Below are 53,339 nucleotides of genomic sequence, written 5' to 3'. Positions count from 1 at the left end.
CGCAAGCCCTCACGGTCCCCGGCCCTGGGGGCTTTTCTTTGCCTGTGCGCCGGCGCCCTGCTGTCCGGCTGCACCGTGGTGGCCGTGACGGCCACGGCGGTCAGCGTCACGGCCTCTGCCGTGGGGCTGGCCGCGGATGCGGCCGTGGGCACGGCCAAGATCGTCGGCAAGGGAGTGGGCAAGGCCGTCGATGCGATGAGCGATGACGGGGCAGCCGCAGACAACAGCGGCATCACGGTCCGCTACCGCACGCCCGATGGGCAGCCTTTGACGCCCTGAGGCTACTGCCCGGCGTAGCGCCCGGGCCGGTGGCTCACGGCCAGGAACACGCCCATGACCACGGCCGCCAGCACCGACCAGGCCACGCGCTCGAAGGGCACGACCCACAGCGCCAGCAGCACCACGCAGCAGTCGATTGCCATCTGCACCTTGCCGGCGCGGATGCCGTAGCGGTCCTGCAGGTAGAGCGAGGCAATGGTGGCGCCGCCCAGGCTGGAGCGGTGGCGCGCCAGGAACAGCAGGCCCGAGCCCATGAGCAGGCCACCCGCAATGGCGGCAAAGGCCGGGTGCAGGTAGTCGATGTGGATGAGGCGCGGCCCCATTTCGGTGATCAGCGACAGCGCGCCCACGCAGATGAAGGTCTTGACCGTGAAGGTGCGGCCCACGCGCGTCCAGGCAAACCAGTAGAACGGGATATTGATCGCGAAGAAGACCAGGCCGAACGGCCAGCCCGTGGCGTAGTGCAGCACGAAGGCCAGGCCCGCCGTGCTTCCCGTCAAAAGCCCCGCCTGGGCGAACATCATCATGGCGATGCCCACGAACAGGGTTCCGGTGAAGAGGGCCTGGACATCCTCGAAAAGGCCATGGCGCAGCGAAGCGGTGGCCGGGACAGGCGCAGCGGGCGCGGCAGCGGGTAGGGAAGGCATGGACATTGTCGGGGTGATGACAGATCTATCGTCGCAAAGGCCCCGGTTCGGGGCCTTCACCGTACCCATGGGGTGTCATAGGTACAAACCCGGATTCTAGAGACTGTTGCCCCGGCGCGCTGTGGCGTGCAGGGTACAGCGCATCGCAGGATGCTTGCAGGAGCTTGCGGGGGCCTGCTGTCAGGCGCCGCCGTGCAGTTTCTCGCGGCCCGCGCTGCGCAGCACGCGGCCGTCGGGCCCGAAGGTCACGGTGAACTCCATGTCGCGCGTGGGGGGATCGATGTAGTTCCAGTCCCAGTCGGTTTCCTGCTTGAGCTGGTAGGGCGTGATCTTGGCGGGCTTGCCCAACATGCGGCGCACCTGCTCCTCGTCCATGCCGGGGCGGATTTTCTCGAAGTTGTGCGGCGCCAGCACCTGGCGCAGCGCGCTCATGCGGCCATCGGTGCCGATGGTGATCATGTAGTTGCGGCTGCCGGCGGGCTGGCGGTTGTACTCGAAGGTGCGCGAGCCGTCGGGCTCGGTCCAGATGCGTTCGGGCTCGCCAAAGCGGGCGCGGACGTCGGCCTCGGTGGACAGGCCTTCTTCGAGTTCCTTGATGTTTTGGGGATCGCAGCCGGGCAGCGAGAGCATGCCCATCACGGCCACGGCAACCCCCAGAAGACGGGAGACTAGGTTCATCGGCGGTGTCCCGGTAAAATCACGCGATTCAAGAGGTTATCAGACTATGTCATTCTTTCGCCGCCCCGACTATCGCTCCGACGCCACCAACTTCATCAACGACCTGAAGAAGCAAAAGCCCGAGCTGCCCAGCCAGCAACTGGCCGGCCGCTCTCTGCTGTGGGACAAGGACGTGAACCACGAAGTCTGGGAAGACCTGCGCGCCGGCCGCGTGGACCAGAAGCCCTACGTCTACCAGACGAACTCCTGATTGCCCATGCGATGAAAAATCAGCCTGTTCCCACCGTGCACCCTGCGCATGCGGCATTCGCCCAGGCAGCAAGGCATGGCCGAGGCTGAATCCGCGCTGGCGCCTGCGGGCGCCTCCGCCACATCCCCCCCTCCTGGCGACAGCACCCCGGTCGTGATCGACCAGGTGGCTTTGGCGCGCCTGTACGGCGAGCCGCTGTTCGCCCTGCCGCAGGACCTGTACATCCCTCCCGATGCGCTGGAGGTCTTCCTCGAAGCCTTCGAAGGGCCGCTGGACCTGTTGCTGTACCTGATCCGCAAGCAGAACTTCAACATCCTCGACATTCCCATGCTGGACGTGACGCGCCAGTACATGCGCTATGTCGACGAGATCCGCAGCCGCAACCTCGAGCTGGCGGCCGAGTACTTGCTGATGGCGGCCATGCTCATCGAGATCAAGTCGCGCATGCTGCTGCCGCCCAAGAAGCAGGAAGGCGGCGAAGAGGCCGAGGACCCGCGCGCCGAGCTGGTGCGCCGGCTGCTCGAGTACGAGCAGATCAAGCTCGCTGCCCACCAGCTCGGCCAGGTGCCGCACTACGGACGCGACTTCCTCAGGGCCCAGATCCACATCGAGCAGAACCTGCAGCCGCGCTTTCCCGATGTGGACGTGGCCGAGCTGCAATCGGCCTGGCGCGACATTCTCAAGCGCGCCAAGCTCGTGCAAAGCCACAAGATCACGCGCGAGGAACTCTCGGTGCGCGAGTACATGAGCCAGGTGCTCAAGGCCCTGCAGGGCCGGCGCTTCGTCGAGTTCGAGACCCTGTTCCAGCCCGAGAAAGGCTCGACCGTGCTGGTCGTGACCTTCATCGCCCTGCTGGAGCTGGCCAAGGAAACGCTGATCGAGATCACCCAGGCCGAAGCCTTTGCGCCCATCTACGTGCGCCTGGCCTATACGCCCGTCTAGCGGGCACGGATACAGGCACGCGCACACCGACAGGCCGGCTCCACCGGCCTCCATGCACCATGACTTACAGCGTCAAAGAAATCTTCTACACCCTGCAGGGCGAGGGCGGCCAGGCCGGCACGCCGGCCATATTCTGCCGCTTTACAGGCTGCAACCTCTGGACCGGCCGCGAGCAGGACCGCGCCAGCGCCATCTGCCAGTTCTGCGATACCGACTTCGTGGGCACCGACGGCACGCTGGGCGGCAAGTTCGCCACGGCCGACGCCCTGGCCGAACGCATCCTGTCCCAGTGGCCGGCCGGCGACAGCCAGCACCGCATGGTGGTGCTGACCGGGGGAGAGCCCCTGCTGCAGGTGGACGAGCCCCTGATCGCCGCCCTGCATGCGCGCGGCTTTCGCATTTCCGTGGAAAGCAATGGCACCGTGGCCGCGCCCGAGGGCATCGACTGGCTGTGCATCAGCCCCAAGGCGGGCGCCGAATGGGTACAGCGCAGCGGCCAGGAGCTCAAGCTGGTCTGGCCGCAGCCCGGCTTCGACCTGCAGGCCATCGAGGCCGGCACCCGTTTCGACCGCTATTTCCTGCAGCCCATGGACAACGTCCTGCAGGCCGACAACACGGCCGCCTGCATAGCGCAATGCCTGCAGCGCCCGGCCTGGCGCCTGAGCCTGCAGACCCACAAGCTCACCGGCATCCGCTGATTTTTGCCATGCAGTTCACCGTACACCAGCGCTTTTTCTTCGATGCCGCCCACACGCTGGAGCGCGCCATCGAGACCGAGAGCAGCCGCCGCATCCACGGCCACACCTACTACGCCGAGGTCAGCGTCACCGGCCCGCGCAATCCGGACAACGGCATGGTGATCGACCTGGGCTACCTGCGCTCGCGCCTGAAGACCCTGGGCGACGCGCTGGACCACCGCTTTCTCGACGAAATCCCCGGCCTGGGCAAGCCCACGCTGGAAAACCTGTGCCTGTTCATTGCCGATTCCCTGGCCGACCTGCAGCCCGCTCCCAGCCGCATCCGCGTATGGCGCGACAGCATCGGCGATGGCTGCGTGCTCGACCTGAACTGAACCCAGTCCCGCAGCGGCGCCGCTGCCGTTGAACAACTTCACGGCCTTCATGGGATTTCTCCTTCGCATATAGACTTGGTGGTTTTTTTTGCCAGCCAAGGCCCCATCAAGACCGCGCAAAGCGCCCCTCGAGAGACAAACATGTTCCGCACCCTGCTCAAATCCAAGATCCACCGCGTCAAGACCACGCAATGCGAGCTGCACTATGAAGGCTCCTGCGCCATCGACGAGGACCTGCTGGACGCCGCCAACATCGTCGAGAACGAGCAGGTGCACATCTGGAACATCGACAACGGCGAGCGCTTCGTCACCTATGCCATCAAGGGCCAGCGCGGCAGCGGCATGATCTCGGTCAACGGCTCGGCCGCGCGCCGCGCCGCCGTGGGCGACCTGCTGATCATTGCCTCCTTCGCCCAGGTGCATGAGACCGACGTGGCCACGCACCAGCCGCAGCTGGTCTTCGTGGACGATGCCAACCGCCAGGTCGAACTGCGCCACCACGTTCCCACGCAGCAGCTGTGAGCTGCGCTGCGGTGTGACAATCGCGCGATGACTCAATCGCTTGCCGCCCGCAGCCTTGCGGCTGTGTGGCACCCCTGCACCCAGATGAAGCGGCACGAGGCCGCGCCCCCCATCGCCATCGCGCGTGCCCAGGGCCCTTGGCTCCACGACACCGAAGGGCGCCGCTACCTGGATGGCGTCAGCTCCTGGTGGGTCAACCTCTTCGGCCACAGCCATCCGCACATACAGGCCGCGCTCACCGACCAGCTCGCCCAGCTTGACCATGTGATGCTGGCCGGCTTCACGCACGCGCCCGTGGTGGAGCTGTCCGAACGGCTGGCCACCCTCACCGGCCTGGGCCACGCCTTCTACGGCAGCGACGGCGCATCGGCCACCGAGATCGCCCTCAAGATGAGCGCGCATTACTGGCGCAACCTGGGCCGCCCCGCCAAGAGCCGCTTTGCCGGCCTGGCCGGCGGCTACCACGGCGAAACCGTGGGCGCGCTGGCCGTGACCGACATCCCCCTCTTCCGCGAAGCCTATGCGCCTCTGGTGCGCCTGGCCGACACCGTGCCCAGCCCCGATGCACGCGGCGCGCAAGGCGGCGAAAGCCCGGCCGATGTGGCACGGCGCGCCGCCGAAGGCCTGCGCCAGTGGCTGGAGCAGCACCACGAGACGACGGCCGCCCTCATCGTCGAGCCGCTGGTGCAGTGCGCGGCCGGCATGGCCATGCACGACCCCGAGTACCTGCGCCTGGCGCGCGCCCTGTGCGACCGCTACGAGGTGCACCTGGTGGTGGACGAGATCGCCGTGGGCTTCGGCCGCACGGGCAGCATGTTCGCCCACCAGCAGGCCGGCATACGGCCGGACTTCATCTGCCTGTCCAAGGGCCTGACGGGCGGCACGCTGGCCCTGTCGGCCGTGCTGACCACCGAGACCGTCTACGCCGCCTTCTACGACGATTCCGTGGCGCGTGGCTTCCTGCACTCGCACTCGTACACCGGCAACCCGCTGGCCTGCCGCGCGGCCCTGGCCACGCTGGAGCTGTTCGAGCAGACCGATGCCATCAACGCCAACCTCGCGCTGGCGCAAAGGCTGGACGGCGCCTTCGCCCCTTTGAACCAGCACGCCCGCGTGCGCCACGCGCGGCGCCAGGGAATGATCTGGGCCTGGGATGTGCAGACCTCGCTGCCCGACTTCTCGCGCCGCTACAGCGCAGCCGCACTGGAGCGCGGGCTGCTGCTGCGCCCGATCAGCAACACCCTCTACGCCATGCCTCCCTATTTGCTGGACGAAGAGGCCGTGCAGCACCTGGCCGCCAGCGCGCTGGCCGCCCTTGAAGACACCCTGGCCCAGGAGAACCATTCGTGAACGCCCACCGCACCATTGGCTGCTTTGTCACCGGCACCGACACGGGCGTGGGCAAGACCCTGGCCTCCTGCGGGCTGCTGCATGCGCTGGCCCGCCACCATGCCCGCGTGGTGGGCATGAAGGCCGTGGCCGCAGGCGCCGAGCCCGACGGCCACGGCGGCTGGGCCAACGAGGACACGCTGGCGCTACGCGCCGCGTCCACCCTGGCCGTGCCTCCCGAACTCGACAACCCCGTGCTGCTGCCCGATCCCATGTCGCCGCACATCGCCGCGCAGCGCGCGGGCCGCTCCATAGAGATCGCACACATCGTGGACAGCTACCGGCGCCTGGCCCAACAGGCCGACGCCGTGGTGGTGGAAGGCGCGGGCGGCTTTCTCGTGCCGCTGTCCGACCAGCTCTCGGGCGCCGACCTGGCCTGCGCGCTGGACCTGCCCGTGGTCATGGTCGTGGGCCTGCGGCTGGGCTGCCTGAACCACGCCGCCCTCACGGCCGAGGCCATTCGCGCGCGCGGACTGCGCCTGGCCGGCTGGATTGCCAGCCGCGTGGACCCCGCCATGCTGGTGCCCGAGGAAAACATGGCCTGGCTGCGCCAGCACCTGGACCGGCAACTGCAGGCGCCGCTGCTGGCCGACATCCCCTTCCAGCAGCACCCCGACCCGCGCGCCACCACCTACACCCTGCCGGAGCAATGGCAATGAGCGGCTCCTGGCTGGACGAAATCCCCGCACGCATCGCCGAGCTCGACGCGGCCCACCTGCGCCGCCGCCGCCGCGCCACGGCGCCGCTGCAGGGCGCCGCCAGCGGCGCCCACATGGAGGTGGACGGCCACCCCATGCTGGCCTTTTGCAGCAATGACTACCTGGGCCTGGCCGGCCACCCCACCCTGGTGCGCGCCGCCTGCGCGGGCGCCCAGGCCTTTGGCGTGGGCTCGGGCGGCTCGCCTCTGGTCAGCGGCCACAGCACGGCCAACGCCGCGCTGGAGGAACAGCTGGCGCACTTCGTGCAACTGCCGCGCGCGCTCTACTTCTATGCGGGCTACGCCACCAATGCCGGCATCGTGCCGGCCCTGGTGGGCGCGGGCGATGCCCTGTTCTCCGATGCGCTCAACCACGCCTGCCTGATCGACGGCGCCCGCCTGTCGCGTGCCCATGTCCACCGTTATGCCCATGCCGACCTGGGCGACCTGGCCGCGCAACTGGCCGCCAGCACGGCCCGCCGCAAGCTGGTCATCAGCGATGCCGTGTTCAGCATGGATGGCAACGTGGCCGACATCCGCGGCCTGCTGGCGCTGTGCGATCAGTACGACGCACTGCTGCTGCTCGACGACGCGCATGGCTTCGGCGTGCTCGGCCCACAAGGCCGGGGCAGCCTGGCCGAGGCGGGACTGACGGGCGCAAACGCCTCGCCGCGCGTGCTCTACATGGCCACGCTGGGCAAGGCCGCTGGCGTGGCCGGTGCCTTTGTCGCGGGCAGCGACATGCTGGTCGAATGGCTGCTGCAAAAGACGCGCAGCTACATCTTCGCCACGGCCGCGCCGCCCATGCTGGCCAGCGCGCTGCAGGCCAGCGTGGCCCTGATCGAGGCCGAGGACGAGCGCCGCGAGGCCCTGGCCGAACGCATTGCCGAGCTGCGCGCCGGCCTCACGCCGCTGCTGGCGCGCACGGGCTGGCAGCTGCTGCCTTCGCGCACCGCCGTGCAGGCCCTGGTCATAGGCTCCAACGCCACGGCCCTGGCCGTGATGGAGGGCCTGCGCGAGCGCGGCCTGTGGGTGCCCGCCATCCGCCCGCCCACCGTGCCCGAAGGCACGGCGCGGCTGCGCATCGCGCTGTCGGCCTCCCACACGCGCATCGACGTACAGCTGCTGCTGACGGCGCTGGACGAGGTCTCGCGCCTGGCCCCACCCCTCCCCTGAATCCCTCTTCACCACCGGAACGGAGACATCCATGCCCCATCTCTACGTCGAATACACCGACAACCTCGCCGGCCTGCCCGGCCAGCAACTGCTGACCGAACTCAACGCCTTCGTCTGCGGCCACCCCAGCATCCTGGACGAGGCCGACGTCAAGGCCCGCCTGCTGCCGGTCAGCCAGTTCGAGATCGGCTCGGCGCCCGCCAACCGCGGCTTCGTCCATGTGCAGCTGCGCCTGCTGGCAGGCCGTACCGACACGGCCAAAAAGGAACTGTCCGAAGGCATTGCCGCGGTGCTGCGCCGCCTCACGCCCCAGCCGGCCGGCATGATGGTCCAGCTCAGCGTGGAAATCGCCGACATGGACAAGCCCAGCTACTACAAGGGTCGCCTGTAAGGCAGGCGCCGGGCCTTGTCCGCCGTGAGCACCCGCGCACGCTGCGCGCAATGCCTGCGCCCTGAGCGCACCTGCCTGTGCCCCCTGGTGCAGCCGGTGCCGCATGCGGTGCAGCTGCTGGTGCTCCAGCATCCCGAGGAAGAACTGCAGGCCAAGGGCACGGGCCGGCTGCTGCACCTGTGCCTGCCCGCCAGCCGCCTGGCGGTGGGCGAGGCCTTCGAGCCAGCGCAGTTGCAGGCACTGCTGCACGCGCCCTGGCAGGCCGGCGACGCCCCGCGGCAGGCCGTACTGCTCTATCCGGAAACACCGCACGGCGACCAGTTGGGCCTGGCCAGGCAAGCGCCCTGGCCGCAGCCCGCGCCATGCCCCGAGGACCTGCGCCTGGTGGTGCTGGACGCCACCTGGCGCAAGAGCCGCAAGATGCTCTACCTCAACCCCGGCCTGCAGGCCCTGCCGCGCCTGGCACTGCAGGGCGACCTGCCCGCCTCGCGCTACGGCGCCCTGCGCAAGGCCCATGCGCCGGGCCAGCTGTCCACGCTGGAGGCAGCGGTCTGCGCGCTGCAACGGCTGGCGCCTGCCGGCCCGTCGCTGCAGCCGCTGCGCGACGCGTTCGAGGGGCTGCTGGCCCTGCATGCCCTGCACAGGCCCGAATGAAAAAACGCCTCGGGGAGCGAGGCGTTTTTCATGGCGGCGGGCCGTGCTTCAGTTTTCCGGCGTGATCTTGGCGAACTTGACCAGTTCGGCGTACTTGGCCATGTCGGTACGGATGATCTGGCCCAGGTTTTCGTCGCCCGTGGGGGCAATGATGCCCGCCCCTTCCAGGCGCGCGCGCATCGCCGGATCGGCCAAGCCCGCCTTCAAGGCCTTGTGCAGGCTGGCCACCACCTCGGCAGGCAGGTCCTTGGGCCCCGCCAGCCCGAACCAGCCGCTCAGCGCATAGCCCTTGAGCGCTGCGTTCTCGCCCAGTGCGGGCACGTCCTTCATCATGGCGATGCGGTGGGCCGTGGTCACGCCCAGGGCCTTGATCTTGCCGCTCTGGATGAACGGAGCCGCCACCGAGGGAGAGACGATGGCGAAATCCAGGTTGCCGCCGGCCAGGTCGCTGGTCATCGCGGCCGATCCCTTGTAGGGCACATGGACGATGTCCACCCCGGCGATCTTCTTGATCAGCTCGCCCGAGAAATGCGGCGTGGACCCGATGCCCGGGCTGCCGTAGCTGTACTTGCCGGGATGGGCCTTGGCCAGGGCGATGAACTCGTCGATGGTCCTGGCCGGCATCTTGGTGCCGGCCACCCACAGGTTGGGCAGCACGCCGGTCAGCGCGATGCCGGTCAGGTCCGTGGCCGGGTCGTACTTCTGCGCGGCATTGACGAACTTCGTGCCCGCCAATTCGTTGCTGGAGCCTGCGAGCAGGGTATAGCCGTCGGCCTTGGCACCGACCACGCGCTGCGCGGCCACCACGCCGGCGGCACCGGGCACGTTGTCGACCACGACGGTCGCATTGAGGTGCTTGGCCAGGATGTCACCCACCACGCGCCCCACCAGGTCGACCGAGCCGCCTGCCGCGTAGCCGACGACGACGCGAATGGGCTTGTTGGGATAGGTGGTCTGGGCGCACAGCGGGCCCGCCGCCAGGACAGCCGCGGCGCCGATCAGCGCGCGGCGGGAAATACGGAATTCATGCATGGATCGATCTCAAGGGAGACAGGTATCAGCCAACAATCAAAATGATATTGCTCAACAATATTCACCGATTGTCTGACATTGCCTTGTGGAATCCATCCCTGAAAACCATGAGTTCCACCCCTGGCCTGCAGCTCAGCGCAGAACTGCCGGCAGCCAGCCGCGCAGGCTGTTGACGAAGGCCCAGCCCTGCACGCGCGGCAGATCGTCCAGCCGCACCGGGTGCTCCACCACGCGGCCCTCGTCCAGCGCCACCGCGCGGCCCACGCCGGGCAGCAGGCCGCTGGACAGCGGCGGGGTCACCCAGCGGCCCGCCAGCAGCACGGCGATGTTGCCGCGCGTGCCTTCGGTGATCTCGCCGTCCTCGTTGTGAAGCACGGTGTCGAACACCGAGGCATCGGTGGGCTGCAGGCTGTCGTAGTGCGCGCGGCGCGAGGTCTTGAAACGCACCCAGTCGCCATGCGCCACCGCATTGGCGATGGGCCGGGCGGCCAGCGCCAGCCGAACAGGCGTGGCGGAAGGCGGCAGCGGCGCCGCCTGGGTCTGTATCCGCCCCGCGGCATCCAGCGCCAGGCGCACGCGCCAGTGGCCGCTGGCGTGCGCCTGGCGCAGCTGCTGCAATGCCTGCTCCAGCACGGCATCCGTGCAGGGCCGGCCGAAATGCCGCGCCGCGTCCTGCATGCGCGTCACATGGCGCTGCAGGTGGATGAAACCGCCATCCCGCAGGGCCAGGGTTTCCAGAATGTCGAAATCGAAGTCCGTATCCGCCATGGCTGCACGCCCTTTCACACCTTGTCCAGAAAAGCCCTCTTGTGCCGCCATTCCTGCCATTCGGCAGGCGCCTCGGCGCCCGAGGTGATGCCGCTGCCGATGCCGCAGCGCAGTTGCGTGCCACGCGCCACCACCGTGCGTATGGGCACATTGAAGGTGGCGTGCACGCGCCCCGCGGCGATGCCGGGCCGCACCACGCCCACGGCGCCGCAGTACACGCCGCGCGGACCCGACTCCAGTTCGTGGATGAGCCGCATGGCCTGGCGCTTGGGCGCGCCCGTGATGGAGCCGCAGGGAAACAGTGCCGCAAACACGTCCGCCAGGCCGGTGCCGGGCCGCGTGCGCGCCTGCACGTCGGACGTCATCTGCCACACGGTGGGCAGGGGTTCGGCATGGAACAGGCGCGGCACCTGGACGCTGAAAGGCTCGGCAATGCGCGAGACATCGTTGCGCAGCAGGTCCACGATCATCACGTTCTCGGCCCGCTCCTTGGGCGAGGACCGCATGGCCTGGACATTCGCCTCGTCCTGTTCAGGCGTGGCGCCACGCGGCGCCGTGCCCTTCATGGGGCGCGTGAGGATGCGCTCGCCATCCCAGTCAAAGAACAGCTCGGGCGAGACGGACAGCACCTGCTCGTCGCCGCTGTCCATGCAGGCCACGTAGCCGCCGGGCTGGGCACGGCGCAGCGCGGCGAACAGCGATGGAATGTCGCCCAGCAGCCGGCCCATGAACTGGGCCGTGTAATTGATCTGATAGCAGTCACCGGCCGCAATCGCCTCGTGGATGCGCGCAATGGCGGCATCGAAATCCGCGCGCTCCAGGCCGGGCTGCCATTGCACCTGAGATTGCGCCTGAGATTGCACCTGAGGGCCGGTATCGACTGCGTCCGCGTCTTCAGGCCAGGGCCGGGGGCCGTCGAAGACGGCAAACCAGGCCAGCGGCTCGCCTTGCGGCGTGGCATGCAAGGCGCCAGCGTAGGCCGCGTCAAACGCCGCCGCCGCCTCGTAGCGCACCCAGCCCAGGCACCACAGGCCGGCCTGGGCGGCCTGCTGCACGGCGTCAAGCACACCGCGCACCTGCTCGGGCGCATGGGCTGCCAGGCTGCGCAGCGGCGGCCCGAAGCCATGGCGCAGCCGGGCGGCCGAACCGTCATGGGGGTTGGGAAAATCGATCAGAAACTTCACAAAACGGCCGTCAACGCATGCTGTACTTGCATCAGCAGCTTCGCTATCGATAGCAGCCACTGACACGGGGCCGCCCAGTGTAGAGCGAGGGAAACAAAAAAGCGCCCCGAAGGGCGCCAAACCAAGCATCCCGAAAGGACGCTTTCCACCAACAGGCCCGGCACCATGCCGGACCCATATCCATTCACATCACTTCTGCGTGACGGTGTGCTGGCCTTCCAGGCGGGCCACGGCCTCACGGTAGGCGGGGCCGCTGCGCAGTTGCTGGTAGCGGGCCAGGCCGCGCTGGTATTCGGCCGAGTTGTAGCTGATGTCGCGGTCTGCCGAAGGCGAGGGCAGGTAGGTCATGCCCGCCTGGTGCCACATTTCGAGGTCGGCCAGCACTTCGGCGCGGCTCAGGCCTGCGGTGGCGGAGGACGAGGGGGAAACGGCTTCTTGGGCCATTGCAGTGCCGGCGAGGCCCAGGGTCAGGGCGGCCAGTGCAGCGGAGAGGGTACGCATGTCAGATCCTTTCAAAAGGCCGCTCGGCATTCATTTCCTCACGGCATGGACGTACTATGCGGCGCTGCAGCATTCTTCGTCTGTGCGTTTTCTCACGTGTTTTCGCATCCGGCCCGGGCGGCCCGCTGCCTTTCACCCGTGCGCCCCTCGACAGAAGGCGAATTCACGCGTTCCTGAAACAGTGTTTTTCGCGGCTTGAAACAGCTGCGGCAGGCAAAGGCTCAGCGCGCTTCCTCGAGCAGCACGCGCAGGCCTTCGACATGGCAGATGCGCAGGTTGCGGCCTTCGCGCCGCAGCAGGCCCAGGCGCACTAGGCGCGACATCTCGCGCGCCACTTCCTCGCGGCTGGAGCCCAGCATCAGGGCCAGGTCGGTCTGCCGGGGTGCGGGCGCCAGCAGGGCCTGCCCCTGGTCGATGCCCGCGCGCTCGGCACGTTCCAGCAACTGGGTATGCAGGCGGCTGCGCACCGACAGCGTTCCCAGATCCACCATGCGGCGCGCCAGCGCCACGGCCAGGTCGCTGAGCCGGCCGATGAAGGCGCGCAGGACCTGGGGCTCGTTCATGAGCAGGGCTTCCACATCCTCATGGGCCAGCGAGGCAATCAGGCTGGGGACGCCTGCCTCGACCACCAGGGGCATGGCCGTGCAGCCCACCTGCTGCTGCGGCAGGCCGCCGAAGAACACGCCCTGGGCAATCTCGCCCAGCGTGAGCCCGCGCCCGTTGGGGGCATAGCTGCTGACGCGCAAGCCGCCCTGCACGAGCATGTAGAGACGCTGATCGGTGTACGCGCCCTCCAGCGTCTGGTGCAGCGCCAGATGCTGCCAGCGGCACTGCGCCGCCAGTTCGGCCAGTCGCTCGTCGGTCAGGCTTTGCAGCACATGGACCTGGCGCAGGCCCTGCCAGGCCACGGCGGGAAGAAGCGGAGATGTCTGTAAGGAACCGGACATGGTGCAACACCGTTGAAGCGCATCCGCAGGGCCTGTACGGGCCCTGTCGTCCGTCGCGGGAAGTACAGCATAGCGGGATCGCATAGACTCGTCGCGCGCCGGGAATCGCACTGTCCGGCTCCCCGGATGGCCGCACCGCGCAGCACAGAAAAAAGGGAGGGCTTCATGGAATCGAGCATCGAATCGGCACGACCACCCGCGCGCCCGCAGGCCGCCGTGGCGGCCTGGGCGCAATCCGTGGAACAGGCGATCGCCAGCCAGCAATGGCATGGCGCGTGGCGTGCACTCATAGACGCCGCCCTGCCGGCCGAAACCGCCGTGCAGCAGAGCCTGCTGACTGCGCTGGATGCCTGGGATGGCCTTGCGGCCGATTCCGGCGCAGAGCCACGCCGCGCGCTGGTGCAGCAGGCCTTCGATGCCCTGCATGCCGCCCATGCCCCGGGCCAGGCGCTGCAGGCCGATTCCGCACCTCCCAGCGCGCACCGTGCGCACCGTGTACAGGGACGGCAACTGGTCAAGCGCTACCGGCGCGGCGACTTTGCGCTGGGGCCGGTGGATGTGGCCGTGGAGCCCGGCACCATCCTGGGACTGGTGGGCGAGAACGGCAACGGCAAGACCACCTTGCTGCGCCTGCTGGCCGCCGATCTGGCGCCCGACGCAGGACAGCTGGACTGGGGCGTTCCCGCCACCGATGCCTACCTGCTGCGCACCCAGCTCGCCTATATCCCCCAGCGCCCGGCCGTCTGGGGCGGGCGCCTGATGGACCATCTGCAATTCGCCGCGCGCAGCCATGGCGCCGTGGGCCAACGCAACATCTGCCTGGTACAGCTGGTCATCGCGCAGCTGGGGCTGCGCGCCTTCCGGAGCCACCAGTGGAAACAGCTGTCCTCGGGCTACAAGATGCGCTTCGAGCTGGCGCGCGCCCTGCTGTGCCGGCCGCGCGTGCTGCTGCTGGACGAGCCGCTGGCCAACCTGGACATCAACGCCCAGCAGACCCTGCTGACCGATCTGCAGTCGCTGGCGCGCTCGCCCTGGCAAGCCATGGCCCTGGTGCTGAGTTCACAGCAGCTGTACGAGGTGGAAAAGGTGGCCGACCAGGTGCTGTTCCTGGAGCAAGGCCAGCCGCGCAGCGTCCAGCAGAGCTTTGCCGCCATGGAAGGCTGTGCCATCGAGTTCGAGACCGGCTGGGCCATGGCGCAACTGAAACCCTGGCTGGACCGGCTGCCATCCCATACGCACCAGCTCAGCGGCCAGACCCACATCGTGAGCTTTCACGTGCCGTTCACGGCAGCGCAGTTCCTGGCACAGGCCGTGCAGGCACAGATGCCCGTGCGCTATTTCCGCGACATCACCGCATCCACCCGCCGCCTGTTCGTGAGGGACTGAGCCATGCCACGTTTTTCCGATATGACGAACCGCTGGGACCAATGGGCGCTGATGCGCTGCCCCCTGCTGTGGCAGCTGCGCCTGCACTGGTATCTGCCGCTGGCGCTGCTGTGGTGCGTGCTGGTGCTGGGCATCTGGATGCAATGGATGGCCGAACCCGCGCGCTGGATGGGCTCCCTGCCCGGCGTTGCGTCCACGGCCCGGCAAACGCCCGAGCAATTGGCACTGGACATCGGCTTCGTCGTGGCCTGGATCGTGGCGATCGGCCTGGCGCTGTGGTGGTTGCTGCGCGTGCGCATCCACAACCGCTGGCGCGAACACGCCCCCGTGGGCCGCTGGGGCCTGTGGTGGGAGTACCTGTGGGGAGCCTTGTTCCTATCGCTATTGTTCGCGCCTGCGATCGCCTTTTCGCCCATCTATGAAATGCGGATGCAGCGCCAATGGTCGGACACGGATGTCAGTGCACAGATCCAGACTGTCGAGCAAGTCGCCGCCCTGGAGGCGCTTGTCGCGCCACGCCAGGCGGCCATGCTCGTGGAATGGATACGTGTGCTGCGCGAGGAAGAGGTCGATCCGGCGAAGTACCCGAGCATCCAGGCCCTGGTCTGGTTGATGCGCGGAGACCAGGCCGCGATTGCCGCGACGCTGGAGCGCTACGGCCAGCCATTGCAGGCCAGAGGCTATGTGCGCCAGTCTGCCAGCTCCGCCCAGGGCGAGGCGGAGCACCTGCTGGCCAGCTACCGCAGCGCGCTGCAATCCCCCCTGGCCCAGGAATGGCGCGCCTACCTGGCCGCGAACCCGCAGCCAGGGAATGTCGAGAAGGCATCCAGGGCACAGGATTCCAACTGCAAACCAGCCCTGGGTCGCAGCAGGCCTTTGGATCTGGAGCCGGATCCGCGCAAATGCTTCGGTACCTATCTGGCCCAGAGCAACCGTGAGTGGCTCATGCTGCTGGAGATGTTCGACAGCCGGTGGAGCCCGCTGCAGCATGTGCAATGGAAGCACGCGCGCTACGGCTTGGCCCTGCCGGCCTACCAGGAAAGCCATCTGCGGCGCGCTGACAGGTCCCGCGACGACGAATGGCCAAGGATGTCCCAGTTGCTGGCGGCCGCCAGCGTTGGCTTTTTCCTCGCCTTGGCCCTGGTGCTGGTGCGCCTGATGCCTGCCATGCAGTTGGTGGCCTGGGGCGCATGCCTGGTCCTGACCTTGCTTGGCAGCGTGCTGGCCGGGATGCTGGGAATCACCAGCCTCTATGTGCTGGGGCTGTTTCCGGCCGCGCTGATATCGGTCGCCTGGCTGCGCATCCGTGTGCTCAAGCGCCCCTGGGCCGGCGCGGTCCTGCTGGCCCTGGGCATGTCGCTGGCCCTGATATGGCTCGCCGCCGCCTGGTCTGAGTGGTCCGCACTGCTGTTGCCACACCCCACCGGCAGCGCAGGCCCCTGGACGGATACCCAGCACTGGCTGGACCTGCTGATGAGCGCGCCTGCCGTGGCAGCCAGCACGGCCATGCTCGTGGCCCTGCTGTCTCCGCTGTGGCGCCGATGGCGTGGCCTGCCCGAAAGGTGACGGAACAGCAAAGGACAGCTCAGGGACAGGTGCCCCCCGCGCGCATCGCATAGACTCGCGGCAATTCCATCCCCCTCCGAGCGCCCCATGACCCAAGCACCCGTCACCGCCGGCACGCCCTACGGCACCATCCCTCCCGCCTCGCCGCTGCCCCAGCGCCGCCCCGTGAGCCTTCCGCGCCTGGCGCAGATGCGCGAGGCCGGCGAGAAGATCACCATGGTCACCGCGTATGACGCCACATTCGCGGCCGTGGCCGATGCGGCCGGCGTGGAGTGCATCCTGGTCGGTGATTCGCTGGGCATGGTCTGCCAGGGCCTGCACAGCACCGTGGGCGTGTCGCTGCAGGACATGTGCTACCACACGGCCAGCGTGGCGCGCGGCCTGCACCGCGTGCAGGGCACGGCCTGGCTGATCGCCGACATGCCCTATGGCAGCTACGCCGAAAGCCGCGAGCAGGCCATGCGCAGCGCCTGCGAGCTGATGCAGGCCGGCGCCCATATGGTCAAGCTCGAAGGCGGCGGCTGGACCGCGCCCACCGTGCAATTCCTGGTCGAGCGCGGCGTGCCCGTCTGCGCCCACCTGGGCCTGACGCCGCAGACCGTGCATGCGCTGGGCGGCTACCGCGTCCAGGGCAAGAGCGACGAGGGCGCGGCCACGCTGCGCCGCCATGCGCTGGAGCTGCAGGATGCAGGCGCCTCCATGCTGGTGCTGGAGATGGTGCCGGCACAGCTGTCGCGCGAACTCACGGCCGAGCTGCCGCACTGCCACACCATCGGCATCGGCGCGGGCAGCGGCACGGCCGGCCAGGTCCTGGTGCTGCACGACATGCTGGGCGTGAACCTGGGCAAGATGGCCCGCTTCGTGCACAACTTCATGGCGGATGCGGGCAGCGTCAAAGGCGCCTTCGAGGCCTATGTGCATGCCGTGAAGAACGGCAGCTTCCCCGACGACAGCAAGCACGCCTGGTAGTCCGGCAGGCTGCACGATCCGTTTTTCCGCTTTCCGCTTCCCGTTCCCCCGTTTTCCCATGCAAATCGTTCATTCCATCGCCGACCTGCGCGCCATCCTGTCGAGCAAGGGCCGCCCCGCCTTCGTGCCCACCATGGGCAATCTGCACGACGGCCACCTGTCCCTGGTGCGCGCCGCGCGCCAGCACGGCGACATTGCCGTGGCCAGCATCTTCGTGAACCGCCTGCAGTTCCTGCCGCACGAGGATTTCGACAGCTATCCGCGCACCTGGGAGGCCGACTGCGCCAAGCTGGAGGCCGAAGGCTGCGACCTGCTGTTCGCCCCGCGCGAAGCCGATCTCTACCCCGAGCCGCAGACGTTCAAGATCCAGCCCGATGCGCAGCTGGCCGACATCCTCGAAGGCCATTTCCGCCCCGGCTTCTTCACGGGCGTGTGCACCGTGGTGATGAAGCTGTTCTCGGCCGTATTCTTCGCCAGCGGCGGCGGAACGGCCGTGTTCGGCAAAAAGGACTACCAGCAGTTGATGGTGATCCGCCGCATGGTCGAGCAGTTCGCCCTGCCCGTGAACATCGTGGCCGGAGACACTGCGCGCGCCGACGACGGCCTGGCGCTGAGTTCGCGCAACGGCTACCTGAGCGACGACGAACGGCAGCAGGCCATGGCGCTGTCGCTGGCGCTCAAGCAACTGGCCGATGCCGCGCGTGCGGGCCAGGCGCCGCTGGCCGAACTGGAAGCCTGGGCCATGCAATCCCTGGCCGCCCAGGGCTGGGAGCCCGACTACCTGACCGTGCGCCTGCGCCGTGACCTGCAGCCCCCCGCCGAGGGCGCGCAACTGGCCGGTGCACCGCTGGTGGCCCTGGGCGCCGCGCGCCTGGGCAAGACGCGCCTGATCGACAACCTGGAGTTCTGATCCAGCGCAAAACCCTGGCGGCCATGGCGGTCCAAGCTGGATGCCATGGCCAAGAGATTCCCCATCCACCCCGCCCATCCCGAGCGCACCTGCTGGGGCTGTGACCGCTACTGCGCCCGCGACGAGCTGGCCTGCGGCAACGGATCGGACCGCACACAGCACCCGGTGGAGGTCTTTGGCGACGACTGGATGGAGTGGGGCCTGCCACCCGAGCCCGCTGCAGACAAGGCTCCCGGTCTGGACAGCGCAGCGCGCTGATACCGCACCCCGCCCTCTGCCTTCAGCCGACCGCGGCCACCTCGGCGGCGAGCGCGTCCACCAGCCACTGCACCTCGGCCACGGCAGGCCGGTGCAGCGGCAGCAGCGCATGGACCTGGAAGGGAATGGAGAACACCAGCGGCCGCACCACCAGCTGCGGCCCGGCGCAGGCACGCGCCGTCAGCGGATTGACGATGGCCACGCCCAGACCGTGCTGGACCATGGCGCAGACCGCCACGGCGCTGTGGGTTTCCAGGTGCAGCTGGCGCTGCACGCCGGCCTGCTCGAACACGGCATCGATCTGCTGGCGATAGGGATCGTCGCGCGCCAGGCTGACAAAGCTTTCCCCGGCAAAGTCAGCCACCTCCAGCACCGGCCTTGCGGCCAACGCATGGCCTGCGGGCAGCACGGCCACCTCGTCCATGGCGGGCAGCGCAAGGGCACGCGTGCCCGGAGGCGCCTCGGCCAGCTCGCCCAGGCCCAGGTCGTAGCGCTGGGCGGCCATCCACTCCTGCAGCAGCGGCGCCTCCTGCGTGGCCACGCTGACGGCCACGGGGCCATGCTCTGCGTGCAGGCGCGCCAGCGCTGCGGGCAGCAGCGCATGGCTGAGGGCAGGCAGGCACAGCACGTTGATGCGCGCCTGGTGCGGCCGCGCCAGGGCCAGCGCATGCTCGACCACGCGGTCCAGACCCTGCCAGCTGCGCTGCACTTCGGCCCACAGCGAGAGGGCGCGTGCCGTGGGCCGCAGCCGGCCCTGGGCGCGCTCGAACAGCGCATAGCCCAGCAGGCTTTCCAGGCGCGCCAATTCGCGGCTGACGGTGGGCTGGGAGCTGAACAGCATCTGCGCCGCCGCCGTGGCGCTGCCGCTGAGCATGAGCGCGCGAAACACCTCCAGGTGGCGGTGGGAGATGCGGGGTTCGGGAGACGTGTGCGGCAGCTCGGGGTCTTGCATGGCAAGAGCATATCCAAATCAAATAGACACCATAAGAACAAGCATTGGACTGAATGACCGCCATCCGCCATCATGCGCGGCAGTTCCCCTGAAAGAGACCCCATGTCCAATCCCTTCTCGCCCGCCCAGCTCTGGGCCCTGGCCGACCAGCACGGCACGCCACTGTGGGTCTATGACGCCGCCACCATCCGCGCACGCATCGCCCAGCTCAAGGCCTTCGACACCATCCGCTTTGCACAGAAGGCCTGCTCCAACATCCACATCCTGCGTCTGATGCGCGAGCAGGGCGTGAAGGTGGACGCCGTCTCGCGCGGCGAAATCCTGCGCGCGCTGGCCGCCGGCTATGCGGCCGGCCACGGCGACGACCTGCACAGCGACATCGTGTTCACCGCCGACGTGATGGACGAGGCCACGCTGGCCTGCGTGGCCGAGCACAAGGTGCCCGTGAACGCCGGCTCCATCGACATGCTGCACCAGCTGGCCCAGGCCTCGCCCGGCCATCCCGTGTGGCTGCGCATCAACCCCGGCTTCGGCCACGGCCACAGCAACAAGACCAACACGGGCGGCGAGCACAGCAAGCACGGCATCTGGCACAGCGACCTGCTGGCGGCGCTGCAGGCCATCCGCGACGGCGGCCTGAAGCTGGCCGGCCTGCACATGCACATCGGCTCGGGCGTGGACTACGGCCACCTGCAGCAGGTCTGCGGCGCCATGGTCGAGCTGGTGCGCGCCACCCGCCAGGCAGGCCATGACCTGCAGGCCATCTCGGCCGGCGGCGGCCTGTCCATTCCCTACCGCGATGGCGACGCCACCATCGACACCGCCCACTACCACGGCCTGTGGGATGCGGCACGCAAGGACGCCGAGGCCATCGTGGGACATGCGCTGGGCCTGGAGATCGAACCCGGCCGCTTCCTGGTGGCCGAGTCGGGCGTGCTGCTGGGCCAGGTGCGCGCCACCAAGAACGCGGGCAGCAACCATTTCGTGCTGGTCGATACGGGCTTCAACGAGCTGATGCGCCCTTCCATGTACGGCAGCTGGCACGGCATGGAAGTGCTGCGCCGCGACGGCCAGGCCATGCCCCTGCGCGATGCCGTGGTCGCCGGCCCGCTGTGCGAATCGGGCGACGTGTTCACCCAGGGCGACGGCGGCGTGGTGCTGCCGCGCGCGCTGGCAGGCGCCTCGGTGGGCGACCTGCTGGTCATCCATGACACGGGCGCCTATGGCAGCTCCATGTCCAGCAACTACAACACGCGCCCGCTGGCCGCCGAAGTGCTGGTCGATGGCGACAGCACCCGCCTCATCCGCCGCCGCCAGACGGTGGAGGAACTGCTGGGTCTGGAGCTGGGCCTGGAACTGGGCCTGTAACTGGGCATGTAGCGCGCCAGACGCCAGGATTTCTGACGCAAAAAAAGCCCCGGGGCCTTCCAGCCCCGGGGCTTTTTCATCGCCGGGCCGCCCCAAGATGAAAAGCGGCCCCCTCGGGGGGCAGTGGACCTTGAGCAGCAAGGGGAGCGTGTGGGCCATTTTTCATGGACACCGAAGAATCACTCGCCGCGTGGATCGCGCGCCATCAGGTGCTGCACGGCCTCGGCCGCCTGCAGCCGGCCGTCCAGCAGCTCGACCACGGTTTCGGTGATGGGCATCTCCACATTCAGCAGCCGCGCGCGCGCCAGCACGGTGCGCGCGCTGTACACGCCCTCGGCCACATGGCCCAGCGAAGCCACGGCCTGCTCCAGCGTGCGGCCCTGGGCCAGCAGCAGGCCCACCTTGCGGTTGCGCGACAGATCGCCCGTGGCCGTCAGCACCAGATCGCCCAGGCCCGACAGGCCCATGAAGGTCTCGGTGCGCGCGCCCAGGGCCAGGCCCAAACGCGTCATCTCGGCCAGGCCGCGCGTGATCAGCGCGGCGCGGGCGTTCAGGCCCAGCTGCAGGCCGTCGCACAGGCCGGTGGCAATGGCCAGCACGTTCTTCACGGCGCCGCCCACTTCCACGCCCACGATGTCGGCGTTGGCGTAGACGCGCATGGCATCGCCATGGAAGGCCGCGACCAGGGCGTCATTGACCTCGGCATGCCGGCTGGCTGCCACCAGGGCCGTGGGCTGGTGGCGCGCCACCTCGGCCGCAAAGCTGGGGCCGCTGAGCACGCCGCACAGCAGATCGGGCGCCACCTCGGCGCAGACCTCGTGCGCCATCAGGCCATGGGCGGCGGCCGAAGCGCCTGCGGGCACGGCCTCGAAGCCCTTGCACAGCCAGGCCACGGGTGCGGGCACATGCTGCAGCCGGCCCAGCCATTCGCGCAGGGCAGCCATGGGCGTGCCGATCACGATCAGGTCGGCGGCCGCCAGATGGCCGTCGATCTCGCCATGCACCACCTGCAGCGCGGCAGGCAGCGCCACGCCCGGCAGGTAGCGCGCGTTCTCGCCGCTGTCCCGCATGGCCTGCGCCTGGGCAGCGTCACGCGCCCAAAGGGTCACGACACGCCCGTCACCGCGCGCGGCCGCGCTCATCGCCAGCGCCGTGCCCCAGGCGCCTGCGCCAATCACCACTATGTTCATATCTGCTCGACGTTGAAGAAGCGACGTTGATGAAAAAAAGAGGCCCTCGGGCCTCTTTTCTTGTACCACAGCGATGCGACGCGCCTGGGCGCAAATCACATCGTCCGGGAATGGACCGGCTTACTGCGGCAGCGAGTTGCCGTCCGCCTGGGCGGCTGCCTGCTGCTGCTCGTACATGGCCTGGAAGTTGATCTCGGCCAGGTGCACGGGCGGGAAGCCGGCGCGGGTGACTACGTCAGCCACGTTGCCGCGCAGGTAGGGATAGATGATCTGGGGGCAGGCAATGCCGATCACGCCACCCATCTGGTCTTCGGGCACGTTGCGGATCTCGAAGATGCCGGCCTGCTTGGCCTCGACCAGGAACACGGTCTTGTCCTGGATCTTGGTCTGCACGGTGGCGGTCACGGCCACTTCGTAGATGCCTTCGGCCACGGGAGTCGCCTCGACGCCAAGCTGGATGTCCACGCTGGGTTGCTCCTGCTCCAGCAGGATGGCGGGCGAATTGGGCTGCTCCAGCGACAGGTCCTTGAGGTAGACGCGCTGGATCTGGAAGACGGGAGTGTCCTGTTCGGCCATGGAATCAGTCTTTCTGGGCAAAAAACCCTGGTTCGGTGACCAGGGCATCAAAAAAATCACCAACAAAATGCCCGCTGCCAAGAGCTTGCGCAGCGGGCACCTGGGCCAGCATTATGCAGTGCCCGTGTTTCAGCTTTGCAGCAGAGGCACCAGACCGCCGTCGGCGTCCAGCGCCATCAGGTCGTCGCAGCCGCCCACATGGTAATCGCCGATGAAGATCTGGGGCACCGTGCGGCGGCCCGTGCTCTGCATCATCACGTCGCGCGCGGCCGGATCGGTGTCGATGCGGATCTCTTCGATCTGCTCCACGCCCTTGGACTTGAGGATCTGCTTGGCCCGGATGCAATAGGGGCAGACAGCGGTGGTGTACATCTTCACGGCTTGCATGTGCGTCTTTCTTCGAGTTTGCGGCGTGCCGCCGGCTGGCGCCTAAGGCGCGGAGCAGTGGCTTGCATCGCCGTCAGATGGGGGCGTCTCAGGCCTTTTCAACCGGCATGCCGGCATCGCGCCAGGCCTTCAGGCCACCGGCCAGGGCCTGGGCCTTTTCGTAGCCCAGCTTCTTCGCAATGCCTTCGGCACGGGAGGCGCGGTTGCCCTTGGTGCAGATCAGCACCAGCGGCAGCGCCTTGTTCTTCACGGTGGCGGGCAGCTTTTCCTCGAACTGGCTCAGCGGCACATTCCTGGCGCCGTTGGCATGGGCGGCCGCGTACTCTTCGGGCTCGCAGACATCGATGACCACGGCCTTTTGGCGGTTGATCAGTTGCACGGCCTGCGCCGCCGTCAGCGAGCCGCCGCCTGCGCCGCGCACCAGGGGCAGCAGCAGCATCACGCCGGAAGCCAGCGCGATCAGGATCAAATACCAGTTATCGATGATGAATTTCACGTCATTCCTTGGGTTGGCAAACCTGTCAATTCTAGAATGCTGGCTTTTGCCCCCGCGACAGCCCAGCTTTGTCGCATCGAGAGACTTAGAAAGCCGCCATGTACAAGCTCGTGCTGATCCGCCACGGTGAATCCACCTGGAACCTCGAAAACCGCTTCACCGGCTGGACCGATGTGGACCTGACCGCCACCGGCGTCGAACAGGCCAAGAACGCCGGCCGCCTGCTCAAGGCCGAAGGCTATGACTTCGACCTGGCCTACACCAGCGTGCTCAAGCGCGCCACGCGCACGCTGTGGCACACGCTGGACGAAATGGACCGCACCTGGCTGCCCGTGCAGCACAGCTGGCGCCTGAACGAGCGCCACTACGGCGGCCTGCAGGGCCTGAACAAGGCGGACATGGCCAAGCAATACGGCGACGCCCAGGTGCTGGTGTGGCGCCGCAGCTACGACACGCCCCCGCCGGCCCTGGAGCCGCAAGACCCGCGCAGCGAGCGCAGCGACGTGCGCTACGCCCAGCTGGACCCCAGCCAGGTGCCGCTGACCGAATGCCTGAAGGACACGGTGGCCCGCGTTCTGCCGTTCTGGAACGAGTCCATCGCGCCCGCCATCCTGTCCGGCAAGCGCGTCGTGGTTGCGGCCCACGGCAACTCCATCCGCGCGCTGATCAAGTACCTGGACGGCATCTCGGATGACGCCATCGTCGGCGTCAACGTGCCCAATGGCATTCCGCTGGTCTATGAGCTGGATGCCAATCTCAAGCCCATTCGCCACTATTACCTGGGCGATGCAGAAGCTGCCGCCAAGGCTGCAGCCGCCGTGGCCGCACAGGGCAAGGCCTGAGCCGGGCCCGCTTGAGGTGAGCGCCTGCTGCGGAAATTGCGCTTGCTGCGCCGTTTTTAGGGAACCACGCGGGCGCTCGCCTTTCCAAGCGGGTGTATATTGACGCGGTTAAAGGGGTGATATGGGCCAGAAAATCAAAATTGCCGGCTGGGTTTCCGTAGGCGTAATCGCCGGAGCACTGACCACGGTTTCCTTGCAGACCGTGGCCCGCGGTGCCATGACCCCGCTGCCGCTGGAGGAAATCCAGCAGCTGTCCGCCGTCTTCGGCCTGATCAAGACCGACTATGTCGAGCCGGTCGATGACAAGAAGCTGATCACCGATGCCATCTCCGGCATGGTGTCCAGCCTCGATCCGCATTCGCAGTACTTCGACAAGAAGTCCTACAAGGAATTCCGCGAGGGCACCTCGGGCCGCTTCGTCGGCGTGGGCATCGAGATCACGCAGGAAGACGGCCTGATCAAGGTCGTCTCGCCCATCGAAGGCTCCCCCGCCTTCCGCGCCGGCCTCAAGACGGGCGACCTGATCACCAAGATCGACGACACGGCCGTCAAGGGCCTGTCGCTCAACGACGCCGTCAAGCGCATGCGCGGCGAGCCCAACACCAAGGTGCAGCTGACCATCCTGCGCAAGGATGAAAGCCGCAGCTTCCCCGTGACCATCACGCGCGAAGAAATCAAGACGCAGTCCGTCAAGGGCAAGGTGATCGAGCCCGGCTACGGCTGGATCCGCCTGAGCCAGTTCCAGGAACGCACGGTGGACGACTTCGTGCGCAAGGTCGAGGAACTGTACAAGCAGGACCCCAACATGAAGGGCCTGGTTCTGGACCTGCGCAACGACCCGGGTGGCCTGCTGGACGCTGCCGTCGCCATCTCGGCCGCCTTCCTGCCGCCGGATGTGACCGTGGTCTCCACCAACGGCCAACTGGCCGAGAGCAAGGAAACCTACAAGGCATCGCCCAGCTTCTATGCCCGCCGCGGCATGGGTGACCCGCTGCAGCGCCTGCCCGCCTCGCTCAAGAAGCTGCCGCTGGTGGTGCTGGTCAACGAAGGCTCGGCCTCGGCCAGCGAGATCGTGGCCGGCGCACTGCAGGACCACAAGCGCGCCATCATCATGGGCAGCCAGACCTTCGGCAAGGGCTCCGTGCAGACCGTGCGCCCCCTGGGCCCCGATACGGGCCTGAAGCTGACCACGGCGCGCTACTACACGCCCAGCGGCAAGTCCATCCAGGCCAAGGGCATCGTGCCCGACGTGATGGTGGATGAGACGCCCGAAGGCGACCTGTTCGCCGCCCTGCGCATGCGCGAGGCCGACCTGGAAAAGCACCTGTCCAGCGGACAGGGTGCCGAGGTCAAGGACGAGGTGCGCGAGAAGGCCCGCGAGGAAGCCCGCAAGCGCCTGGAAGAGGAAGCCAAGAAGCCGCCGGCCGAGCGCCGCCTGCCCGAGTTCGGCACCGAAAAGGACTTCCAGCTGCAGCAGGCGCTCAACCGCCTCAAGGGCCAGCCCGTCATGGTCAGCAAGACCCTGACCGAGCGCGAGCCCGAGAAGAAGGAAAACTGACAGCGCGGCGCGGACCGGGTCCGCGCCTGCACCAAGCCGGGCCTTGCGCCCGGCTTTTTCACGTCTGGAGACGCGAATGAACGACGATCAACTGCTGCGCTACTCGCGCCACATCCTTCTCGACGAAATCGGCATCGAGGGCCAGGAGCGCATCCTGGCCGCGCATGTGCTCATCATCGGCGCAGGCGGCCTGGGCGCGCCCGCCGCGCTGTACCTGGGCTCGGCCGGCATAGGCCGCATCACCCTGGTGGACGACGATGCGGTGGACATGACCAACCTGCAGCGCCAGATCGCGCACACCACGGACCGCGTGGGCCAGCCCAAGGTGGAATCCATACGCACGGCCGTGCACGCCATCAACCCCGGCATCCGCATCGACTGCCGCCAGCAGCGCGCCGACGACGCGCTGCTCGACGAGCTCGTGCCGCAGGCCAGCCTGGTGCTGGACTGCACGGACAACTACCGCACGCGCCACATGATCAACGCGGCCTGTGTGCGGCACAAGGTGCCCCTGGTGGCGGGGGCGGCCATCCGGCTGGACGGCCAGCTCATGGTCATGGACCCGCGCGACGAGAACTGCGCCTGCTATGCCTGCGTGTTTCCGCCCGACGCGCAGTTCGAGGAAGTGCAGTGCTCGACCATGGGCGTCTTCGCGCCCGTGGTGGGCGTCATGGGCACGCTGCAGGCGGCGGAAGCCCTCAAGCTGATCGCGGGATTTGGCACGCCTGCAACAAACCGCCTGACCATGTTCGACAGCCGCAGCCTGGATTGGAGTAGCATGCAAACCACTCGTGTACCGGAATGTCCCGTTTGCGGTAACAAGGCGTAGGAATCGGCTGACCCCCACGCCGATCCCTCACTGGCACAATCGCCCGCTGTCGCGCAGGACAATGGAGGCCGGGCTCCACCGGACTCCGATTGCCATCCGCGTCCCTATTGGATACAGCCGTGAAATTGCGCACCTATCTTGTTGAAGACAACCCTACGATCCGCGAGAACCTGATCGCCACGCTCGAAGAACTGGCCGATGTCGAGGCCGTGGGCATCGCGGAGACGGAGAGCGCGGGGACGGACTGGCTTCAGCAGAACCCCGACGCATGGGATCTCGCCATCGTCGACCTGTTCCTGCGGCAGGGCAGCGGCTTGGGTGTGCTTACTGCCTGCCGCGAGCGCCAGCCGCACCAGAAGATCGTGGTGCTCAGCAACTATGCCACCCCCGACATCCGCAGCCGCTGCGCCCAGCTCGGCGTGGATGCCGTCTTCGACAAGTCCAATGAAATCGACGCACTCATGGACTATTGCATGAATATCGATGCGGCGTCACTCAAACAACTCAAAACAGCCTGAACCCAAAGCACTGCATTTGATTTTTCACCAAAGAAAAAGGCTGCACGACTTGATAATCGTGCAGCCCGTATTTTCTATTGACTGAAAATCAATCGATCAGCCTGTTCTTCAGTGCGTAATACGTCAGATCGCTGTTGGAAGACAATCCCATTTTCTCCATGAGTCGCGTGCGATAGGTGCTGACCGTCTTTACGCTCAGCGAAAGCGACTTTGCAATATCACCTGCGGTTTCGCCACGCGCGAGCTTGAGGAAGACCTGGAACTCACGCTCGGACAGCTGCTCATGCGCTGGCGCGTCATCCTTGCGGTTGAGCTGCTGGGCCAGCAGGTCGGCCACGGCGGGCGTCAGGTAGCGGCGGCCCAGGGCCACGGTGCGGATCGCTTCGGCAATCTCCTGGGGATCGCATTCCTTGTTCAGGTAGCCGCTGGCGCCCTGGCGGATCAGGTTGATAGCGTAGTGCTCCTCGGGATAGCCGCTCAGGATCAGGATGCCCATGTCCGGCGCCTTGGCGCGCAGCATGGCCAGCGCGTCGATACCGCTTTGGCCAGGCATGGACAGGTCCATCAACAGCACGTCGATCTCGTGGGCACGCACCAGATCGATGGCCTCGCGGCCATTGGCGGCCTCACCGACTACACGCAGGTCCACGTGTTCCGAGAGAAACTGACGCAGGCCCGAGCGCACAATTGCATGGTCGTCCACAATGCCAATTCTGATCATGAATACCTCTTTTTCGGGGGACCAGCGGGATCGCTGGTCGTGCAAACAATATATGGTAACGGCCGGCGCAGGAACTGCCCCGGCAGCCGATAACACGAATTATGCAGAATATCGGCGAAGATCTTGTAGGTGAGAGGATGCTTATGCGTTGGATAAATTTCCGAAGAATTGCGATCAGCCTGGCATTCGCCATCGTCGCGGCCGTGCTGCTGGTGAGCATTAACGAGGCCAGCTACAAGCGCTCCACCAAGGCGCTGGAGGCCATGACCCAGACCCAGAACACCCGCTCGGAGATCAGCCAGCTGCTGCGGCTGATGCTGGATGCGGAGACCGGCCTGCGCGGCTACCTCCTCACGGGCGAGGAGCGCTACCTGGAGCCCTACAGCAAGGCGATTACGGCCATCAACTACAACATGGACGAGCTGCGCCAGATCTTCATCTACGACCCGCAGGAGCTGGCGATCTTCACCCCCCTGGCGCGCCAGGTCGAACGCAAGATGAGCGAGATGGAACTCAGCCTGCGCCTGTACCGCCAGGGCAACGAGGAGGCCTGGCGCTTCGTCATGTTCACCGACGTGGGCATGGAGAACATGGACGCCATCCGCGACTACACGGGCAAGCTGCTGTCAGGCATAGACCAGCGCTCGGCCAAGAACCTGCAGGACATCGAGCACACGCTGTCGCTATCACGCATAGGCATCGCCACGGTCACGGCCCTGGGCGTGCTGGGCTTCTTCATGTACCTGCGCCAGGCCCACGCGCTGCAGCAGGCCCACCAGCGCGAGCAGGAAATCCAGCGCGACGAGCGCAACCGCCTCGAAGCCCTGGTGCGCGAGCGCACGGCCACGCTGACGGAGCTGGCCAACCACTTGCAGCAGGTGCGCGAGGACGAGCGCGGACACCTGGCGCGCGAACTGCACGACGAGCTGGGCTCGCTGCTGACGGCCGCCAAGCTCGACGTGGCGCGCCTCAAATCCAAGATCGACCTCAGCGCGCCGGACGTGGGCGAACGCGTCAGCCATCTGGTGGAGACGCTCAACAGCGGCATCGCCCTCAAGCGCCGCATCATCGAGGACCTGCGCCCCTCCTCCCTGTCCAACCTGGGCCTGACGACGGCGCTGGAAATCCTGGCGCGCGAGTTCGGCGAGCGCAGCGGCATCGAAGTCACGGCCAACCTGGAGCAGGTGGAGCTGCCGGAATCCACCCAGCTCACGGTCTACCGCATCGTCCAGGAGTCGCTGACCAACATCGGCAAATATGCCAAGGCCAGCCATGTCCTGGTCTCCGTGCACAACTATCCGACCTATGTGACGGTGCAGATCCAGGACGACGGCGAAGGCTTCGAGACCTCGGCCATGCGCCCCAACTCCCACGGGCTGGCCGGCATGCGCCACCGCGTGGAGGCCGCAGGCGGCCGCCTGACCGTCTCGTCCGAACTGGGCAAGGGCACGGCGATCTCCGCCGTCATCCCGCTGGCGCCCATTTCCACGGACAAAAGCGCCGGTACGGTCGCCACCGCCTGAAGCGGCAGCATCCGCCGTGCAAAAGCCCCTGCGCGCCCATGCGCCAGGGGCTTTTTTCATCGCCGGGCCGCCCCAAGATGAAAAGCAGCCCCCTCGGGGGGCAGCGGACCTTGCGCAGCAAGGGTAGCGTGGGGGCCATTTTCCATGCGCGCCCCCGAATGGCTGCAGCCAGCGGCGGCTGCAAGCCCTGTGCAGCCGGAGCATTCCTACACCACCCCCCCGCCTAACCCTGACGCCATGCCACGCCGGCCACCGTCAGATACACCTTTGGCGGCTCAGTACAGTCGAACCCATGCAAACAGCACTTGGCCCATCCGCCCCGTGCCGTTTCTTGGAAACGAACAACCCAAGGAGTTTTACATGCTGCACTACGCCATCGTGTTCTTCGTCATCGCCCTGGTAGCTGCCATATTCGGTTTTGGTGGTATTGCGGCAGGTGCTGTAGGCATCGCCAAGATCCTGTTCTATATTTTCGTGATCATGGCTGTCGTCACCTTTGTGATGAGCCTGATCAAGAAGTAGCGGCGGCGCCGCCTTCAACCCCCTGCCAGCCCAAGCCCGCTTCCCGCGGGCAGCCAGCCCGGCAGCCCGACCGCCTTTCGCATTCATGCCAGTTTTGAGGAGATAGAACCAATGAGCCAAGCCGAGAAAGCCGTGAACAAAGCCGCCGATACCGCCAAGGACGTTGCCCAGGATGTCGCGGATGCCGCCAAGGAAGCCGTCAACACGACACGCCGCACTGCAGCGAATGCGCTGGACAAGGCCGAGGAAGGCGTGAAGTCCGTCGAGCGTGAACTGAACCCCGTCATCGATGACCTCGCAGCCCGTGCCCAGGAACTGGCCACGCGCGGCATCAACTTCTGCGCCGACAGCTCCGACCGCGCCCGCCGCCAGCTGCAATCGGCTACCGAGGCCACCACGCGCTACGTCATCGAGCAGCCTGGCCGCTCCATCCTGCTGGCCGCGGCCACGGGCGCAGCCCTGGCCACCGCGTTCTTCATGAGCTCACGCTCGCGCAAGTGAGCGGTCGCAAAGCTCCCAGAGTCTCCCGAGTACCGTTAGTCCAGTTACCCCAGTTTTCTTACTCAAGAAAGAATTGATCATGCAAAAGTACACCCGTGCCATCGCTTTCGCTCTCGTCGCCGGCGCCACCGTGCTCGGCACCACCGCCTGCTCCGTCGCCCGCGACCAGCAGACCGTGGGCTCGTATGTGGATGACGCCGGCATCACCACTGCGGTGAAGGCCAAGATGGCAGAAGACAAGAGCGTCTCGGCCACTTCCATCAGCGTCGAGACCCTGAACGGCACGGTGCAACTGTCGGGCTTTGCAAAGTCTGAATCGGAAAAGGCCCGCGCCGCCGAGATCGCCCGCACCACCAAGAACGTGCGTGAAGTGCGCAACAGCATCGTGGTTCGTCCCTGATGCAGGCCCCTGCGGGGGCTGATCCAAGTACAAGGCCGGAGACTTCCGGCCTTTTTTCATCCAGGGCCCCAACTGCCGCACGGTCCGCCGCAAGGATTGCCGGCCATTGCAGCCGACGGCAGGTACGACCCCTTTCCACCGTGCGCCGAACATACGGCGTAAAGTGACCGACATGCGAGTCTTCAACTGCGATGCCTGTGGCCACCCGGTCTTCTTCGACAGCGTTCAATGCGTGCACTGCGGCGCCACCTTGGCCTTCCTGCCCGAGCAATTGCATGTGGCCTGCCTGCGCCCGGTTTCCGGCACGCGGGACAGCGTGCTGTGGGAGAGCCTGTCCTCGCTGACGAGCGGCAAGCCGCCAGGCCGGCTCTACAAGATGTGCAGCCACCGGGGTCCCGTGGGACAGTGCAACTTCGCCCTGCCCGCAGACGATCCCCATGCGCTGTGCGAGTCCTGCCGCCAGACACGCTGGCTGCCCGATCTGTCAGACCCGTCCAATGCGCTGCGCTGGACCCGGATCGAGGCCGCCAAGCGCCAGCTGTTCTACACGCTGGCCCGCCTGGGCCTGGGTCCCCGGCCTGGAGAGGATGGGCCGCGCTTCGAGCTGCTGGCCGACCTGCCGGGGCAGGCGCCCGTGATGACCGGCCATGCCAACGGCACCATCACGCTGAACGTGGTGGAGGCCGACGATGCCGAGCGTGCCCGGCGCCGCCAGGCCCTGCACGAGCCCTACCGGACGCTGGTGGGCCATCTGCGCCATGAATCCGGCCACTTCTTCTGGGACAGGCTGGTGGTGGGCGCGGGCCGTATCGAGGAATTCCGCCGCCTGTTCGGCGACGAGCGCCAGGACTATGGCCAGGCCCTGCAGAACTACTATGCGCGCAACCCGATGGATGAGCAGTGGCGCGACAACTTCGTCAGCGCCTATGCCACCTCCCATCCGTGGGAAGACTGGGCCGAAAGCTGGGCCCATTACCTGCACATGGTGGATCTGCTGGAGACTGCGGCCAGCTATGGCACCTGCATCACCATGCCTGGAGGCTCAGGGACAAGTACAGGCTCGGTCACGCAGCCCGCGCTGTGCGTGCAGGACCCTTTCGCGGTCCATGCAAGGCCGGACTTCGGCACCATGCTGGACCAGTGGGTGCCTCTGACGCTGCTGACCAACAGCCTCAACCGCAGCCTGGGCCATGGCGATGCCTATCCGTTCGCACTTTCGGCCGGGGCCAGGCGCAAGCTGGAATTCGTGCACGCCGCCGTGAATGCGAGCGCCACGCGGCAGGCTGCCTTCTAAGAAGGAACTGCGAGAGGGCCCGGGCCGCCCTTGCCGGGCCTCAGGACAGCCAGGCGGTCAGGGCATCAGGACGCGGGATCAAGGCCTGCAATCAGGTTGTGCGATCAGCTCGTGCGATCACGACCCACGATTGGCCTGCACCTTCTGCAGAAGGCGGGTACGCACACTGGGAGAGACGAACTTGTCGATCTCGCCATCCAGCGTGGCGATCTCGCGCACGAAGGTGCTGCTGATGAACTGGTAGCGGTCGCTGGGCGTGAGGAAGACGGTCTCCACTTCGGGCATCAGCGTGCGGTTCATGCCGGCGAGCTGGAACTCGTAGTCGAAGTCGGTGACCGCACGCAGGCCGCGCACCATGGCCTTGCCGCCGCGCTCGACCACGAAGTCGCGCAGCAGGCCATGAAAGCTCTCGACCTGGACATGGGGATAGATGGACACGGCCTCGCGCACCATCTGCATGCGCTCCTCAAGATTGAACATGGTCTTCTTGTGGTGGCCCGCCGCCACGGCGACGATGACGTGGCTGAACAGCTGGGTCGCGCGGCGCACCACGTCTTCATGACCCAGCGTGATCGGATCGAAAGTTCCGGGATAGACGGCAATCACGTCGTGGCTCATGGCGGTCGCTTTCATTGGCTGCGCGTGCCCTGTCCGGCACGGATGGCGCATTATGCATTGCGCTGCAGCATGGCCGGTCGGCTGTGCGACAGCCGCGCTCCTGCCAGGGAACGCGGCCGCGGCAGCGCCCTTTACTCGTCCTGCGGTGCCTTGCGCAGCAGGTGGGCGTGGACGGCGCCCGCCTTCAGATGGCGGAACAGCTGCAGGCCACCGGCCTCGGCCAGTTGCTCCTCGGTCCAGGCCTGGGGCGCCTCCAGATAGACATAGCCCGTGGCGGACACCGCCTGCGCGGCGGCCTTCAGCGCAGGCTCGAACAGATCGGCATGGTCGAACGGCGGATCGATCAGCACCAGGTCCAGCGTGCCCGGCGCCACCTGGCGCAGGCAGCCGATGCCATCGCCGCGCAGCACGCGCACGGACTGGGCGTCCAGGCGCTCTCGCAGGCGCTGCAACTGCTGGACCAGGGTGGCGTCCTGCTCGTTCATCAGCACATTGGTCGCGCCGCGCGATGCGGCCTCGAAGCCCAGCGCGCCCGTGCCCGCGAAGGCATCCAGGCAGTGCCAGCCCGTCAGGTCCTGGCCCAGCCAGTTGAACAGGGTCTCGCGCACGCGATCCGGCGTGGGCCGCAGGCCCGGGTGCTGCGCCACGGGCAGCCGCGTGCGGCGCCATTGGCCGCCGATGATGCGGACCTCGCCCGCGCCCACCGGCGCCGGCCGTCCGGCTTTCGCCTTGGCGGCAGCAGGCGCTGCGGCAGCTGCCTTGGGTGCTGCGGCCTCGGCCGTGGCCTTTTCCAGCCAGCGCTTGCCGGCAGGGGTGTGAATTTTGATGCTGTTGCGGCTCATTGTTTGCCTCCCACGACGACGGTCACCATGCGCTCGGGCTGCAGCATGCGCTGCATGGCCTCGCGCACATCACGCACGGTGAGCGCCTGCACGCGCTCGGTCCAGTGCTCCAGGTAGTCCAGCGGCAAGCCGTTCCAGGCGATGTTGGACACATTGCCCAGCAGCTTGCGGTTGCTGTCGATGCGCAGCGCAAAGCCGCCGATCAGGTTGTCCTTGGCGGCCTTGAGCTCCTTCTCGGTCGGGCCTTCGGCCACGAAGCGGCGCAGCGTGTCCTGCGACACCTTCAGGGCCTCGGCTGCCTGGTCGGGGCGCGTCTGCAGGGCGATCGTGAAGGCGCCTGCGTCCAGACCCGGCGAGAAATCGCTGTAGACGCTGTAGCTCAGGCCGCGCTTTTCGCGCACTTCCTCGGTCAGCCGCGAGGTGAAGCCGCCGCCACCCAGGATGTGGTTGCCCACCAGCACGGCCATGAAGTCCGGGCTGTTGCGTGCAATGCCGGGCTGGGCGATCAGCACCTGCGCCTGGGCCGAGGCGAAGGGGATGTTCTCGTTGACCGGCGCCTTGAGCGCCTGCACCTTGGGCACGTCGGGCAGGGGCGCGCAGGCACTGGCGTCCTGGCCCTGCGCCGCCTGCAGCGGAGCCAGCAGTTGCTGCACCAGCTGGTCGGCCTGCTCGCGGCTGACCGCACCGACGATGCTGACCTTGGCGCGGCAGGCCGCGATCAGGCGGCGGTGGAAGGACTGCATGTCGGACAGGTCGATGTGCGCGAGGCTCTCGCCCGTGGCGCGCGCGCCGTAGGGATGGGTGCCGAACACGCCCTGGCTCAGGGCCTTGCCGGCCACCGTGCCGGGGCGCGTGTCCGATTCCTTGATGGCCGCAGTCCAGCGCTCGCGCTCGCGCAGCCACACGTCCTGCGGCCAGCTGGGGGTGGCGATCTGGCGCGCCGCCAGCGCCACGGCGCGCTGCAGCAGCGCAGGCTCGGTCAGGGAGCGCAGCCCGTAGCTGAAGCTGTCGCGGCCCGCCTGCGCGCCAAAGCTGGCACCCAGATCGGCCCAGGCCTGGCCCAGGCCGTTCTCGTCCAGCGCAGGCGCATCGCCCTGGGCGGTCACGCCCTTGGAGGCCATCAGCGCCACGGCGCTGGCCAGGCCGACCTGGCTGGCGGGATCGCGCCGGCTGCCGGCATCGAAGTCCATCTGCACATCGACCATGGGAATGCCCGGGCTGTCCACCAGCCAGACCTGAGCCCCGCTGGGCTGGGTCCAGTGCTGGATGGGCAGCAGGGCCCATGCGGACGTGGCACCAAAGCCCAGGCCCACGCCTGCCAGCACCGTGCTGGCCACCATTTTTTTCATGTTCTTCATCTTCACTCCAGCGTGCTTCGGGGGCATCAATGCAGGGGTCCGCCGATGGCGGCACCCGCATCGGGGCGACGGGGCTTGCCGCCTTCGGGCAGGGGTTGCGGCACCAGGGTGCCCACCGTGAGCTGGTCATCGCCAAAGTACTTGGCAGCCACACGCTTGACGTCATCGGGCGTGATGGTGCGCAGCTGGGTCAGCAGCTGGTCTTCCGCATCCAGCGGCATGCCCTGTATCCAGTAATTGCCCAGGCTCTGGGCCTGGCCCATGACCGAATCGCGCTCGTAGACATTGGAGGCCATCCACTGTGTCTTCACGCGCTCCAGCTCGGCGGGCTCCACACCATCCTTGGCGACCTTGGCCACTTCGGCGCGCAACGCCGCCTCGACCTCGGCGGCAGTCTTGCCCGTGGCGGGCACGCCCGTCAGCATGAACAGGCCGGGGCCACGGCCCATGAGGGACATGGAGCTGCCCGCGCCGTCGGCCACGCGGCCTTCGCCCTGCACCAGGGCGCGCTCCAGGCGGGCGCCGTCATAGCCGTCCAGCACGGCCGACAGAACCAGCAGCGCCAGCGCATCCCGGTCGTCGGCCTGCAGGTCGCTGACGCGCGTCAGCGAGGGCGCGCGGAAGGCCAGGGCCACCAGGGCCTGCTCGGCGGGCTGCTTGACCTCGATGCGGCGGATGCCGATCTGCGCGGGCTCGGTGCGCGGCTTGCGCACCGGCAGGGCGCGTGCGGGAATGCTGCCGTAGTACTTCTCGGCCCAGGCGCGGACCTTGGCCACGTCCACATCGCCGGCAATGACGATGGTGGCATTGCCGGGCACATACCAGCGGCCATGGAAGTCGCGCACGTCGCCGGGCGTCAGCGCGTCCAGGTCGCTCATCCAGCCGATCACGGGGCGGTGGTAGGGCGAGGCCACGAAGGTCGCCGCCATCAACTGCTCCATGAGCACGGCGCGCGGCTGGTCCTCGGTGCGCATGCGGCGCTCTTCCTTGATGACCTCGATCTCCTTCTTGAACTCGCTGTCGGGCCAGTGGTTGTTGGCGAAGCGGTCGGATTCGAGCTTCATCACGTCTTCCAGGCGGCTGGACGGAATCTGCTGGTAGTAGCCCGTGTAGTCGCGGCTGGTGAAGGCGTTTTCCTGGCCGCCCAGCGCTGCCACGCGGCGCGAGAACTCGCCGGGAGCCACCTTGCGCGAGCCCTTGAACATCATGTGTTCGAGCGCGTGGGCCACGCCCGAGGTGCCATCGACCTCGTCCACGGAGCCCACGCGCACCCAGACCATGTGCACGGCCGTAGGCGCGCGCCGGTCGGGCTGCACGATGAGCTGCATGCCGTTCTTCAAGGTGAATTGCTGTGCCGAAGTGGCGGTGCGCGTGCCGCCGGCGGCCTGGCTGGCCACCGTCTGCAGCAGCGATGAAGGGATGGAAGAGGATGCATCCGGGGCTGCCAAAGCAGCCCCGGTGCCCATGCAGGCCATTAAGCCCAGGAGGGTGAGTGCATGTTTCATAGAATGCTGTGATTCTAAGAACCTGCCGATGTTCAGTTTTTTCAAGAAAAAGCCCACCCCCTCCGCCGCCGAGATTTCCCCGGCGGACAGCAGCGCCGCGCCTGAAAAGGCCGGCATTCCCGCAACCCCACCGCAGGACAGCCCCCCCGCCCTGCCACCGGCCGCGCCAGCAGCGCCGGCCGCCGACACCGGCAGTGCCTGGTGGCGCAAGCCCTTTGGCGGCGGCAAGGGCGATGCCGCGCCCCCCGAGACCCCGCCTGCCCCAGCTGCTGCACCCGCGTCCACCATCGCGCCTGCGGACTTCATTGCCGCGCCCGAGCCCACGGCCAAGCCCGAGGCCGAAGGTGCCAGCCGCCAGAACTGGATGCAGCGCCTCAAGACCGGCCTGCGCAAGACCGGCAGCAGCATTGCCACGGTCTTCACGGGCACGCAGATCAACGATGCGCTGTACGAGGAACTGGAAGACGCCCTGCTGATGGCCGACACCGGCGTCAAGGCCACCGAGCACCTGCTCGCCGACCTGCGCCGCCGCGTCAAGGAGGCCAAGGCCACCGACCCCGCCGCCGTCAAGGCGCTGCTGGCCGATGCCCTGGCCGACCTGCTGCGCCCGCTGGAAAAGCCGCTGGTCATCGGCGAGCACCAGCCCACCGTGATCATGGTGGCGGGCGTCAACGGCGCGGGCAAGACCACCTCCATCGGCAAGCTCACCCGCCACCTGGCCGACGAAGGCCAGAGCGTGCTGCTGGCCGCCGCCGACACCTTCCGCGCCGCCGCGCGCGAGCAGCTTGGCGTCTGGGCCAATCGCAACACGGTGGAGATCGTCAGCCAGGAAGGGGGCGATCCTGCGGCCGTGAGCTTTGACGCCGTCACCGCCGGCCGCGCGCGCAAGAAGGATGTGGTGCTGGTGGACACGGCAGGCCGCCTGCCCACCCAGCTGCACCTGATGGAAGAGCTGCGCAAGATCCGCCGCGTGGTCAGCAAGGCCGACGCCACGGCACCGCACGAGGTGCTGCTGGTCATCGACGGCAACACCGGCCAGAACGCGCTGGCCCAGGTGCGCGCCTTTGACGATGCACTGCAGCTCACGGGCCTGATCGTCACCAAGCTCGACGGCACGGCCAAGGGCGGCGTGCTGGCTGCCATTGCCCAGGAACGGCCGATCCCCGTGTACTTCATCGGCGTGGGTGAAAAGGTCGAGGACCTGGAGACCTTCAACGCCAGGGAATTTGCGCAGGCGCTGCTGTCCTGAGGCCACCCGGCACACCACCACCCAAAGGAGCGCGCTGCGCTCCTTTTTTCATGGGCATGCGAGCGCAGCGAAGGCCCAGGCGTGCAGGCAAGGGTTTTCCCTTGATTCGAATCAAGCCGCAGGTTTTATGCTTTGCATTGATTTACAAGAAGAACGTTGTTTTATACAAGAAACAATCGATAGCCCTCAGGCATTTCTTTTGCTTGTACCTGCCTTGCCTTGTTCCCCGGAGTTCCCCATGAAAGCCCCCACCTTGCTCGGCGCTGCCGCCCTGCTGGCAGCAGCCGCATGCCAGAGCGCCCTGGCCCAGGATGCCGCTGCGCAGCAGCAACTGGCCGCCAAGCCTTTCACCATCGTCGCGCCCTTTCCGCCCGGCGGCCCGGTCGATGCGCTGGCCCGCCTGCTGTCCACGGGATTGGCCGAGCGCTACAAGCAGACCTCGGTGGTGGAGAACAAGCCCGGGGCCAACGGCAATATCGGCATCGACATGGTCAAGCGTGCCGCGCCGGACGGCCATACGCTGTTGGTCGTGCCCCAGGGCAACCTGACCATCAATCCCACGCTGCTGGCCAGGCCCGGCTACAGCGTGGAGGCGGACTTCGCGCCCGTGGCCTCGCTGGCCAAGGCGGCCAATGTGATCGCCGTGCACCCTGGCGTGCCCGCCAAAACGGTGCAGGAGCTGGTGGCCCTGTCCAAGGCCAGGCCGGCCACCATCAGCTATGCCTCGCCCGGCGTGGGCTCCAGCCTGCATCTGGCCGGTGAGCTGTTCAAGCAGCAGACCGGCGCCGACATCCTGCACGTGGCCTACAAGGGCACGGCGCCCGGCCTCAACGATGTGCTGGGCGGCACGGTGCCGATGATCGTGGGCAATGTGCCCGCGCTGCTGCCGCATGTGCAGTCGGGCAAGCTGCGCGCGCTGGCCGTGACCGACCCGGCGCGCAGCAAGTACCTGCCTGATGTGCCCACGCTGGCCCAGGCGGGCGTGCCGGGCATTGCCATCTCGTCCTGGTACGGCGTGATGGCGCCCAGGAAGACGCCGCCGGCCGTGCTCAAGCAGCTGGAGAAGGATATTCAGGAGATCTTCAACACGCCGGCCGTGGTCAGGCAGCTGGACCTGCAGGGGATCGAGCCCTGGGTGGTCACGGGCAGCGCCTTCGGCGAGCTGATCCGCAAGGAGACAGCGACCTGGGTGCCCGTGATCAAGGCCGCCAACGTCACGCCGCAGTGATGCGGGGCGCGGCGGCCATTTCTGCAGTGTCCGCCACGTCCCGGGTCGAGACCTGGGAGCGCAGCCACTGCGCATAGTCGGCCATGCAGCGCTCGGTGCGCATGGTGATCTGCGGCACGCTGTAGCTGTGCCCGGCGCGCAGCAGCCGGGCCAGGCGCTCCAGCACGTCGGGCAGGGTCTTGCAGACCAGACGCCACTCGGGCGTGGCGTGCATCTCGCCCTCCCACACGTAGTGCGAGGTGATGGGCTCCACCTGCACGCAGGCCGCGGCCTGCTGCTGCACCAGGCTGCGCGCCAGATGGGCAGCCTCCTCGGCGCTGGGGACGGTGGTGGCCACCACGCACAGCGTGGACCAGGTCGAGGCGGGGTTCTTGGCGGAAGTCATGGAGGCGTAGTCTACGGTTGCGCGCTGCAGGCCGGTACTGGCCCTTGCGGCGTCAGGCCATCAGCCCCTTTTGCCGCGCCTGCAGCCGCGCCAGGCCCAGCAGCGCATCGGTGAACGGGGTGTCCACGCCGCACAGCTGGCCCATTTCGCGCACCGCGCCCACCAGGGCGTCGAGTTCCACGGGCTTGCCCGCTTCCACGTCCTGCAGCATGGAGGTCTTGAAGGCGCCCAGCTTGAGCGTGACCGCATGGCGGTCTTCGGGCGATTCGTTGATGGGCAGGCCGATGCGCGCGCCGATCTCCTTGGCCTCCAGCATCACGCGCGTGATCAGGCCGCGCACCAGGTCGTCGCCCAGGATGCGGTCCGAGGTGGCGCCCGTCAGCGCGCTGACGGGGTTGACGGTCATGTTGCCCCAGAGCTTGTACCAGGCGTCGCGCTGGATGTTGTCGGAGACCTTGGCCTCGATGCCGCCACGCTGCAGCAGTTGGGCCAGTGCCGCCAGGCGTGGCGTGGGCGGCTGGCAGGGTCCTGTGGCCAGGGGCTCGCCCAGGATCAGGCTGTTGCCGAAGTGGCGGCGCACCACGCCGGGCGCATCGTTGGAGCAGCTGGCATGGACCACCGAGCCCAGCACCTGGCCCAGCGGGATGGCTTGCGCAATGCGGCCTTCAGGGTCCACGGCTTTCAGCTGCCTGCCCCGCACGCTGGCATCGACACCGCCTTGCAGGAACCACCAGGGCACGCCGTTCATGGCCGTGAGCACCACGGTCTGCGGGCCGATCAGCGGTGCGATGTGCTCGGCCACATCGGGCATGCCCGGCGCCTTGACGGAGATGATGACCAGGTCCTGCACGCCCAGGGCGGCCGGGTCCTGTTCGGCACGCAGCGCGAAGTGCTCGCGCTGCTCGCCGTGCACGAGGGTCAGGCCCTGGGTGCGCAGGGCCTGCAGCGCGGCGCCGCGCGCCACGGCGCTGAGCTGGCAGCCGGCGCGGGCCAGGGCCGCGCCCATCCAGCCGCCGATGGCACCGGCGCCGAAGATGCAGGCCTTGTCGAATGAAATGCTTGTCTGTTCCATGGTCATGCGCGGGAAGCTCCGGGTTCAAAGATCGAGATAGCTGTTGTCGCGCCGGTTCACGCGGCGCACCAGATGGTCGAACACATCGCGGGCACCGCCGTGGCTGGCGTTGAAGGTCAGCGAGTCCTCGTTGCAGCGCTGGGCCATGGCGTCGGAGACCATGCGCGGCGCGCCCATGGACAGGGTGGCCATCTGCACGTCGCAGGCGCGCTGCAGCGTCCACAGCACCACGAAGGCCTGGGGCAGGTCGCTGCCCCAGCTGAGCAGGCCATGGTTGCGCAGGATCACGGCCTTGCGGCGGCCGATGCTGGCCAGCAGGCGCGGCCCTTCGTCGGCATGGATGGTGATGCCCTCGAAGTCATGGTAGGCCACCATGCCGTGCAGCTGGGCGCTGTAGAAGTTGCTTTGCGACAGGCCCTGCTCCAGGCAGGCCACGCCCATGCCCGAGGTGGTGTGCGTGTGCATCACGCAGTGCGCGCCCGGCAGTCCGTCGTGGATGGCCGCATGCACCACGAAGCCGGCCGGATTCACCGGATGCCGCGAGCCGTCCAGCACCTCGCCGCGCACGTTGATGCGCACCAGGTTGCTGGCCGTGACCTCTTCGTAGTGCAGGCCGAAGGGGTTGATCAGGAACTGCTTTTCACCGCCCGTCACGCTGTCGGGCAGGCGCACCGTGATGTGGTTGTAGATCAGTTCGTCCCAGCCCAGCATGGCGAAGACGCGGTAGCAGGCGGCCAGTTCGATGCGGGCGGCCCGCTCATCAGGGTGCATGGAGCAATTCATGGTGTGGCTCGTGGGGTGGATTCTGAGGTGGGTCTTGAGATGGGTTGTGCAGTGGCTTGTGGGGAAATCAGGCATCCAGCCCCTGGTCCAGCCCCTGGTCCAGCCCCTGGTCCAGCGCTTGGGAGGCACGGCCCAGCTTGTCCAGGATGCGGTCCAGCATGGCGCGCTCATCGGCCGTCAGGGCATTGAGCAGGGCCGCCTGGTAGGGGCGTGCGCGGGACAGCACCTCGTCGAAGAGCGCCTGCCCTGCTTCGCTCAGCTGCAGCAGGTGGCGCCGCGCGTGCTGCGGATCGGCGCGGCGCAGCACCCAGCCCCGGTCGATCAGCGGCTGCAGCGCGCGGCTGATCTGGGCCTTGTCCATCAGGCTCAGGCGCGACAGCGCGCTGGCGTGCAGTTCACCATGGCGCTGGATCTGGCCCATGAGCCGCCACTCGGTCAGCCCCACGGGCGATGCTGGCGCGATGTAGTGGCGCGTCACCTGGGTCTGCAGCGCATTGGACAGCGCGCCCAGGCGGAAGGTGATGAAGTCCTCCAGCGCCAGCGTCTGGCTGCAGACCTGCGTGTCCGGTGCAGGGCCGGTGGCGGCATCGGCGGCAGGGATCGTGGATGTGCGTGGGCGGGGCATTGGGCGGAGGAAACCGGGCGGCGACGGCGATTGCGATGGCCGCATGATCCACCAATGTTGACATATCAACATTGGTGGCAACCCTGAGAGTCCTGGCGGCCTGCAGGCCGCCCGCGGGCGCAGGGTGAAACCCATGCGCCCGCGCCGCGCTCAGCGCTTGAGCAGTTCGTTGGAAGGCAGGGTCTCGTCCAGCAGCTTGCGGGCCGTCTCCACGCCCGCCACGGGCAGCAGCGCCGGGTCCAGCAGGCCCACCTGCACCAGCACGCTGGCCTGGTCCCAGTAGATGTGCTCGTGGTAGAGCTTGTCGCCCCGGAACTTGACCACGGCCAGCAGCGGGATCTCCACGCGCCGCCCCGTGGGCCGCACGCCGGGCAGCATCCACGGAATCTCGGTGGTGTGCGTGAAGCAGAACAGCATCTCGTCCACCACCTGCGAGGCCCCCACGGTGCGTGAAATCGGGGTAAGCGACGTATCGGGCGGATTGCTGTTGACGAAGTGGTTCGTGTAGAAGGCGTGCAGGTTGCTGAAGCCCACGCCGCCGGTCATGGTGGGAATGTGGTTCACATAGGGCTCGGCCACCATGGTGGCCATGGTGTCGTCCACGTTGCGCGTGGCGAACTCGTACTCGCAGTGCTTGTCCCACAGCGCGGCCAGGTCGAAGTGCGGGCCGATGGCGGACTTGAGCGTGGCAATGCTGCGCTCGTGCGCCATCAGGGCCGAGGCGCGGTGGAAATGGTCGCCGCCCTTGCGCGCGAAGGCATGGTCCACGCCCGGATAGACATGCACGGCCACGCCGGGGCGCCCGCCCAGCGCCTGGACGATGCGCTGGCGCGCCTCGGGCGGGCAGAAGGCGTCGAGCTCGGCCACATGCAGGGTGAGCGGGCAGCGGATGCGCTCGGCCTCGTCCAGCGCCGCCTCGATGCCCACGCCGTAGTAGCCGACCACCGCATCGGCATCGGTGCGGCAGGCGGCCAGGTAGGCCAGCTTGCCGCCCAGGCAAAAGCCCAGCACGCCGGCCTTGCCGTCCGTGACCTCGGGGCGCTGGCGCAGGGCGTTCAGGCAGGCCTGTATGTCCTGCACGCCCAGGGCCTCGTCGAATCCCTTGTAGAAGCCGAAGGCGCGCTCCCAGTCCGCCGGCGTGTAGCCCAGCTCCACATCGGGCTGCTGGCGCCAGAACAGGTCGGGCACCAGCACCACGTAACCTTCTTCGGCGTAGTAGTCGGCCACCTCGCGCATGGTGGCGTTGACGCCGAAGATCTCCTGCGCCAGCACCAGGCCGGGGCCGCTGCCCGAGGCCGGCACGGCCAGGTAGGCGTTGAAGCTGCCGCTGCCGTCCAGCGCGTTGATGCGCACATGGCGGCTGGCCGGGGATTCTTTCTGCTGCATGGGGGGTGTCTCCGTTTCAAAGGGTGGGGAAAGCTGCGGTGCCGCTTTTTTCATGACCCGTCATACGCATTGGGGGTGCCGCACCGTCACCTGATAGTAGCCCGCGTGAAAGGCCAGGGGCTCGCCGTCGAAGCGTTCGCAGCGCTCGACCTGGCCGATGAAGATGAGGTGGTCGCCGCCATCGTATTGCCGGACGTTGCGGCAGACGAAGCGGGCCAGCACGCCATCGATCAGGGGCACGCCGGCCGGGCCTTCCGCGCAGTCCAGGCCGACGAACTTGTCCTGCTGCGGCGTGGAAAAGCGCCGCGACAGCGGATGCTGGCCCGCAGCCAGCACGTGGATGGCGAAATGGCTGGCGCCCTGGAAATCGCAGACGCTGGGCGCCTGGCGCGCCAGGCTCCACAGCACCAGCGGCGGGTCCAGCGAGACCGAGGAGAACGAGTTGGCCGTCATGCCCACGCGCCGCCCGTCCGGCGCGCGCGTGGTGATGACGGTCACGCCCGTGGTGAACTGGCCGAAGGCCTTGCGCAGCTCGCGCGGATCGAAGGAGCAGGCCGTGGCGGTGGCCGGGGTGTCGCATGTGCTCATGGCGGCCTCTGCGGCTAGGCGGGGACGGCTGCCATGGCGGCGATGGCCGCGCAGCTGTCGATGTAGTGGTCCGCCTCGCCCGCGTCCGCGAACCAGGGGAAGAAGGTGCGCGGGTCATCGAACCCGTTGGCAAAGGCGCTGGCCAGCGGTGCCAGCGTGCCCGCGCTGGCCAGCAGCTTGAGCACATGGGGCGGCGGTGGCGCCAGCAGCATGTTGGTCCACTGCGTGACCCATTGCGCATAGCCGAACCAGTAGCGGTCGAAGGTCTGCTGCATCCAGGCGGCGTCGAATGCGCCATTGCCGTCGCCACTACCGTCACCATTGCCGCGCGCCAGGATGCTGCGCAGATAGGTGTCGGCGCACTTGGCCGCGTTGTTGGAGCCCTGGCCCGTGATGGGGTCGTTGAGCACCACCACGTCGCCCATGCCCAGCACCTTGCGCCCCGACGGCAGCGTGGCCACGGGCTTGCGCACCGTGGGGGCGAAGCGGCCCGCGAGGATGCCGTTGTCATCGGTCAGCGCAATGTCGCGGCAGCGTTCGGCCTCCCAGGGCACGAAGGTGTCGAGGATCCAGCGGCTGCGCTCCAGGTGCTGCTCCGGTGTCTTCACATCGCCCCAGCAGTCCATGGGACCGCCGGGCACGCCCTCGAACACCATGATCTCGCAGGGGCCCGTGGTCGTCAGCGCAGGGAACACGAAATACTCGCCCACGCCCGGCAGCAGGTTGAAGGACACGGCGGAGAACGGCTCGCGCGGCTTCATGCCCGTCACATAGGTCAGCGCCAGCGCGCGCTGGGGCTGGTCGAAGCGCGAGCGGTGGGCATCGCGCTCGAACAGCCTCGATATCTCGCCCTTGCCGCTGGCGACCAGGGTCAGGTCATGGCTGCGCGTGCATTCCTCCAGCTCGGCGATGCCCGCGTCCTTGAGCACCAGCTCGCCGCCCTGGCGGCGGAAGTCGTCCATCCATGCGGGGATCTTCAGGCGCTGGTCCACGGACTGCGCGCCCGCGTTCAGCCGCGCGGCCCAGTCGATGGCCTTGCCGGCCGCTTTCTCGCCGTGTTGCCCAGGGTGCGGCACGCACAGGCCGATGCCCTCGACCACCGGGCATTCGCGCGACCAGTGGTCCAGGCCCAGGCCGCGCTCTATCTGCAGCGCGCTGTCGAACATGCACTGGCTGGACATGACCCGGCCCTGGGCGATGTCCTGCGCCGTGCGGTTGCTCAGTATCGTGACCTGATGGCCCGCGGCCAGCAGGCCCAGGCCCAGTTGCAGGCCCGACTGGCCGGCTCCGACGATGGCGATTTTCTTCATGGATGTCTCCTTGCGGCTCCGTGTCCGTACTGCGTGCTAGTCCATCAATTGGGGGATGGCGGCCACGGCCCGCTCGGGCCCCATGGCGCCGTAGCCGCCGTCCACCGCGTAGTCGGCCCCGGTCACGAAGCTGGCATGGTCCGAGCACAGGAACAGCACCACCTGCGCCACCTCGTGCGGATCGCCCACGCGGCCCAGCAGGTGAAAGGGCGCGGCCACGCGGTCGGTCTTGGCGCGGTCGCCGCCACTGAGCCGGTCCATCACCGCCGACCAAGTCCAGCCCGGGCAGACGCTGTTGACGCGGATGCCATCGGCCGCCAGGTCCATGGCCATGCTGCGCGTGAGCTGCTTCATGGCCGCCTTGCTGGCCGGGTAGAGCCAGCGCCCGGTCTGCGCGGCCTCGGAGGAGATGCTGGTGAAGTTCACCACGGCCCCGCCACCGGCAGCCACCATGTGCGGGTGCACGGCCTGCAGCATGGCCACGGCGCTGGCCACATTCACGTTGAACGAGGCCAGCCAGTCGGCACGCGGCGACTGCAGGCCTTCGTCTACATACGAGCAGGCCAGGTTGACCAGGATGTGCACGCCGCCGTGCCGGCTGCACGCCTGCTGCACGCAGGCGGCGACCTGCGCGTCGTCGGTGATGTCGGTGCGCACGAAAAGCGCGCCCTCGCCCAGCGCATCGGCCAGCACCTGGCCGTTGTCGGCATCGATGTCGGCAATGACCACCTTCACGCCGGCCGCGTGCAGCGCACGCACCACGCCGGCGCCTATCAGGGTGGAGCCGCCGGTGACGATGGCGCTTTTGCCTTCGAGTCCCTTGAACATGACGCTTGTTCTCCCGTGTGGATGCCAGGCCGGGCTGGCCTGTGCAGCACACGTTACGGGGGGCCGGGCCGCGCAGGCATCCGGCAAGCGCAGGCACTGTCCCTGGCGCGCAGAAATTGGCTCCCGGGGAATGGTCCGAATTGTGGGAGCGGGTGGTTTTTGCTACGTTCTGCCCAGCCTATGGAACACGCCATGCACACACCGCTGCCGCTGCAGCGCTACCGGCTTTTCGAGAGCCACGACATGGACGAGGCCCGCGAAAGCGTGGCGCGCGTCTTCTGTCCGCATGGCCTGGGCATGCTGCGCCCGCGCGCCGAGCTGGACGCCTGCCACCACAGCGCGCCGCTTTCCCGCAACGTCAGCCTGAACTATGTGCAGTACGGTCCCGGCGTGCACATCGAGCCCGGCTACCTGCGGGACTTCTTCCTGCTGCAGATTCCCCTGCGCGGCAGTGCCGAGATCCGCTGCGGCGCGCAGCAGGTGGATGCCACGCCGCGCCTGGCCTCCCTGCGCTCGCCGACCGAGCCGCTGTCCATGCGCTGGGCCGACGACAGCCCGCACCTGATCGTGCGCATGGCCCGCCCGGCCCTGGTGGCGCGGCTGGAGGCGCTGCTGCAGGCGCCCGCAGGCCGGCCCCTGGTGTTCGATCTGGGCGTGCCGCTGGACCAGCCGGCGCTGGCACCGCTGGTGCATTTCATCGACTGCCTGCGGCACACGCTGGATGCGGGCAACGCCCTGCAGGCCACACAGGCGCTGGCCCAGCATGCGGAGGAATACCTGCTGACCAGCCTGCTGATGTCGGCCACGCACAGCCACAGCCGCGCACTGGCCGGGGACAGCCGGCGCAGCCTGCTGCCGCGCGGCGTGCGCAAGGCCCAGGAGTACATGCAGGCCCATGCCGACCAGCCCCTGTCGCTGGCCGATGTCTGCCGCGAGGCCGGCTGCAGCGCGCGCACGCTGCAGGCCGCCTTCCGCCAGCACGCGGGCATGGGGCCCATGGATTTCCTGCGCCAGCTGCGGCTGGACCGGGTGCGCGCCGAACTCCAGGCAGCCAAGGGCCCGGGCGCCGCAGCCGGCTCCGGCGTGCGCGACGTGGCGCAGAAATACGGCTTCCTGCACCTGGGCCACTTCGCGGCCCAGTACCGCAGCCGCTTCGGCGAGCTCCCGTCCGAGACGGCGAGCCGCCGCGTGCAGGCCTGAAGACCGGCCCTTGCCGGTTCAGCCCCGGCCCACGAAGGGCATCTTGGTGGCCATCACCGTGTGGAACAGCACATTGGCCTCCAGCGGCAGGCTGGCCATGTAGAGCACGGACTGGCCCACCACATCCGCGTCGATCAGCGGCTCCACCGCGATCTCGCCATTGGCCTGGGGCACGCCCTTGGCCATGCGCGATGCCAGCTCGGTCATGGCATTGCCGATATCGATCTGGCCCACGGCGATGTCGTAGGCACGGCCGTCGAGCGCAGCGGTCTTGGTCAGGCCCATGACGGCATGCTTGGTGGCCGTGTAGGCGCTGGAATTGGGGCGCGGCGCATGCGCGGAGATGGAGCCGTTGTTGATGATGCGGCCGCCGCGCGGCGACTGGTCGCGCATGGTGCGGAAGGCCTGCTGCAGGCAATAGAACATGCCGTTGAGGTTGACATCGACCACCTCGCGCCACTGCTCGGGCGTCCAGTCCAGGAAGGAGCCTGGCGGATTGCCCCGGCCCGCGTTGTTGAACAGCAGGTCCACGCGACCGAAGCGCTGCACCGTGCGCGCGAAAAGCTGCTCCACGGCAGCCGGGTCGCTGACATCGGTGGCAATGCCCAGCATGCGCTCGCCTGCGCCGTACTTTGCCTGGGCCTCGGCGCAGGTCTCATCCAGCAGCGCCTGGCGGCGGCCCGCCACCACCACCTGGTAGCCAGCGCCCGCCAGGGCCAGCGCCACGGCCTTGCCCACGCCGGTTCCTCCGCCCGTGACCACGGCCGTCTTTGCGTTCTTCATCTCCATTGCTTGTCCATCCTGTAGTGCATGTGTTGCAGCCGCCGCCCGCGCACCGGTGGCGGGCGGCGCCGCTGCATTGTCGGCGACGCGCCGGGCCTGCGGACTGTGCCGCAGGCGACACCATCGCCGCACTGCGGACGAAGCTCAGGCAAAGCGCCAGGCAATGGAGCCCAGCGGCCCGTAGTCCACATGGAAGCTGTCGCCGGCCTGGGCCGTGACGGGCCGCGTGAACGAGCCTGCCAGAACCACCTGGCCTGCGTCCAGCTGCTCATCCCATTGCGCGAGCCGGTTGGCCAGCCAGGCCACGCCCGTGGCCGGATGGTTGAGCACGGCGGCCGCCACGCCGGACTCCTCGATCACGCCGTTGCGCTGCAGCAGCGCCGACACCCAGCGCAGGTCCACCGCGTCTGGGCGCACGGGCCGCCCGCCCATGACGATGCCGGCATTGGCCGCGTTGTCGGCGATGGTGTCGCGCACCGTGCGCATGGCCTGGGTATCGCGGTCCTTTTGCTCGATGCGGGCGTCGATGATTTCCACGGCGGGCACCACCCAGTCGGCGGCGGCCAGCACATCGCACAGGGTGACGCCCGGCCCCTTGAGCGTGCGGCCCAGCACGAAGGCCAGCTCCACCTCCACGCGCGGAGCGATGAAGCGCGCAAAGGGAATGTCGCCGCCGGGCTCGAAGAACATGTCGTCCAGCAGGGTGCCGTAGTCGGGCTCGGTGATCTGCACGGCCTGCTGCATGGCACGCGAGGTCAGGCCGATCTTGTGGCCCCTGACCGTGCGGCCCTCGGCGCGCTTGAGCCGCATCCAGGCGCGCGAGATGGCGTAGCCGTCCTGCACCGTCATGTCCGGATGGCGGCGGGAAAAGTGCCGGACCTGCACGCGGCTTTTTTCGCTGGCGTGCAGCTCGGCCGCCAGGCTGTCTATGGTGTGTTGCGCAAGCATGGGCGGCCCTTCAGCGCGCGGCGGCGCCATCGTCGGCCCAGGCCAGGTAGCTGTCGGACACGCCCTGGCGCTGCATGGCATCCCACTGCGCCACCGAGGGCGTGGGCATCTGGAAGGCATCGCCCACGCGGCCATACCAGCCGGGGTTCTGCAGCCGCGCGATCAGCTCCATGGGCGCGGGGTCGAAGTACATGAGCTCGCCATCGACCACGGCCGCATCCATGACATGGGCGGCCAGCACGTCGGCCAGCACCAGGCTGCGCACGCCGTCGATATCGATGATCTGGCGCACGCGGCACTCGAAGGACGCAGGGCTGTCCACGATGCGCGGCGCCTTCACCCGCCGTGCATCGCCCAGGACCAGGCCGGCCTGGGCCGACTCGTCCACCTGCGCGCCGAACTCTATGGCCGTCACCGCCATGCGGCGCGCCAGCGGCTCGGACACCAGGTTCACCACGAACTCGCCCGTGGCCGCGATGTTGCGCGCCGTGTCCTTGAGCACGCCCTGGCGCGAGCCTATGCACACGCACAGCAGCGGCGGATCGCCCGACATGGCGTTGAAGAAGGAAAACGGCGCGACGTTGACCGTGCCGTCCCCGTCCACCGAGCTGATCCAGGCGATGGGACGGGGCAGAACCAGGGAGTGCAGGATGTTGCTGCGCTGCTCGCTGTTGAGCGATTGCATTTCAAAGTACATGGGAATCCGGAGGGGAAGGGAAAAAGGGAGGGCGTCGCGTCACTCGTTGCCGGCGCGCGCCGCGTCCTGCTCGGCCTGGGCGATGCCGGGGGCGCGCGCATTGGACTGGTGCAGTTCCACCAGGTTGCCGGCCGGGTCGCGCAGGAACAGCTGCTTGAGGCTGGGCGATGCCACGTTGTCCAGCGTGAAGTAATCGACGCCGCGCGCCTGCAGCTCCTGCTCGGCGCCGAGGATGTCGTCCACGGCCAGCGCGATGTGGTTGGACACGGGGTCCTTGCCTGGGCCCTGCGCATAGCGCGACGGCCCCTCGCTGCCGAGGATGTGCAACTGGCTGCCGTTGGGCAGGTTGATCCAGGAGCCGTAGATGCCGGGGATCTTCCAGCGCGCGGCGTCCTGGGGCAGGTTCAGCACTTCGCGGTAGAAGTCGAGCATGGCGTCGGCCTGGGCGTGGTTGACGCCGAATCCGACATGGTGGAGTTCCAGAACTTTGATGGGCATGGGATGTCCTTGCAGATTTGTGTGCCGCCAAATAATACGCTTAACGTACTATACATAAAGCGTAATATATGAAAGCCGTAAAATCAACCGCCCTTTCTTCTCCCGGCTTCAACCCGGTTTCACCCGCTTCCATCCACTCCCATGAGTCCGCGCAAGACCGCTGCCGCACCGGCCCCCGCATCCACCCCCCTCGCCAACGCCCCCGAAGCGCTGCGCCCGCACCTGGCCCTGATGGCCGAGACCGCGCAGCCCGGCACCGACACGCCGGCCGCCGGTCTGGGCCTGCTGCTGCTGTGGCTGGCCGACGATGTGGAGCAGCGCGCCAACGCATCGCTGCAGGCGTTCGGCCTGTCCGAGAGCAAGCTCGACGTGCTCATGATCTTCGGCCTGGCCGAGCGCGGGCTGCTGGGCGACACGGTGGTCACGCCGTCCTATATCGCCAGCTACGTCGGCGTGACGCGCTCGTCGGTGACGGGCCTGCTGGACTGGCTGGAAAAGCGCTCGCTGCTGGCGCGCAGCCTCAGCCAGGAAGACCGCCGCAGCTTCGACCTGGCGCTCACCGACCAGGGCCGCGAGGTGCTGGCCCGCGCGCTGCCGGCCTTCTGGCGCATGTGCGAGTCCCTGGTCGACTACCTGGACGAGGGCGAGCGTGCCAGCCTGCAGTCCATCCTCTTCAAGGCCTGGACGAGGATGAAGGCGCAAGAGGGCGCTTGAGCCTGGGAGCGCGGCAGGCCGCCCTGGCTGCCGCAAGCCTGCGCAGCCGGCACGGTGCCATATTTCGCGCGGGCATAAGCTCAATCTTGCCTGTGCAAAATTTCCTTTGCGATCAATGCCTTGCGCCGCGCATGGCTCGCTATAAGGAAATGTGAATTCCGTCGTGGTGCGCGCCGGGGCCGGGTGTTGCAATGCCTTCAGAGGCCATGCCGGCAGGCGCCATGTGGGCGCCGGCGCCGGGCCTGGCCGAGCTGGAGGAACCACGCCTTGCCCACGCGCAGAAACACATTGCTCTGGTCGCTCGCCGCCACGCTGGCGCTGCCCGGCCTTGCGGCCGCCGCCGCGCTGAAAATAGGCGTCACGCCCGGCTCGCTGGCCGACTCCGTGGAGGTCGCCGCCAAGGAGGCGCGCGCCCAGGGGCTGGACGTGCAGGTCATCGAGTTCACCGACTGGACCACGCCCAACACGGCGCTGGCGGCCGGCGACATCGACCTCAACTACTTCCAGCACCAGGCCTTCCTGGACAACGCCATCCGCGAGCGCGGCTATGCCTTCACCAGCGTGGCCACGGGCCTGCTGCCCAACATCGGCCTGTACTCGCTCAAGACCCAGCGCTTTGCCGACCTGAAGGAGGGAGCGCGCGTCGGCGTGGCCAACGACCCCGTCAACCAGGGGCGCGGCCTGCTGCTGCTGGAGAAGGCCGGCCTGATCCAGCTGCGCGAAGGCAAGGGCCCGCGCGCGGGGCTGGACGACATCGTGTCCAACCCGCGCAAGCTGCGCTTTGTCGAGATCGAAGGGCCGCAGCTGGTGCGCGCGCTGGACGATGTGGACCTGGCCCAGGGCTACCCGGCCCACTTCGTCAACGCCGGGCGGCCCCAGGTGGCCGGCAATGCGCTGCTGTATTCGGGCATTGACGACCTGTACTACGCCATCCGCTTCGTCTCGCGCCAGGACAACGCCCGGGACCCGCGCATTGCGCAGTTCGTGCGCATCTACCAGACCTCGGGCGCCGTGCAGGCGCAGATCCACAAGTCATTCGCCGCCAACGACAGGCTGTACAGCCTGCCGTGGCGCAAGCCGTGACGCGGCCCCTTCCTGTCTTTTTCGAACCTTTTTTCCGGAGATCCCGATGAAGCTTTCCCGTGCCCTGATCGCCCCGCTGGCCGCCCTGGCCCTGTTCTCCGCCCATGCTGCCGACAAGCTGCGCATCGGCGTGGTGCCCGGCGCCTACGCCGACTCGGTGGCCGTGGCCGCCAAGGAGGCCAAGGCCCAGGGCATCGATGTGCAGGTGGTGGAGTTCACCGACTGGACCACGCCCAACGTGGCCGTGGACTCGGGCGACCTGGACATCAACTACTTCCAGCACCAGCCCTTCCTGGACAACGCCATCCAGAAGAACGGCTACAAGCTGGCCAGCGCGGGCACGGGCATCCTGGCCAACGTGGGCCTGTACTCGCTCAAGCACAAGTCCATCGCCCAGGTGCCGCAGGGCGGCAAGGTGGGTATTGCCAACGACCCCGTGAACCAGGGGCGCGGCCTGCTCTTGCTGCAGAAGGTGGGGCTGATCAAGCTCAAGCCCGGCGTGGGCTACCTGGGCAGCCTGGACGACATCGTCGAGAACCCCAAGAAGCTCAGCTTCGTCGAGGTCGAGGGGCCGCAGCTGGTGCGCATCACGGGCGACGTGGACATCGCCCAGGGCTACCCGCACTTCATCGTGGCGGCCAAGGCCTTCGATCCGTCCAGCGGGCTTGCGTATTCGGGCATCGAGGATGCGCGCTTTTCCATCCAGTTCGTGGTCAAGGCCAGCCGCACGCAGGACCCCGTGGTGCAGAAGTTCATCCGCATCTACCAGAACTCCGATGCGGTGAAGGCCGAGGCCCAGCGCGCCTTCTCCAACGACAAGCGCCTGTACAACCTGGCCTGGGTCAAGCCCTGAGCGGCAAGGGGAGGACTTCAGCCATGTCAACCAGCATTGCAGCCAGGCAGCCCCTGGCGGACAGGCCGGCCCACGAGGCGGACAGGCCGGCCCATGACGCGGGCAGGCGCTCATCGGCAGCGGCCGGCACCACGCGGGAATCCATCCGTGGACCCGGCGCCGTGGCCTTCAGCGGCGTGGCCAAGACCTACCAGTCTTCGGCCGGGCCCGTACAGGCGCTGGACGCGATCAGCCTGGAGATCGCCCCGGGCAGCATCTTCGGCATCATCGGGCGCAGCGGCGCGGGCAAGTCCAGCCTGCTGCGCACCATCAACCGGCTGGAGCAGCCCAGCAGCGGCCAGGTGCGGGTCGATGGCGTGGACATCGGCACGCTGGACGAATCGCAACTGGTGCAGCTGCGCCGGCGCATCGGCATGATCTTCCAGCACTTCAACCTGCTGTCGGCCAAGACGGTGCATGACAACGTGGCCCTGCCCCTGCAGGTGGCGGGCCTGCCGCGCGCACGCATCGATGCGCGGGTGAAAGAGCTGCTGGCCCTGGTGGGCCTGCAGGAGAAGGCTGGCACCTATCCGAGCCGGCTGTCGGGCGGGCAAAAGCAGCGCGTGGGCATTGCCCGCGCCCTGGCCACCGACCCCGAGATCCTGCTGTGCGACGAGGCCACCTCGGCCCTGGACCCCGAGACCACGCAGTCCATCCTGGAGCTGCTGCGCACCATCAACCGCAAGCTGGGCATCACCATCGTCCTGATCACGCACGAGATGAGCGTGATCCGAGAGATCGCCGACCGCGTGCTGGTGCTGGAGCAGGGCCGCATCGCCGAGCTGGGCGAGGTCTGGAAGGTCTTCGGCAACCCGCAGCACCCGGCCACGCGCGCCCTGCTGGCACCGCTGC

The 53,339-nt window shown here is 67.8% G+C and carries 62 protein-coding genes (2 of these 62 cut by a window edge); 33 read left to right on the top strand and 29 right to left on the bottom strand.

Going from position 1 to position 53,339, the window contains the following annotated elements; all coding sequences use genetic code 11:
• A protein-coding gene (locus tag DACI_RS09170) for a hypothetical protein (RefSeq protein WP_012203767.1) crosses the window boundary here: on the top strand, positions 1 to 279 show its 3' portion. 18 nt of this gene lie to the left of the window's left edge; the window shows 279 of its 297 coding nt (coding positions 19-297); the start codon falls outside the window, past its left edge; its stop codon occupies positions 277 to 279.
• A 2-nt stretch (positions 280 to 281) separates the two neighbouring features.
• On the opposite strand, the gene DACI_RS09165 is transcribed toward DACI_RS09170, so the two are convergent.
• Together DACI_RS09165 and bamE are read right to left on the bottom strand one after the other, a co-directional pair.
• Positions 282 to 932: a YitT family protein gene (locus tag DACI_RS09165; protein ID WP_043781040.1), complete on the bottom strand. Its 651-nt coding sequence runs from the start codon at positions 930 to 932 to the stop codon at positions 282 to 284.
• A 174-nt stretch (positions 933 to 1,106) separates the two neighbouring features.
• On the bottom strand, positions 1,107 to 1,604 hold the full coding sequence (gene bamE / locus DACI_RS09160; RefSeq protein ID WP_012203765.1) for an outer membrane protein assembly factor BamE domain-containing protein: 498 nt from the start codon (positions 1,602 to 1,604) through the stop codon (positions 1,107 to 1,109).
• Between the two features lie 46 nt (positions 1,605 to 1,650).
• On the opposite strand from bamE, the gene DACI_RS09155 reads away from it, so the two are divergent.
• The 10 genes from DACI_RS09155 (at position 1,651) to DACI_RS09110 (ending at position 8,697) form a co-directional block, all read left to right on the top strand.
• Entirely contained in the window at positions 1,651 to 1,854 is a 204-nt protein-coding gene (locus DACI_RS09155) for a DUF3460 family protein (RefSeq protein ID WP_012203764.1), read from the top strand.
• Between the two features lie 75 nt (positions 1,855 to 1,929).
• The gene (locus DACI_RS09150) at positions 1,930 to 2,796 is read left to right on the top strand and encodes a segregation and condensation protein A (RefSeq protein ID WP_050771882.1); all 867 of its coding nucleotides are present in this window, start codon (positions 1,930 to 1,932) and stop codon (positions 2,794 to 2,796) included.
• A gap of 59 nt (positions 2,797 to 2,855) precedes the next feature.
• Positions 2,856 to 3,494 (top strand): 7-carboxy-7-deazaguanine synthase, encoded by a 639-nt coding sequence (gene queE, locus DACI_RS09145; RefSeq protein ID WP_012203762.1) that lies wholly within the window; start codon positions 2,856 to 2,858, stop codon positions 3,492 to 3,494.
• 8 nt (positions 3,495 to 3,502) lie between these two features.
• The gene (locus DACI_RS09140; RefSeq protein WP_012203761.1) at positions 3,503 to 3,868 is read left to right on the top strand and encodes a 6-pyruvoyl trahydropterin synthase family protein; all 366 of its coding nucleotides are present in this window, start codon (positions 3,503 to 3,505) and stop codon (positions 3,866 to 3,868) included.
• Between the two features lie 141 nt (positions 3,869 to 4,009).
• A complete protein-coding gene (gene panD / locus DACI_RS09135) occupies positions 4,010 to 4,390 on the top strand; it encodes an aspartate 1-decarboxylase (protein ID WP_012203760.1) in 381 nt (126 codons plus the stop codon).
• 27 nt (positions 4,391 to 4,417) lie between these two features.
• Positions 4,418 to 5,740 carry an adenosylmethionine--8-amino-7-oxononanoate transaminase gene (gene bioA / locus DACI_RS09130; RefSeq protein ID WP_012203759.1) on the top strand — a complete coding sequence of 441 codons (1,323 nt, stop codon included), beginning with the start codon at positions 4,418 to 4,420 and terminating at the stop codon, positions 5,738 to 5,740.
• Positions 5,737 to 6,438 (top strand): dethiobiotin synthase, encoded by a 702-nt coding sequence (gene bioD / locus DACI_RS09125; RefSeq protein WP_012203758.1) that lies wholly within the window; start codon positions 5,737 to 5,739, stop codon positions 6,436 to 6,438. Before bioA ends, bioD begins: the two co-directional genes overlap by 4 nt.
• A complete protein-coding gene (bioF, locus tag DACI_RS09120; protein ID WP_012203757.1) occupies positions 6,435 to 7,652 on the top strand; it encodes an 8-amino-7-oxononanoate synthase in 1,218 nt (405 codons plus the stop codon). Before bioD ends, bioF begins: the two co-directional genes overlap by 4 nt.
• A gap of 31 nt (positions 7,653 to 7,683) precedes the next feature.
• Positions 7,684 to 8,043 carry a 5-carboxymethyl-2-hydroxymuconate Delta-isomerase gene (locus tag DACI_RS09115; protein ID WP_012203756.1) on the top strand — a complete coding sequence of 120 codons (360 nt, stop codon included), beginning with the start codon at positions 7,684 to 7,686 and terminating at the stop codon, positions 8,041 to 8,043.
• Positions 8,044 to 8,058: 15 nt separating this feature from the next.
• Positions 8,059 to 8,697, top strand: coding sequence for a tRNA-uridine aminocarboxypropyltransferase (locus tag DACI_RS09110; protein WP_012203755.1), 639 nt, complete (start codon positions 8,059 to 8,061; stop codon positions 8,695 to 8,697).
• 48 nt (positions 8,698 to 8,745) lie between these two features.
• On the opposite strand, the gene DACI_RS09105 is transcribed toward DACI_RS09110, so the two are convergent.
• From DACI_RS09105 to DACI_RS09085, 5 genes are all read right to left on the bottom strand, one after another.
• Positions 8,746 to 9,729, bottom strand: a complete 984-nt coding sequence (locus DACI_RS09105) for a Bug family tripartite tricarboxylate transporter substrate binding protein (RefSeq protein ID WP_012203754.1) — start codon at positions 9,727 to 9,729, stop codon at positions 8,746 to 8,748.
• A gap of 132 nt (positions 9,730 to 9,861) precedes the next feature.
• Positions 9,862 to 10,497, bottom strand: coding sequence for an aminotransferase class IV (locus DACI_RS09100; RefSeq protein WP_043781037.1), 636 nt, complete (start codon positions 10,495 to 10,497; stop codon positions 9,862 to 9,864).
• Positions 10,498 to 10,511: 14 nt separating this feature from the next.
• The gene (gene pabB / locus DACI_RS09095) at positions 10,512 to 11,681 is read right to left on the bottom strand and encodes an aminodeoxychorismate synthase component I (protein ID WP_043781034.1); all 1,170 of its coding nucleotides are present in this window, start codon (positions 11,679 to 11,681) and stop codon (positions 10,512 to 10,514) included.
• 189 nt (positions 11,682 to 11,870) lie between these two features.
• Complete coding sequence (locus DACI_RS09090; RefSeq protein ID WP_013803916.1) at positions 11,871 to 12,182, bottom strand: DUF4148 domain-containing protein; 312 nt, start codon at positions 12,180 to 12,182, stop codon at positions 11,871 to 11,873.
• 221 nt (positions 12,183 to 12,403) lie between these two features.
• The gene (locus DACI_RS09085) at positions 12,404 to 13,129 is read right to left on the bottom strand and encodes a Crp/Fnr family transcriptional regulator (protein WP_043781030.1); all 726 of its coding nucleotides are present in this window, start codon (positions 13,127 to 13,129) and stop codon (positions 12,404 to 12,406) included.
• A gap of 165 nt (positions 13,130 to 13,294) precedes the next feature.
• Here DACI_RS09085 and DACI_RS09080 point away from each other — a divergent pair, with 165 nt between their 5' ends.
• The 5 genes from DACI_RS09080 (at position 13,295) to DACI_RS09060 (ending at position 18,218) form a co-directional block, all read left to right on the top strand.
• Complete coding sequence (locus tag DACI_RS09080) at positions 13,295 to 14,515, top strand: ATP-binding cassette domain-containing protein (protein ID WP_043781027.1); 1,221 nt, start codon at positions 13,295 to 13,297, stop codon at positions 14,513 to 14,515.
• Positions 14,516 to 14,518: 3 nt separating this feature from the next.
• Positions 14,519 to 16,081, top strand: a complete 1,563-nt coding sequence (locus tag DACI_RS09075) for a hypothetical protein (RefSeq protein ID WP_012203750.1) — start codon at positions 14,519 to 14,521, stop codon at positions 16,079 to 16,081.
• 87 nt (positions 16,082 to 16,168) lie between these two features.
• The gene (panB, locus tag DACI_RS09070) at positions 16,169 to 17,050 is read left to right on the top strand and encodes a 3-methyl-2-oxobutanoate hydroxymethyltransferase (RefSeq protein ID WP_012203749.1); all 882 of its coding nucleotides are present in this window, start codon (positions 16,169 to 16,171) and stop codon (positions 17,048 to 17,050) included.
• A gap of 58 nt (positions 17,051 to 17,108) precedes the next feature.
• On the top strand, positions 17,109 to 17,960 hold the full coding sequence (gene panC, locus DACI_RS09065; protein ID WP_012203748.1) for a pantoate--beta-alanine ligase: 852 nt from the start codon (positions 17,109 to 17,111) through the stop codon (positions 17,958 to 17,960).
• A 45-nt stretch (positions 17,961 to 18,005) separates the two neighbouring features.
• Positions 18,006 to 18,218: a DUF3079 domain-containing protein gene (locus tag DACI_RS09060; protein WP_012203747.1), complete on the top strand. Its 213-nt coding sequence runs from the start codon at positions 18,006 to 18,008 to the stop codon at positions 18,216 to 18,218.
• A gap of 22 nt (positions 18,219 to 18,240) precedes the next feature.
• Here DACI_RS09060 and DACI_RS09055 read toward each other — a convergent pair whose 3' ends face one another.
• Positions 18,241 to 19,170 (bottom strand): LysR family transcriptional regulator, encoded by a 930-nt coding sequence (locus DACI_RS09055; protein ID WP_012203746.1) that lies wholly within the window; start codon positions 19,168 to 19,170, stop codon positions 18,241 to 18,243.
• Between the two features lie 102 nt (positions 19,171 to 19,272).
• On the opposite strand from DACI_RS09055, the gene lysA reads away from it, so the two are divergent.
• Positions 19,273 to 20,538 (top strand): diaminopimelate decarboxylase, encoded by a 1,266-nt coding sequence (lysA, locus tag DACI_RS09050; protein ID WP_043781024.1) that lies wholly within the window; start codon positions 19,273 to 19,275, stop codon positions 20,536 to 20,538.
• 179 nt (positions 20,539 to 20,717) lie between these two features.
• Here the strand turns inward: lysA and DACI_RS09045 are convergent, their stop codons facing one another.
• From DACI_RS09045 to DACI_RS09030, 4 genes are all read right to left on the bottom strand, one after another.
• Positions 20,718 to 21,728 (bottom strand): NAD(P)H-dependent glycerol-3-phosphate dehydrogenase, encoded by a 1,011-nt coding sequence (locus DACI_RS09045; protein WP_012203744.1) that lies wholly within the window; start codon positions 21,726 to 21,728, stop codon positions 20,718 to 20,720.
• 120 nt (positions 21,729 to 21,848) lie between these two features.
• Positions 21,849 to 22,304 carry a protein-export chaperone SecB gene (gene secB / locus DACI_RS09040; protein ID WP_013803924.1) on the bottom strand — a complete coding sequence of 152 codons (456 nt, stop codon included), beginning with the start codon at positions 22,302 to 22,304 and terminating at the stop codon, positions 21,849 to 21,851.
• Positions 22,305 to 22,433: 129 nt separating this feature from the next.
• Positions 22,434 to 22,691 (bottom strand): glutaredoxin 3, encoded by a 258-nt coding sequence (grxC, locus tag DACI_RS09035; RefSeq protein WP_012203742.1) that lies wholly within the window; start codon positions 22,689 to 22,691, stop codon positions 22,434 to 22,436.
• An 88-nt stretch (positions 22,692 to 22,779) separates the two neighbouring features.
• Positions 22,780 to 23,187, bottom strand: coding sequence for a rhodanese-like domain-containing protein (locus tag DACI_RS09030; RefSeq protein WP_012203741.1), 408 nt, complete (start codon positions 23,185 to 23,187; stop codon positions 22,780 to 22,782).
• Between the two features lie 98 nt (positions 23,188 to 23,285).
• On the opposite strand from DACI_RS09030, the gene gpmA reads away from it, so the two are divergent.
• From gpmA to DACI_RS09010, 4 genes are all read left to right on the top strand, one after another.
• Positions 23,286 to 24,029: a 2,3-diphosphoglycerate-dependent phosphoglycerate mutase gene (gene gpmA / locus DACI_RS09025; RefSeq protein WP_012203740.1), complete on the top strand. Its 744-nt coding sequence runs from the start codon at positions 23,286 to 23,288 to the stop codon at positions 24,027 to 24,029.
• A 121-nt stretch (positions 24,030 to 24,150) separates the two neighbouring features.
• Positions 24,151 to 25,587 carry a S41 family peptidase gene (locus DACI_RS09020; protein ID WP_012203739.1) on the top strand — a complete coding sequence of 479 codons (1,437 nt, stop codon included), beginning with the start codon at positions 24,151 to 24,153 and terminating at the stop codon, positions 25,585 to 25,587.
• Positions 25,588 to 25,663: 76 nt separating this feature from the next.
• Positions 25,664 to 26,416, top strand: coding sequence for a HesA/MoeB/ThiF family protein (locus DACI_RS09015; protein WP_012203738.1), 753 nt, complete (start codon positions 25,664 to 25,666; stop codon positions 26,414 to 26,416).
• 119 nt (positions 26,417 to 26,535) lie between these two features.
• Positions 26,536 to 26,934, top strand: coding sequence for a response regulator (locus tag DACI_RS09010; RefSeq protein WP_043781019.1), 399 nt, complete (start codon positions 26,536 to 26,538; stop codon positions 26,932 to 26,934).
• Positions 26,935 to 27,022: 88 nt separating this feature from the next.
• Here the strand turns inward: DACI_RS09010 and DACI_RS09005 are convergent, their stop codons facing one another.
• On the bottom strand, positions 27,023 to 27,655 hold the full coding sequence (locus DACI_RS09005; RefSeq protein ID WP_012203736.1) for a response regulator: 633 nt from the start codon (positions 27,653 to 27,655) through the stop codon (positions 27,023 to 27,025).
• A 143-nt stretch (positions 27,656 to 27,798) separates the two neighbouring features.
• Between DACI_RS09005 and DACI_RS09000 the strand changes: the two genes are divergently transcribed.
• From DACI_RS09000 to DACI_RS08980, 5 genes are all read left to right on the top strand, one after another.
• Positions 27,799 to 29,178, top strand: a complete 1,380-nt coding sequence (locus tag DACI_RS09000; RefSeq protein ID WP_013803929.1) for a sensor histidine kinase — start codon at positions 27,799 to 27,801, stop codon at positions 29,176 to 29,178.
• A gap of 360 nt (positions 29,179 to 29,538) precedes the next feature.
• Positions 29,539 to 29,700, top strand: coding sequence for a DUF1328 domain-containing protein (locus tag DACI_RS31095; protein ID WP_013803930.1), 162 nt, complete (start codon positions 29,539 to 29,541; stop codon positions 29,698 to 29,700).
• Between the two features lie 111 nt (positions 29,701 to 29,811).
• Positions 29,812 to 30,201 carry a hypothetical protein gene (locus tag DACI_RS08990; RefSeq protein ID WP_012203733.1) on the top strand — a complete coding sequence of 130 codons (390 nt, stop codon included), beginning with the start codon at positions 29,812 to 29,814 and terminating at the stop codon, positions 30,199 to 30,201.
• A 79-nt stretch (positions 30,202 to 30,280) separates the two neighbouring features.
• Positions 30,281 to 30,601, top strand: a complete 321-nt coding sequence (locus DACI_RS08985) for a BON domain-containing protein (RefSeq protein ID WP_012203732.1) — start codon at positions 30,281 to 30,283, stop codon at positions 30,599 to 30,601.
• 172 nt (positions 30,602 to 30,773) lie between these two features.
• Positions 30,774 to 31,895, top strand: coding sequence for a zinc-binding metallopeptidase family protein (locus DACI_RS08980; RefSeq protein ID WP_012203731.1), 1,122 nt, complete (start codon positions 30,774 to 30,776; stop codon positions 31,893 to 31,895).
• Between the two features lie 117 nt (positions 31,896 to 32,012).
• Here the strand turns inward: DACI_RS08980 and coaD are convergent, their stop codons facing one another.
• The 4 genes from coaD to DACI_RS08960 all read right to left on the bottom strand — a co-directional run bounded on the left by coaD (position 32,013) and on the right by DACI_RS08960 (position 36,218).
• Complete coding sequence (gene coaD, locus DACI_RS08975; protein ID WP_013803934.1) at positions 32,013 to 32,513, bottom strand: pantetheine-phosphate adenylyltransferase; 501 nt, start codon at positions 32,511 to 32,513, stop codon at positions 32,013 to 32,015.
• A gap of 131 nt (positions 32,514 to 32,644) precedes the next feature.
• Positions 32,645 to 33,355, bottom strand: a complete 711-nt coding sequence (gene rsmD, locus DACI_RS08970) for a 16S rRNA (guanine(966)-N(2))-methyltransferase RsmD (RefSeq protein WP_012203729.1) — start codon at positions 33,353 to 33,355, stop codon at positions 32,645 to 32,647.
• Positions 33,352 to 34,713 carry a M16 family metallopeptidase gene (locus DACI_RS08965; protein ID WP_012203728.1) on the bottom strand — a complete coding sequence of 454 codons (1,362 nt, stop codon included), beginning with the start codon at positions 34,711 to 34,713 and terminating at the stop codon, positions 33,352 to 33,354. Before DACI_RS08965 ends, rsmD begins: the two co-directional genes overlap by 4 nt.
• Before the next feature lie 26 nt (positions 34,714 to 34,739).
• Positions 34,740 to 36,218 (bottom strand): M16 family metallopeptidase, encoded by a 1,479-nt coding sequence (locus tag DACI_RS08960; protein ID WP_012203727.1) that lies wholly within the window; start codon positions 36,216 to 36,218, stop codon positions 34,740 to 34,742.
• Between the two features lie 28 nt (positions 36,219 to 36,246).
• Between DACI_RS08960 and ftsY the strand changes: the two genes are divergently transcribed.
• Together ftsY and DACI_RS08950 are read left to right on the top strand one after the other, a co-directional pair.
• Complete coding sequence (gene ftsY / locus DACI_RS08955) at positions 36,247 to 37,467, top strand: signal recognition particle-docking protein FtsY (RefSeq protein ID WP_012203726.1); 1,221 nt, start codon at positions 36,247 to 36,249, stop codon at positions 37,465 to 37,467.
• Between the two features lie 238 nt (positions 37,468 to 37,705).
• The gene (locus DACI_RS08950; RefSeq protein ID WP_012203725.1) at positions 37,706 to 38,695 is read left to right on the top strand and encodes a Bug family tripartite tricarboxylate transporter substrate binding protein; all 990 of its coding nucleotides are present in this window, start codon (positions 37,706 to 37,708) and stop codon (positions 38,693 to 38,695) included.
• Here the strand turns inward: DACI_RS08950 and cutA are convergent.
• The 8 genes from cutA to DACI_RS08910 form a co-directional block, all read right to left on the bottom strand.
• Positions 38,682 to 39,080, bottom strand: a complete 399-nt coding sequence (gene cutA / locus DACI_RS08945) for a divalent-cation tolerance protein CutA (RefSeq protein WP_012203724.1) — start codon at positions 39,078 to 39,080, stop codon at positions 38,682 to 38,684. The genes DACI_RS08950 and cutA overlap by 14 nt on opposite strands.
• Before the next feature lie 52 nt (positions 39,081 to 39,132).
• Positions 39,133 to 40,158 (bottom strand): 2-dehydropantoate 2-reductase, encoded by a 1,026-nt coding sequence (locus tag DACI_RS08940; RefSeq protein WP_012203723.1) that lies wholly within the window; start codon positions 40,156 to 40,158, stop codon positions 39,133 to 39,135.
• Positions 40,159 to 40,176: 18 nt separating this feature from the next.
• A complete protein-coding gene (locus tag DACI_RS08935; RefSeq protein ID WP_012203722.1) occupies positions 40,177 to 41,010 on the bottom strand; it encodes a class II aldolase/adducin family protein in 834 nt (277 codons plus the stop codon).
• Positions 41,003 to 41,560: a MarR family winged helix-turn-helix transcriptional regulator gene (locus DACI_RS08930; RefSeq protein WP_043781007.1), complete on the bottom strand. Its 558-nt coding sequence runs from the start codon at positions 41,558 to 41,560 to the stop codon at positions 41,003 to 41,005. Before DACI_RS08930 ends, DACI_RS08935 begins: the two co-directional genes overlap by 8 nt.
• Before the next feature lie 150 nt (positions 41,561 to 41,710).
• Positions 41,711 to 42,946: a dienelactone hydrolase family protein gene (locus DACI_RS08925; protein WP_012203720.1), complete on the bottom strand. Its 1,236-nt coding sequence runs from the start codon at positions 42,944 to 42,946 to the stop codon at positions 41,711 to 41,713.
• 60 nt (positions 42,947 to 43,006) lie between these two features.
• On the bottom strand, positions 43,007 to 43,534 hold the full coding sequence (locus DACI_RS08920) for a flavin reductase family protein (protein WP_012203719.1): 528 nt from the start codon (positions 43,532 to 43,534) through the stop codon (positions 43,007 to 43,009).
• A gap of 14 nt (positions 43,535 to 43,548) precedes the next feature.
• Positions 43,549 to 44,844 carry a styrene monooxygenase/indole monooxygenase family protein gene (locus DACI_RS08915; protein WP_012203718.1) on the bottom strand — a complete coding sequence of 432 codons (1,296 nt, stop codon included), beginning with the start codon at positions 44,842 to 44,844 and terminating at the stop codon, positions 43,549 to 43,551.
• Positions 44,845 to 44,880: 36 nt separating this feature from the next.
• On the bottom strand, positions 44,881 to 45,672 hold the full coding sequence (locus DACI_RS08910) for an SDR family oxidoreductase (protein WP_012203717.1): 792 nt from the start codon (positions 45,670 to 45,672) through the stop codon (positions 44,881 to 44,883).
• Positions 45,673 to 45,864: 192 nt separating this feature from the next.
• Between DACI_RS08910 and DACI_RS08905 the strand changes: the two genes are divergently transcribed.
• Entirely contained in the window at positions 45,865 to 46,872 is a 1,008-nt protein-coding gene (locus DACI_RS08905) for an AraC family transcriptional regulator (RefSeq protein ID WP_043781003.1), read from the top strand.
• Between the two features lie 18 nt (positions 46,873 to 46,890).
• Here the strand turns inward: DACI_RS08905 and DACI_RS08900 are convergent, their stop codons facing one another.
• From DACI_RS08900 to DACI_RS08885, 4 genes are all read right to left on the bottom strand, one after another.
• On the bottom strand, positions 46,891 to 47,661 hold the full coding sequence (locus DACI_RS08900) for an SDR family oxidoreductase (RefSeq protein WP_012203715.1): 771 nt from the start codon (positions 47,659 to 47,661) through the stop codon (positions 46,891 to 46,893).
• Between the two features lie 138 nt (positions 47,662 to 47,799).
• On the bottom strand, positions 47,800 to 48,603 hold the full coding sequence (gene hpaH / locus DACI_RS08895; RefSeq protein ID WP_012203714.1) for a 2-oxo-hept-4-ene-1,7-dioate hydratase: 804 nt from the start codon (positions 48,601 to 48,603) through the stop codon (positions 47,800 to 47,802).
• 10 nt (positions 48,604 to 48,613) lie between these two features.
• Positions 48,614 to 49,300: a flavin reductase family protein gene (locus DACI_RS08890; RefSeq protein ID WP_012203713.1), complete on the bottom strand. Its 687-nt coding sequence runs from the start codon at positions 49,298 to 49,300 to the stop codon at positions 48,614 to 48,616.
• Positions 49,301 to 49,339: 39 nt separating this feature from the next.
• Entirely contained in the window at positions 49,340 to 49,798 is a 459-nt protein-coding gene (locus tag DACI_RS08885) for a VOC family protein (protein ID WP_012203712.1), read from the bottom strand.
• 141 nt (positions 49,799 to 49,939) lie between these two features.
• On the opposite strand from DACI_RS08885, the gene DACI_RS08880 reads away from it, so the two are divergent.
• From DACI_RS08880 to DACI_RS08865, 4 genes are all read left to right on the top strand, one after another.
• Positions 49,940 to 50,512, top strand: coding sequence for a MarR family winged helix-turn-helix transcriptional regulator (locus DACI_RS08880; protein ID WP_012203711.1), 573 nt, complete (start codon positions 49,940 to 49,942; stop codon positions 50,510 to 50,512).
• A 267-nt stretch (positions 50,513 to 50,779) separates the two neighbouring features.
• Positions 50,780 to 51,595, top strand: coding sequence for a MetQ/NlpA family ABC transporter substrate-binding protein (locus DACI_RS08875; protein WP_034390727.1), 816 nt, complete (start codon positions 50,780 to 50,782; stop codon positions 51,593 to 51,595).
• A 46-nt stretch (positions 51,596 to 51,641) separates the two neighbouring features.
• A complete protein-coding gene (locus tag DACI_RS08870; protein WP_012203709.1) occupies positions 51,642 to 52,448 on the top strand; it encodes a MetQ/NlpA family ABC transporter substrate-binding protein in 807 nt (268 codons plus the stop codon).
• A gap of 23 nt (positions 52,449 to 52,471) precedes the next feature.
• On the top strand, positions 52,472 to 53,339 hold the 5' portion of the coding sequence (locus tag DACI_RS08865) for a methionine ABC transporter ATP-binding protein (RefSeq protein WP_012203708.1). The gene runs 326 nt beyond the window's last position; 868 of the gene's 1,194 nt are visible here — the first part of the coding sequence; it begins with the start codon at positions 52,472 to 52,474; the stop codon falls past the right edge of the window.

Source organism: Delftia acidovorans SPH-1 (assembly GCF_000018665.1).
GTDB classification, from domain to species: domain Bacteria; phylum Pseudomonadota; class Gammaproteobacteria; order Burkholderiales; family Burkholderiaceae_C; genus Comamonas; species Comamonas acidovorans.
The sequence above is the reverse complement of the archived record's forward strand: the minus strand, read 5'-3'. Positions and strand labels throughout refer to the sequence as shown.

Excerpts from the sequence above, each read along its gene's own strand:
- DACI_RS09165 (WP_043781040.1), bottom strand. The coding sequence starts at position 932 with ATGTCCATGCCTTCCCTACCCGCTGCCGCGCCCGCTGCGCCTGTCCCG.
- bamE (WP_012203765.1), bottom strand. The coding sequence starts at position 1,604 with ATGAACCTAGTCTCCCGTCTTCTGGGGGTTGCCGTGGCCGTGATGGGC.
- DACI_RS09155 (WP_012203764.1), top strand. The coding sequence starts at position 1,651 with ATGTCATTCTTTCGCCGCCCCGACTATCGCTCCGACGCCACCAACTTC.
- DACI_RS09150 (WP_050771882.1), top strand. The coding sequence starts at position 1,930 with ATGGCCGAGGCTGAATCCGCGCTGGCGCCTGCGGGCGCCTCCGCCACA.
- queE (WP_012203762.1), top strand. The coding sequence starts at position 2,856 with ATGACTTACAGCGTCAAAGAAATCTTCTACACCCTGCAGGGCGAGGGC.
- DACI_RS09140 (WP_012203761.1), top strand. The coding sequence starts at position 3,503 with ATGCAGTTCACCGTACACCAGCGCTTTTTCTTCGATGCCGCCCACACG.
- panD (WP_012203760.1), top strand. The coding sequence starts at position 4,010 with ATGTTCCGCACCCTGCTCAAATCCAAGATCCACCGCGTCAAGACCACG.
- bioA (WP_012203759.1), top strand. The coding sequence starts at position 4,418 with ATGACTCAATCGCTTGCCGCCCGCAGCCTTGCGGCTGTGTGGCACCCC.
- bioF (WP_012203757.1), top strand. The coding sequence starts at position 6,435 with ATGAGCGGCTCCTGGCTGGACGAAATCCCCGCACGCATCGCCGAGCTC.
- DACI_RS09115 (WP_012203756.1), top strand. The coding sequence starts at position 7,684 with ATGCCCCATCTCTACGTCGAATACACCGACAACCTCGCCGGCCTGCCC.
- DACI_RS09105 (WP_012203754.1), bottom strand. The coding sequence starts at position 9,729 with ATGCATGAATTCCGTATTTCCCGCCGCGCGCTGATCGGCGCCGCGGCT.
- DACI_RS09100 (WP_043781037.1), bottom strand. The coding sequence starts at position 10,497 with ATGGCGGATACGGACTTCGATTTCGACATTCTGGAAACCCTGGCCCTG.
- DACI_RS09090 (WP_013803916.1), bottom strand. The coding sequence starts at position 12,182 with ATGCGTACCCTCTCCGCTGCACTGGCCGCCCTGACCCTGGGCCTCGCC.
- DACI_RS09085 (WP_043781030.1), bottom strand. The coding sequence starts at position 13,129 with ATGTCCGGTTCCTTACAGACATCTCCGCTTCTTCCCGCCGTGGCCTGG.
- DACI_RS09080 (WP_043781027.1), top strand. The coding sequence starts at position 13,295 with ATGGAATCGAGCATCGAATCGGCACGACCACCCGCGCGCCCGCAGGCC.
- DACI_RS09075 (WP_012203750.1), top strand. The coding sequence starts at position 14,519 with ATGCCACGTTTTTCCGATATGACGAACCGCTGGGACCAATGGGCGCTG.
- panB (WP_012203749.1), top strand. The coding sequence starts at position 16,169 with ATGACCCAAGCACCCGTCACCGCCGGCACGCCCTACGGCACCATCCCT.
- panC (WP_012203748.1), top strand. The coding sequence starts at position 17,109 with ATGCAAATCGTTCATTCCATCGCCGACCTGCGCGCCATCCTGTCGAGC.
- DACI_RS09060 (WP_012203747.1), top strand. The coding sequence starts at position 18,006 with ATGGCCAAGAGATTCCCCATCCACCCCGCCCATCCCGAGCGCACCTGC.
- DACI_RS09055 (WP_012203746.1), bottom strand. The coding sequence starts at position 19,170 with ATGCAAGACCCCGAGCTGCCGCACACGTCTCCCGAACCCCGCATCTCC.
- lysA (WP_043781024.1), top strand. The coding sequence starts at position 19,273 with ATGTCCAATCCCTTCTCGCCCGCCCAGCTCTGGGCCCTGGCCGACCAG.
- DACI_RS09045 (WP_012203744.1), bottom strand. The coding sequence starts at position 21,728 with ATGAACATAGTGGTGATTGGCGCAGGCGCCTGGGGCACGGCGCTGGCG.
- secB (WP_013803924.1), bottom strand. The coding sequence starts at position 22,304 with ATGGCCGAACAGGACACTCCCGTCTTCCAGATCCAGCGCGTCTACCTC.
- grxC (WP_012203742.1), bottom strand. The coding sequence starts at position 22,691 with ATGCAAGCCGTGAAGATGTACACCACCGCTGTCTGCCCCTATTGCATC.
- gpmA (WP_012203740.1), top strand. The coding sequence starts at position 23,286 with ATGTACAAGCTCGTGCTGATCCGCCACGGTGAATCCACCTGGAACCTC.
- DACI_RS09020 (WP_012203739.1), top strand. The coding sequence starts at position 24,151 with ATGGGCCAGAAAATCAAAATTGCCGGCTGGGTTTCCGTAGGCGTAATC.
- DACI_RS09015 (WP_012203738.1), top strand. The coding sequence starts at position 25,664 with ATGAACGACGATCAACTGCTGCGCTACTCGCGCCACATCCTTCTCGAC.
- DACI_RS09005 (WP_012203736.1), bottom strand. The coding sequence starts at position 27,655 with ATGATCAGAATTGGCATTGTGGACGACCATGCAATTGTGCGCTCGGGC.
- DACI_RS09000 (WP_013803929.1), top strand. The coding sequence starts at position 27,799 with ATGCGTTGGATAAATTTCCGAAGAATTGCGATCAGCCTGGCATTCGCC.
- DACI_RS31095 (WP_013803930.1), top strand. The coding sequence starts at position 29,539 with ATGCTGCACTACGCCATCGTGTTCTTCGTCATCGCCCTGGTAGCTGCC.
- DACI_RS08990 (WP_012203733.1), top strand. The coding sequence starts at position 29,812 with ATGAGCCAAGCCGAGAAAGCCGTGAACAAAGCCGCCGATACCGCCAAG.
- DACI_RS08985 (WP_012203732.1), top strand. The coding sequence starts at position 30,281 with ATGCAAAAGTACACCCGTGCCATCGCTTTCGCTCTCGTCGCCGGCGCC.
- DACI_RS08980 (WP_012203731.1), top strand. The coding sequence starts at position 30,774 with ATGCGAGTCTTCAACTGCGATGCCTGTGGCCACCCGGTCTTCTTCGAC.
- coaD (WP_013803934.1), bottom strand. The coding sequence starts at position 32,513 with ATGAGCCACGACGTGATTGCCGTCTATCCCGGAACTTTCGATCCGATC.
- rsmD (WP_012203729.1), bottom strand. The coding sequence starts at position 33,355 with ATGAGCCGCAACAGCATCAAAATTCACACCCCTGCCGGCAAGCGCTGG.
- DACI_RS08965 (WP_012203728.1), bottom strand. The coding sequence starts at position 34,713 with ATGAAGAACATGAAAAAAATGGTGGCCAGCACGGTGCTGGCAGGCGTG.
- DACI_RS08960 (WP_012203727.1), bottom strand. The coding sequence starts at position 36,218 with ATGAAACATGCACTCACCCTCCTGGGCTTAATGGCCTGCATGGGCACC.
- ftsY (WP_012203726.1), top strand. The coding sequence starts at position 36,247 with ATGTTCAGTTTTTTCAAGAAAAAGCCCACCCCCTCCGCCGCCGAGATT.
- DACI_RS08950 (WP_012203725.1), top strand. The coding sequence starts at position 37,706 with ATGAAAGCCCCCACCTTGCTCGGCGCTGCCGCCCTGCTGGCAGCAGCC.
- cutA (WP_012203724.1), bottom strand. The coding sequence starts at position 39,080 with ATGACTTCCGCCAAGAACCCCGCCTCGACCTGGTCCACGCTGTGCGTG.
- DACI_RS08940 (WP_012203723.1), bottom strand. The coding sequence starts at position 40,158 with ATGACCATGGAACAGACAAGCATTTCATTCGACAAGGCCTGCATCTTC.
- DACI_RS08935 (WP_012203722.1), bottom strand. The coding sequence starts at position 41,010 with ATGCCTGATTTCCCCACAAGCCACTGCACAACCCATCTCAAGACCCAC.
- DACI_RS08930 (WP_043781007.1), bottom strand. The coding sequence starts at position 41,560 with ATGCCCCGCCCACGCACATCCACGATCCCTGCCGCCGATGCCGCCACC.
- DACI_RS08925 (WP_012203720.1), bottom strand. The coding sequence starts at position 42,946 with ATGCAGCAGAAAGAATCCCCGGCCAGCCGCCATGTGCGCATCAACGCG.
- DACI_RS08920 (WP_012203719.1), bottom strand. The coding sequence starts at position 43,534 with ATGAGCACATGCGACACCCCGGCCACCGCCACGGCCTGCTCCTTCGAT.
- DACI_RS08915 (WP_012203718.1), bottom strand. The coding sequence starts at position 44,844 with ATGAAGAAAATCGCCATCGTCGGAGCCGGCCAGTCGGGCCTGCAACTG.
- DACI_RS08910 (WP_012203717.1), bottom strand. The coding sequence starts at position 45,672 with ATGTTCAAGGGACTCGAAGGCAAAAGCGCCATCGTCACCGGCGGCTCC.
- DACI_RS08905 (WP_043781003.1), top strand. The coding sequence starts at position 45,865 with ATGCACACACCGCTGCCGCTGCAGCGCTACCGGCTTTTCGAGAGCCAC.
- DACI_RS08900 (WP_012203715.1), bottom strand. The coding sequence starts at position 47,661 with ATGGAGATGAAGAACGCAAAGACGGCCGTGGTCACGGGCGGAGGAACC.
- hpaH (WP_012203714.1), bottom strand. The coding sequence starts at position 48,603 with ATGCTTGCGCAACACACCATAGACAGCCTGGCGGCCGAGCTGCACGCC.
- DACI_RS08890 (WP_012203713.1), bottom strand. The coding sequence starts at position 49,300 with ATGTACTTTGAAATGCAATCGCTCAACAGCGAGCAGCGCAGCAACATC.
- DACI_RS08885 (WP_012203712.1), bottom strand. The coding sequence starts at position 49,798 with ATGCCCATCAAAGTTCTGGAACTCCACCATGTCGGATTCGGCGTCAAC.
- DACI_RS08880 (WP_012203711.1), top strand. The coding sequence starts at position 49,940 with ATGAGTCCGCGCAAGACCGCTGCCGCACCGGCCCCCGCATCCACCCCC.
- DACI_RS08870 (WP_012203709.1), top strand. The coding sequence starts at position 51,642 with ATGAAGCTTTCCCGTGCCCTGATCGCCCCGCTGGCCGCCCTGGCCCTG.